The organism is Ectobacillus ponti, assembly GCF_024294785.1.
In the GTDB taxonomy this organism is placed as follows: domain Bacteria; phylum Bacillota; class Bacilli; order Bacillales; family Bacillaceae_G; genus Ectobacillus; species Ectobacillus ponti.
Genome location: NZ_JANCLT010000011.1, coordinates 1 through 55,710, shown reverse-complemented (window position 1 = coordinate 55,710; position 55,710 = coordinate 1). Strand labels below are relative to the sequence as shown.

Here is a 55,710-nt window from a genome sequence, read left to right as displayed (position 1 = left end):
CTTGCCCGATGAAGTCATCTGATAGAACCATAACGGCAACAAAATGCTGCGGATCATCCTCCATTTTGATCCGAGGATGAGGCCAGCCGGCGCCACAAGGACGGCGCAGGAAATGCGCTCTGGCGCAAAGGCCGCGAGCCGTAAGGTTATGCCTGCCCCGTAGGATGGACCGACAAAGGCGCATCGTTCTATATGGAAATAATCTAGAATATCCTCCACCCAACGGGCCAGACTGTCATCACTTGCTGACAGCCGCACCTCATCACTCAAGCCCGGATGACCGATGGTGTCCGGCGCAATGACTCTGTATTGCTGCAGCAACGGCTGAAACCAGGAAAGTGTCATGGGATTGAGGCAGTTGCCGCCCTGCAGGATACAGATTGGCTTCCCTTCTTTTGGTCCTGACACCAAGACATGTGTGTTGCCCCAGCGCGTCGGCACATGAACCCTTTCAAACTCCGTCCCCAGTCTCTGTAAGTAAGCCTCATACTGCTGCAGCAGCTTTTCTTTCCCTTGCTTTCTTTTATATATGGTATGCATCTTCATGCTTCACCTCTCCCCTACATCCATCATAAGAGGAAACCAGCTGAATACAAGCTTTTCTTTCCTTTTTGTTCCAAATAAAAAAACAGCTGCCCAAGTCAGCTGTTTTTCGCATTATGGCTGCATGTTTTTCCCGTAAAAAATCTCATCCATTTCCATATGCAGCTTTTGTGCAATGATTTCCCGCTCTTCCGGGGAAAGCATTTCCTTTGTATTGCCAAACAAATAGTTATCCAAATCAAATTTCCGCAGCTTGCACTTTGTATGGAATACATTCTCCTGGTATACATTCACATCAATCATGTCATACATGCTTTTGATGTCATCTGCAATGTAGTTTTGGATGGATGAAATACCATGATCAATAAACAGCTTGCGCCCGGTAATATCCCGTGTGAAGCCGCGCACCCGGTAGTCGAGTGTCATAATGTCTGTATCAAAGGACTGAATGAGGTAATTCAGCGCCTTCAGCGGGGAAATTTCACCGCAGGTGGAAACATCGATGTCAGCGCGGAAGGTACTGATGCCATCATCCGGATGATACTCCGGATACGTGTGGACGGTAATGTGGCTTTTATCAAGATGGGCGAGGACAACCTGCGGCAGCGGCTCCTCCGCATCCTCTGTATCCAACTGCCCTTCCTTCACCACATGCTCCACCGGTCCCTCTGATACAAGAATGGTGACGCTCGCCCCCTGCGGATCATAGTCCTGCTTGGCAATATTGAGAATGTGGGCACCGATCATATCGGACACTGTGCTCAAAATCGCAGTGAGACGGTCCGCATTATATTGCTCATCAATATAAGCAATGTACGCATCCCGTTCCTCCGCTGTTTTCGTATAACAAATATCGTACATATTAAAGCTTAACGTCTTCGTCAGGTTATTGAAGCCGTGGAGCTGAATAGGCTGATTGTGTGTTACGCTCACTGGATGGTTCCCCTCCTTTTTCTCATACATCTCAGCCTTCTTACTTTTTCGTAAAGCCGAAATGCCTATACATGAGAATAACTGTATCCGGCGTTTCCTCTATCTCCCTTTTAAAATCCTATAATATAGATGTTATAATATAAAGGGCGAAAAGAACTGGGGGGACTGTGCATGAGGAAATGGCTGGCTTCACTCTGGTTGATTCTGCTGCTTCCCCTGATACTGAGCTTAAACCCAGTTGTATATGATGCCGGCTATTTGGCACAATATCAGTCTCCTGAAGGCATCCGTTTCCTGAGCTACTCCCGGGCATGGGATGAAAAACAGCTGCGTGCATTGTACCAAGAGCTGCTGCGGAACAAGCACGGCAAGGAACTGGCTGCCTTGCGGGAGGTGCAGGTATACGGAGAGGAGCACGCACGCATGAATGGGGAGTATCACCCGGCGACCCGTGTCATTACCCTGTACAACGGCGACCGAAAACGGACAACGGCCGCGATGCGCAATACCCTGTCCCACGAGTATGGACATCACTTTGCGTTTTATTATTTCCCGCAGCATGTTCTGCCTATACAGACAGAATGGAAAACGCTGCGTGGAGCAGATGATGCTTACTCCCTGGCGTTCTGGAAATATTGGAATGGATATCACAAATGGTTTGCACCGGAAATTTTTGCGGATGATTATATGATGCTGTACGGGGCCACGCAGAAGCTGAACGGGCATGATGAAGATGTATTTGCCAAGATGACAACGCCTGAAAATGAAGATCTGCCGAATGTACTGGAGAACCAAAAGCTGCAGCACTATTTGGAGCAGGGGTCCGGACTGCATGTGGATCAAGATCGGGTTTTGTCCACACCAAAATGGACCAAGCTTTCAGCTCATGCGCTGACGGTAAACATTATGCAGCGTCCAGACATTTTGTACCGATTTTCCTTTGACTACTACGAAGGGAAGCAGCAAACCGTAACAGCTTGGACGCACCGCGGCACGCTTACTGTATCCTCTGCAGGGCAAAATGGAACCGTTTCTTTGCCGTTCGAGAAGACACTGCTGCCCGAGCAAAAAGGCTTCGATGGCTCTGTTTGTGTAACGGTGGAGGCTGTTGATTTGCATACAGGGCTGGGACTGAAGCGCGTGCTGGCCCGTTTTGAAATGAGGGACGGGGCTGCCACACAATAAAAAGCAGGAGGGCTATCCTCCTGCTTATGCTTTGCTTCCTTGTCCGCGGTATGCAATGCCATGAAATTGGGTGATGGACCGAAATAAAGACCTGCCATCACCCGGGCTTGGCAGCTCAGATGCCACATCCAGATACATCGCCTGATACGGCTCAGGCACCCAGATATAGGTGTGTACATATTCAGTCAACGTGAAGCCGCACTTCTCCCAGAAGTGGATGCGCCGCAGATTTTCTTTTGTCTGCTCCGCCTCTGCCTCGATGATGATTCTATCGCAGAGGGAGGAGGCCCAATCCCGCATATCATGGACCAAGGCCTGTCCATATCCTTTTCCGCGATGGTTCCCGTCCACCGCCAAATAGTCAAGGATCAGCACCCGCTGCTGCTCCAGTTTTCCGGCCAATGCCATGGCTATCGGCCGTCCTTCGTGCTTGAGAACATGCAAGCTGCCGATTCCTTTTGCAAACAGCCCGCGCACGATGGGTTCACTCTTGGCGCCGTGCGCTCCGAAGGCTTCCATATAAATCGGCTTTGCCTGCTGCCATAATGCTTCATTCCATTCATTTGTTACGATATATTCCATATGCTTCTCTCCGCTTTTTCTGATGGTTCCCTATAAGTATACCGCAATCCCGACCAAACCTGACAACAGAATGACCGACAGCGGATGCAGCTTAAAGCGGGCAATGGCCAGGAAAGCCAATCCGAACATCAGGTAAGTGAGAAGGGTATCCACGGAAACACCTTGCCGCGTCACACCCGTAAACATGGGGTTTGCCATGGCCAAGCGGATGGCGGCAAAGAAGATTAAAGCGGCAACTGCAGGCTTTAATCCATAAAAAGCCGCTTTGACCCAGTCCTTCTGATAGACCTTGTAAAACACCGTGCCAATCAGCCAAATGATAAGCAGGGATGGCAAAATCATGCCGAGCATGGCTGTCAGGCCGCCTACCCAGCCAGCCGTGCGATATCCGACGTAAATCGCGATATTGGTGGCGATTGGCCCCGGCGCCATGCCTGCCAGTGCGACCGCTTCGGCAAACTGCGCCTTGGACATCCAGCCGTTTGTCAGCACCTCATGCTGCACAACCGGTATCATCGCGTAGCCGCCGCCAAACGAAAGCAGCCCGATGCGGAAGAAGGAGAAAAACATTGTCCCAAGCAAGCTGACGAACGCCACTTAAATCCCCTCCCCGAAGTAGTAGTCCTGCGGCACCTGCTCGCTCTGTTCCGCATTTGCTTCCTTCTCGCGAAAGACAGGATAACCCTTGGCTTCCTTCACCTTCACAAGCACCACCCCGGCGCACCCGCCCAGCACAATCACAAGGAGCGGCGGCATGCCGAGAAACAGCAGCAGCCCCAGTGTCACGAAGAAGGTAGTGACAGTTGTTTTATCCAAAATGGTGGTCCGGATCATTCGGATGCCGGCATACGCAATCAGTGCGATGACGCCGACTTGAATGCCCTTCAATGCCGCCATCACCTTCGGATGATGCTGAAAATGGGAAAAGCCGACCGCCAGCAGCAGCACGAACAAAAAGGTCGGCAGCATAATGCCGGTCACCGCTGCCGCAATCCCCTTCCACCCCAGCAGCTTATGGCCGATGCACGCAGCGGCGTTGACGCCGATGCCCCCCGGAGCTGCGCCAGAAATGGAAATGACCTCGGCCATCTCTTCCTCTGTCAGCCACCCCTTCTTTTCCACAATTTCCCGTTCAATGGCCGGCAGCATCGCATAGCCGCCGCCAAAGGTCACCGGCCCGATTTTACAAAAGGACCAAAACAGCTCCAGCAATTGCTTCCCCTGTGATACTTCCATCTTCTCTCCACTTCTTTCCCGGCGTATGTTCTCTCTCCTCAAAAGACGAAAAACCCAGTTACCTTGCTTCCGTTTCGGACCACAAGCTAATGGGTTTCTCTCTGTCTGCCCTGCCAGGCAAACCTTCTGTATTCATTTTATCATCTTTCAATGAAAAAAGGTATCCCATTCGCAAGCCATCAACCAGCGGCGCGCTCTGCTTCCTTTTGTGCCGCCAATGCCGGAAGAACCAAAAAATAAAACAGTGCGGGCTAGCACAGTTCTTGCGTACGAACTCAAAATAAACACAAAAAGGCTGCCCGAATACTCGGACAGCCTTGGATACTGCATCTCATCTCCCGCAATTGCCGACCATACTTGTTTGGAAAATCAAGTTTCCCAAAAGTTATGAGCTCCGCAAGGTTACTTTTGCCTTTCCCGGCTCGGGGACATGGCAGCCATAGCCTGTTTTGGAGCAGCCTTGCAATTGTGTTGATTTTTAATACGAAGTACATATCGTACAACGCAGGAATATGAGGGTATGTTGCTGCTTATGCCTCTATCATACAGCCGCGCGTTGCTGTTGTACATAGGGATTTTTTGTAAAATGTTTTACAGCAATTCCCGTGCCAGCAAACGGTAGGATTGCAGTCTGTCAGCAAAATCGTGGGTGATGGTAACCATCATCATTTCATCCGCACCAGATGCCTCCCGCAGGGAAAGCAGCTGCTTCTTTACCGTCTGCGGGTCTCCAATCAGCATGCTTTCCTTCATCTGCTGCACCATGCTCTGCTCTTCCGGGCTGTATGGATACAGCTTCGCCTCCTCTATGGACGGAACCCCGCTTCCTTCCCCTTTCGCCTGCAGGACCCGCCACAGCAGACTGCTTGCGGCAATTTCTTCTGCCCGCTCTGCCGTTTCCGCGCAAATCACCGAAACAGTCAGCAGCGATTGCGGCCGGGCCCCCCGGCCGCCTTGAAAGCTCTCGTGATACATACGTAGCAGGTCCGCCCCATTTTTATCGCTCATAAACTGCCCGAAGGCATAGGAAATGCCGAGCTCTGCCGCCAGCTTGGCGCTTTTACCGCTTGTCCCGAGCAGCCACGGCTCCGGCGGGATGTCCGGCACAGGCGCTGCCTTCACCTTGGCGTATAAGTGATCTTCCGGGAAATCCCCATGGAGGAAATGCAGCAGCTCCCGGATGGAATCCGGCAGCTTCCACACCTCCTCTAAAAACCGGCCGGACAGCGCCGTTGTTGCCTCGGCCGAGCCGCCCGGCGCCCGTCCGATCCCTATGTCAATACGGCCGGGAAACAGCGTCGCGAGCAAATTATAGGTTTCAGCCACCTTGTACGGCCGATAATGCGGCAGCAGGACGGCTCCGGAGCCAATGCGGATGCTCTTCGTTTGCGCGCCGATGTACCCGAGCATGACTTCCGGCACGGAGGAAGCAAGCCCCTGCAGGTCATGGTGCTCAGCAATCCAATACCGGGTATAGCCGAGCTCCTCGCCCAACTGCGCCAGCCTGGCGGATGCCACAAGTGCCTCCCGCGCCGTCTGGCCGGCCGGAATGGGGGATTGGTCCAGCATGCCCAGCTTCAGCTTTTTCATCCTTGCACCTCGGTTAACGCGAGGTGGAACTCGCCTACCTGGTTTTCCTCATACAGATTGGTGAAGGACGTGTAATACTGCCGGATGGTTCCTGTAAAGGAAAGACCGCGTGCCGGCACATGCACTGCAAATTGATTTTGATACAGCAGCGTGGTAATCCGATGATACTCTTCGCCGCTTTTTACATGAAAAGAAAACGAAATGCCGAGCTCTTCCTTTTCCGGCAGTTCTTCATATACGAAAGCCTGAATCAACATGTCATTCAGGAAAATATCTGTCATCCTTGTCATCTCCTATCTCCCTATAGTCGTACCACACCGGGGCGATATCATGCAAGAAAACAGGCTGTTAGCCTGCTTTCTCCATATGCTGCGCGGTGGGCTTCCCGGCAAAGAAGGAGGAGAGCAACACACCGGCGATGACGACCCCGCCGCCCACCGCCTGGTACCAGGCGAGCGTTTCTCCGGCAAACAGTGTGGCGAAGCTGACCGCAAACACCGGAAGCAGATTGAGAAATACGCCGGCTTTTGCGGCACCTGCATGCTTGACACCAAGATTCCAGGATAAAAAAGCAGCAATGGATGCCAGCAAGCCTACATACAACAGAACACATACAGAGAATGGTGCCCAGATCACCCTCACCCCCGGACGGCTCAGCTCATATACGCTGAACGGCAGCAACACAAGCACACCAAGGCCCGCTGTCACATACAGCGAGGTATAAGCAGGCAGGATGTTTGCGTACTTTTTGCCGATAACGGAGTATGCCCCCCAGCACAGAACAGCCAATACCACCAATATATCACCGCTATTGAAGGTCAGGGACTGCAGCTTGGCCCATGACCCCTCAGATAAGGTGAACAGCACCCCGGAAACCGACAGGCAAATGCCGGCCATCTGGACCGAAGCAAGCTTCTCCTTCAGCAGAAATACAGACAGGGCTGCAATACAAAGCGGCGTGATTGCGTTCAATACAGCTGCATTCACAGAGGTTGTATAGTGCAGCGCTGCATATAACAGCGTGTTGTAGCCGACAATGCCTGTCAGCGCCAGCACAGCCACAATCCGTTTATGCTTCTGCAACACCCCCCAGTCCCTCCGCAGCCGTTTGTACAAAAAAGGACTGAGCGCCAAGAAGGCAATAAGCCAACGCAGCATGGACAGCGTGAATGGCGGAATATACTGGCCCACAGCCCGGCCGATAACAAAGTTGCCGCCCCAAATCAGATTGGCCGCCACCAATAGGATATAAGAATACTTCTCCTTCAGCATCTCTTCTCTCCTTCCCAAACTATTTTCACCACAAACTTTTCACCTGGTGAAAAAATAGATTTTTCTACAAAATGTTATACATAGACATGCATAACATTCCACAAAAACACGTGTCCTTCCTGCTTTATTGTCTGACTTTTCTGTATGTATGGTAGAATGGAGAAAAGGAGGCATCAAACATGACAAAGCGAACGCTGATTATTACACAAAATCTGGATTCAGCCTTACATGAAGAGGTCGCTTCGGCTGTCCCGGACTGGAAGCTGATTGTCGGGCGGGACCGTGACGTTTGGCTCCCCTATTTAGAGGAAGCCGAGGTGCTTGCCGGCTGGAAGACGGAGGTGCGGGACTTGTGCAGCAAGCCATCCAAGCTCCGCTGGCTGCAAAGCTGGAGCGCCGGGGTGAATGCAATGCCGCTGCAGGAGATGGAACAGCAGGGCATCCTGCTGACAAGCGCCAATGGCGTGCACGCTTATCCAATTTCCGAAACCATATTTGCGCTCATGCTGGCGCTGACCCGGAACATTCATACATACGTCCGCCAACAGCTGCAGCAGACCTGGCACCATGGCAATTTGTCCCTCGAAATTCACGGGAAAACCATTGGCATAATCGGCGTTGGCGCCATCGGAAGCGAAACGGCCCGGCTGGCCAAGGCGTTCGGAATGCGGACACTGGGCATCCGGCGCTCGGGGGAAGCAGCTCCGTATGTCGATGAAATGCACACTTTGGCACAGCTGCACACCATTTTGCCGCGGTGCGATTATGTGGTCGTCACGCTGCCGCTGACAGATGAGACACGTCAGCTGTTCCGCGCTGAGCAGTTTGGGCTCATGAAACCAAATGCCTTTTTCATCAATATCGGCCGCGGGGAACTTGTGGCAGAGCGAGACCTCCTGCAAGCACTGCAGCAGGGAGAAATTGCCGGAGCCGGTTTGGACGTGTTTGAGCAGGAGCCGCTCCCCGCCGAAAGCCCGCTGTGGGGGATGGACAACGTCATTGTCACACCGCACACGGCCGGCTCCACCGAGCACTACAATGAGCGGGTCATTCGCGACATTTTCCTTCCGAACTTGCAGCGTTACTTGAATGGCGGCATCCCCGCCATCAATCTGGTGGACTACACCAGAGGCTATTAACTGTAAATTTTGCCATCATGACCGGCGGCGTTTGACTCATACTAAGGAGTGAAGAGACGAGCTCTTTTCAGTAACTCTGTACAAGGAGGCGCTGCATATGGCGAAGAAAGTCATCCAAGAAGGCAAAGTGAATCAGAATGCGGATGCCGCTTCCGGCACAAAGCCGATGATTCTGACACAAACCGGCCCGCAGGCGAACGATACATTCGGCACAAGCAAAAAGACAAAGTAAAAAAGCCTTCCTGGAGCAAACCGCCTCCAGAAAGGCTTTTCTTTTACCGCAGCTTTTCTAAAATCGGATACAGCTCTTCCAGATGGGCAATCTCATAATCCGGCACCACTTCATTGCGTTCCTTCTCATGGCGGTTCACCCAGACAGAGGCAATGCCGGCACGGGATGCTCCGAGAATGTCAGTCATCAGATTGTCCCCCACCATGACCGCTTCCTCCTTTTGAAGTCCCAGGAGTGACAGGGCATGCTCAAAGATCGATGGGTCCGGCTTGCCGCGGCCAAACGCGCCGGAAATGACGATATGGTCAAAATACGGCACAAACTCCGGGGTAATGGTCAGCTTTGTCTGCTGTAAGTCCGGAGAACCATTTGTCAAGAGCAGCAGCTGATACTTCCCCTTCAGCTCGTCCAGCACCCGGAACGTTTCCTCATATACGAAAGGCAAGCGGCGGCGCTCTGCGGGAAACCGCTCCGCCAACTCCGCGCCAAATGCTTCATCCTCAATCCCCATGGCACGCAATCCCCGTGTCCAGGCTTCCTTCCGATATAAGGGCACAATAGCGCACAGCTTGCGGAAATTGTCTTCCTCATCCAAGAAGTTGCCCCAGAGCCCTTCAAATGGGTTAATTCCAATCATCTGGGTAAACTCGTATGTCTCGTAAGAAGCATATAAATCGCGGGCTTCCTGCCGTACCGCCTCCTCCAGTTCTTCCGGATGCACGCCATATTTCTCCCCGGCAAGAAGGCATGTCGCACGGAAGGCTTCTTGCACACTTTTCTGGTCCCACAGAAGGGTATCGTCTAAATCAAATAGGATGGCTTTTATCATTGTAGTCCCTCTCTTACTGTATGCTTTGATGAATATTACGCCTATCATACCACCTTTTTTTACATATGGCTTGCGAATTGCGTGAATTTTTAATCAATATCATAAAAAATAGACTGTCCGGGATGGACAGCCCATTTCATCATTCGTCTTCCGCTGTATGAACAGTGTTTACCTGCCCAATGGCGAACATCTCATTGAGGAGCGGCTCCGACATATAATGCGCCTGCCAGAAGCGTTCCTCTTCGGCTGCTGTCATACTGGTCGGGATTTCACTGCGCCGGTACACCGGCTTCATTCTGTTCTCATTCACGGACAGTTCACCTCCGTACATCATTCTACCTGACATTATGCGCTGACAAAGGAAAAGTATGTACTACTTTCTCGCTCTTGTGCCGAGCGGCAGTGAACAGAGGATCATAGCCACACACAGCAGCAGGACACTGGCAAGGGCAAAATGGAAGCTTCCCGATAGATCCAGCAGAGTTCCCACCAGGATCGGGCCGATGCTCCCGATGGCATACCCCGCGCTGGAGGCCATGGCAGTCCAGGCACTGGCGGCAGCAGGCGTGTCTGTTTCATCCAGCGGCAGCAGCAGCGCGAGCGGAAACAGCCCTCCTAGCCCGGTGCTCAGGAACACAACAGCAAGCCAAACGCTTACCATCGGAACTGCCAGCAGCAGGAGAAATCCGGCAAGCGCCGCGGTGCTGGAGGCGAGAAGCCACGGCCGCCGCCGCGGCGTTTTCTCTGACAGATTCGGAATCAAGAAGCAAAAGAACATTTGCAGGAGCGAGAATCCGGTCACCACAAGACCCGCTTCTCCAGCCCCGAATCCAAGAGAGCGCAGATACGGGGCAAGCCAGGCAGTTGCGGCATAAAACAAGGCCGACTGCAAACCGAAAAAGAGTGTAATCAACCAAGCCCGGGGTGTCCGCCAAGGCAGCTTCCCCCCGGCAGCCCGCGCCGCCTGCTTTCCAGTTGGAACAATGGCCAGCCAAATCAACAGGGCCGCCCCGGCAAGCAGGGCCCATACGGCGAGCGAGCTGCTCCAGAACCCGAATGCCTGCTGCAAGGGCACCGCCATCCCAGCTCCAAGCGACGCGCCTGCGCCCATGCCAAGTGTATAAATTCCGACCATGGCACCCGCGCGATTCGGGAAATACATCTTAATAAAACCCGACAGCAAGGGACCGGCAATGGCAATGCCAATTCCAATGAGCCCGGCTGTCAGCAGCAGCCATCCTGTATGCACGGCAACGAGGCGGGCTGCTGTGGCAGCGCCGATCAACAGCAGACAGCCGGCCACCACCGGCTTCATGCCCCATCTTTGCTCCAGGCTTGTCGCAGCCGGCGCGAAGAGGCCCATGCATAACACCGGCAGAGCCGTAAGAAAGCTCGCGGCTGTTCCATTCATGCCGAGATCCTGCCGGATGTCCTGCAGCAAGGGTGAGATGGATGTAATCGCCGGGCGCAGGTTCATTGACACTGCGAATAAGGCAAGAATAAGGAGCACGTATCGTTGCTTCATATGTATCCCCCTTGACCATATGTATTTCGCTACATGAAACTTTACATATTAAATTGTAGCATACCTTGAACGGCCCATACATGAAATGTATGGGCCGTTTTTGCGGCTTACGCTCAATTTTCTTGTAGAATCCTGCGGAATCGCTTATATTGGAGGAGTGAAAAATGAGGATGATATGGTAAAATAAAGCGGTGGACAGCATGAATTTGACATGCAGGGAACCCGGCTTCCTCATATACTGATAATGCAAGGAGTAGAGCTATGGAAAAAGTATTGATTTTTGGACACAAAAACCCTGACACGGACACAATTTGCTCAGCAATCGCCTATGCTGAACTGAAGAAAGCCTTGGGCGTGGATGCAGAGCCGGTGCGCCTCGGCGAAATTAACGGCGAAACAGCCTATGCACTGGAGCAATTCCAGGCAGAAGCGCCCCGCCTGGTGAAAACAGTTGCCAATGAAGTGAACGGTGTCATCCTTGTCGACCACAACGAACGCCAGCAAAGCGCTGATGATATTGATGCCGTGCGCGTGCTGGAGGTAATTGACCACCACCGTATCGCAAACTTTGAGACAAGCGATCCATTATATTACCGCGCTGAGCCGGTTGGCTGCACCGCAACCATCTTAAACAAGATGTACAAGGAAAAAGGCGTGGCAATCCAGAAGAACGTGGCGGGCCTGATGCTGTCTGCCATCATTTCCGATTCCCTGCTGTTCAAATCTCCAACCTGCACGGAGGAAGATGTGGCAGCAGCACGCGAACTGGCTGAAATCGCCGGTGTCGATGCGGACAGCTACGGTCTGGCCATGCTGAAGGCTGGCGCTGATTTGAGCGACAAGACAATCGAGCAGCTGATTTCCCTGGATGCAAAGGAATTCCAAATGGGCGGCAGCAAGGTTGAAATTGCCCAGGTGAACGCGGTGGACACAAACGATGTCATGTCCCGCCAGGCTGAGGTAGAAGAGGCGTTGAACCGTGTCATTGAAGAAAAAGGCTTGGATCTGTTCCTGTTCGTGGTAACAGACATCCTGACAAACGACTCTGTGGCACTGGCGCTTGGCCGTTCCGCTCACGCAGTGGAAAAGGCGTACAATGTGACACTTTCCAACAACACTGCTGTACTGAAGGGCGTTGTTTCCCGCAAGAAGCAAATCGTTCCTGTTCTGACAGAAGCGTTCAACCGACTGTAATACAACAGACCCGCCCTTTTGGCGGGTTTTTTGTACAAAAATAAAGAACCGCGTGCGTTCCGCGGTTCATCCAATACAGCAAATTCTATATGAAGTAAATCAGGTTGTTCTCTCTTTAGCCGGCCATAGGCTCGGCGCGCGGCTGGGGCAGGCTGCGATCACCTGGACCAAGGAACCGGAGGACCACTGTCACACGGTACGCGGCTGCACCGAATTCCCTCAGTGCAATGCTCCTGATTGGACTATGCAGTTCCCCTGCTTTCGGATGGCCCCATCCCCATGCAATCACGCGGCCCGGATCTCTGCCATGCTGAGATTCCGGCAGCACATGGTTTCTCTTCGCTGCCGCTCTTGCTTTCGGCTGCTGAACCGGGTATTCCACCGCTGTCTTGCCGATGACGAACAAGATTCGTTCAGCCACTTCCACCTTCTCGGCCTTCTTCCGCTTCGATTTGCGGCGGCTGGCTTCCTTCACCTGATGCACCAGCACATACTCATAGCTGTGCTCTGTTTCCCGGCAGATGATGGATACAGCGTCTGTGATGATGTACTCCACTTCCCCTGAAGCATGCTGTCTCACCTTGATGGTTTCATGCGGCTCATGCTTTCCTTCCTGTCTGGCCGCAAAGCGCGAGCGCAGCATTTCTCCCTTGCGTACAGCATACGCATCCTGGAACCTTCCTTGTTCATCCAGCTCGATGCAGAGAGTCACCTCTTTGCCGGCTTTCTTTTGCACTTCTGCCAGACGAGCTTGCTTCGCTTGGACTCCCGAGAAGCTGACAAAGATGCGGGTATGGCTTTTCTTGGGTTGCAGCTTGGCAACTTTCATATCATCCCTACCTTTCCAGACGCTTACAGGTTTTTCTTGCCTATGCCTATACAGATTCCACCTTTGTATTCCGGATTCCTACTTCCATATTCATCCATTTTATCGCCATATTCCAAGAAATCCCGATGAATCCGGCCGGCAGTCGAACGAATGCGAGCCATTTCCGCATCGAATTTATCAGATTGCCGCCGGAATTTGCAAACCGAAAATAAAAAAATCCCCTGAACATCAGGAGATTTTTTTGAAGGGCAGGCCTTACTGTACGGCTGCTTTTCTTTATGGCGCCGGTGTGGCAGCTGTCTGTGCCTTCGCTTTTGCCTGCTGCAGCTTTTTCACATTCTGCAGTGCCTCCGCAAAGTTCGCTTCCAACTGCGCAATGGCTGCTTCATCGAACTCATGCTGCTCCATGGCATTTGCCCACGTTTTGCTGCGGAGAAACGACTTCCATGTCAAATGGTCTGCCTTCCGCTTTTTCATTTCCTTTATAATCCAGCGCATCAGCTTGCGTTTGCCCTTTTCGCTCAATGCCCCTTCCACGATGAACACGACATCAGTGCTTCTCCGGTAGGCATGCTTCAGGTCGCGTTCCGCCGCTGCCTTCAGAAAAATATTCGCCGTATTTTCAGCATCAGCCAGTGCGCGGTGCTGCTCTCCCTGCCACTCCAGCCCAAACTGCTCCACGGCCAGACGCAGGCTTGGTTGATTGGGAAACAGCTCTTCATAAGCCCGGAATACAAATTGCTGCAGGTCAAACCGGCGCTCCTTGCTCATATCCGGACAGTCAAGACCGTGCCGCGTGCAGTCTTCCTTCAAAAATTCGTAGTCCTCCTTACCCCAGGTAACCAGGATATAGCTGCTGCCGATAAAGGAGCGGAATGCTGCCAGCACCTGCCGGAACCGTGGCGCCTGCTTGACGTCCTGCTTCTCAATCCCGGTCAGCTTCGTGGTGTGCTTGGATAAAGGGGCAGTGGGCTTCACAAAAGCGGAGAATGTGTCCACGATCTCCATCGTCTGCGGATCAATTTTGACCGCACCCATATCTACAATTTCAGCCGGGAAATCCGATTGGTATGGCCGGAAATTTCGTTCTAAGTCAAATACAATATAATGTTCTGCTTCCATTTGCGTTCACTACCTCTTTTTCGTCTCATTTCTCTATTGTACCTTATTTCTTTGCCAGTATGAACCGGGAAATAGGCGAGATGGACGAAACAGACGCAAAAAAGCTGCCTCCGGCCAAAAACCGAAGACAGCCGGCCATCTATTGCAGCTGCTCCAAAAACTTGGATAAATCCCTTTGCACGTTTTCAACGAGGGTCTGGATTTTCTGCAGATCAAGCGGGCTTTTTCCTGTTTCGGCAATAAGCGGATACAAATTCTTCTCAATGGTCTCGTATTGTGCCGGATAGGACTTCTCCACATCTCCTTCAAAGGCATCCCATTTGGTTGCCAATGCCTTGCCGAATTGTTGGATATCCTGCTGCCGCGGCTCCTGCTTCATGGCAGCCTGCAGCTTTTTCAGCTCCTGCAAGACATCTTCAACACCACTTTTGATGCCGGCCGGCGCTGTCTGGTTCACCGGTTGCACCTGCTCCTGTTCCTGCCCGCCGAAGGCACAGCCGGACACCATGACACAAACAGCGAGGACTAGCAATGCGCGTACATATGTCATCATCTTCCCTCCTTACTATCTGTCAGTCATATCCACGTTGCCGCTTTGCTATACTAGTTGTCCGCAATTCAAGGACAAGGAACATGTGCGTGGCAATTTCATATACTGCTACAAGCCAAAAAAGGCTTAGAACAAAGAGTAAGGAGTTTTCCGTATGGCAACAGCTCTACTCGGCAGTTTTATTTCTGCCATGGCAACTGTACTGGGCGCTGTCCCCTTTTTCTTTATCCAAAAGCTGTCCGAGCGCTGGAAGGACATTTTAATCGCCTTCGCAGCCGGCATTATGGTGTCTGCCTCCACCTTCGGCCTGCTGCCGCAGGCATTGAAGGAATCCGGCATTTTGGCGCTGACAGTCGGGCTATTGGTGGGCATTGTGTTTCTTGATTTGATCGAAAAAAATATCCCGCATATTGACGTGGAGCATAATACGGACATTCAGTACTTACATCCCAAATATTTGCTGGTCATTATGGCCCTTATTATCCATAATATCCCGGAGGGTATGAGCTCGGGCTTCAGCTTCGCCAGTGATAATCAAAGCCTGGGGGTAATGGTTGCGATTGCGATTGGCGCACAAAATATACCTGAAGGGCTGATTCTGGCTGTATTTCTGATGAATTCGCAAGTAAGCAAGCTGAACACCTTTTTTATTGTCTTTTTAACAGGTGTTGTCGAAATGATTTCCGCAGTCATCGGCTATGCGGCTGCCAGCCATGTGGAAGCCTTAATTGGCTATGGCCTGGCCTTTGCAGCCGGTGCCATGATGTTTATCGTATATAAAGAGCTCATCCCGGAAAGCCATGGCCACGGCTACGAGCGCCCATCCACCTATGCCTTTATCCTCGGACTTCTTGTTATGATTTATATCGGCCACATCTTCAGCTGACAACAACCGCCTAAAAGGGACCATGCCTGTCCGTCCGGGCACTTTCAGACTTCCCGGGGAAGAGTTCCCTTCCATTTTTCCCATATAAAAAAGCAAGGGAACATGCCCTTGCTTTTTCATTACCAAGAAATGTTTGAAATCTTCTTCCCCAGCACGTGGTCCTGCGGAATAAAGCCGATTTGACGGCTGTCACGGCTGTCATTGCGGTTATCGCCCATCACAAATACATGCTTGGCTGGAACGGTCCACGTCTGGTTGTCTGCCAGCATCGGCTCTTTGATGTAGGTCTCCTTCAGCTCCTTGCCATTCCGGTACACACGCCCCTCTTTAATTTCAATGGTGTCGCCCGGCTTGCCGATTACCCGTTTGATATAAAGAGCATGTCCTTCCTCCGGTTTCACAAACAGCTGCATGACGCCGTTTTCCAGCAAATCATCCTTCAGCGTGCGCTCCCGGCCTGTCCGGCTGTCTATAATGACAATATCACCATAGCCCGGCAGCCGTGAAAAGGTATGTGACAGCTTCGAAACAATGATATGCTCCTGATCATACAGAGTCGGATCCATAGAGTGTCCCTGCACCTGATAAGGCTGTACGATGAACACACTGACGACGGCCGCCAACAGCAAACCGAGGAAAATTGAACTGATCCAGCTCCATATTTCTTTTGTTGCGCTGCGTTTCAAATTAAAACCTGCCTTTCTTTTCCATGCTTTCATCAGCTTAACATATTTTCACTTTTCCCTACAACCGTTATATCCCCTCCCTGCAGATTCTTTATCCGTTTCGTGTGTCAGATTGCAGCAAAAAGAGGAAAGGGCTCCGCCTTTCCTCCCCTGCAGTGGGTCAGCAAATGCGCGGCAGCTGCATGCCATGCAAGCGCCGCAGCTTCCTTGTGGCGCCAAATACGGTGCGCACGCGGAGCTCGCCGGACTGTGTGTCTGTTATCCGGCCAATGATGGCGGCTTCTGCTCCCTCCGGATGCTGCCGCAGAAGGGACAGCGTCTGTTCCGCCTCCGCAGCTGACACAATCAGAATGACTTTTCCTTCATTTGCCACATACATGGGATCAAACCCGAGCAGGTCGCATGCACCGGCGACAGCTGGATGCACCGGCAAGTCCTCCTCCTCCAGGATGATGGTAATGCCAAAATCTTCACAAATTTCCACAAGGGAAGTGGCCAGCCCGCCGCGGGTTGGATCCCTCATGATACGGACACCGCCCGTTCCATGCTGCACATCCTCAATCATCGCCGACAGTGAGGCACAGTCCGATTCGACTTCTGTCGTGAAGCCAAGTTCATTGCGCGCCGCCAAAATGGCAATGCCATGGTCGCCGATGGAGCCGCTGACAATGACGGCATCCCCTTCTTGCAGATAAGCAGCCTTACTTTTATGGCGGACCACCCCGATTCCGGTTGTGTTGATGAACACTCCGTCACAGCTGCCGCGTTCCACCACCTTTGTATCCCCCGCCACAATGGAAATCCCGTTTTTGGCAGCCTCGGCCGCTATGCTGTTGACAATGCGCTGCAGATCCGCATACGGAAAGCCTTCCTCGATAATGAAGCCGCACGTCATATACAGGGGCACGGCGCCGCTTACAGCCAGATCATTTACGGTTCCGGCCACGGCCAGCTTGCCGATGTCGCCGCCGGGAAAAAAGAGCGGCTGCACCACGAAGCTGTCTGTTGTAACAGCAATCTCATTTGCCGGCATGGAAACAATGGCCGCATCCAGCATGGGAGAAGCGGTTGTTTGGAAAGCGGAGAGAAACAGCTCCTGAATGAGTGTGTGTGTCAGTTCTCCTCCGTCTCCATGCGCCAAGCTGATTCGTTTCATGTCTATTCCTCCCGTATGTATTGGTAGTAAGCGGCGCATGTGCCTTCGCCCGACACCATGCAAGGGCCGATCGGGTTCATCGGTGTGCAGGCTTTGCCATATAGCGGACACGCCGGCGGCGCAATCAAGCCGCGGATAATATCGCCGCAGCGGCATTTTGTTTTGCGCGGCGGCGGAATTGCCACGCCCCATTTTTTCTTGGCATCAAACTCGGCATACTCATCACGGATGCGCAAACCGCTGTCCGGCAGAAGACCGATGCCCCGCCAAGCTTCTGCATCCGGCACGAAATAAGCCTCCATCAGCTGCCGGGCTGCAGAGTTCCCCTTTTTGCCGACAACACTCTTATACTCATTGCCGACCGCAGCTTCCCCGGACACAAGCATGGACAAGAGACGGTAGATTCCCATGGCCATTTCCACGGGTTCAAAGCCTGTAATGACACCGGGCTTGCTATACGCCTCTCGCAAAAAGGTGTAGTTCTCCTCGCCCAGCACAATGGATACATGCCCCGGGAGCAAAAAGCCGTCCACCTGCACTTCGCCGCTGTCCAACAGATGGCGGATAATAGGCTCCACGAGTTTGGTGGCCGTCCAGATGGAGAAGTTCGCCATGTTCTGTTCTTCGGCCTGCTGCAAGAGCAGTGCCAGAATCGGAATCGTTGTTTCAAAGCCGATGCCAAGAAACACCACCTCTTTGTCGGGATGCTGCCGGGCGACGGTCAGGCTGTCCAGCGGGCTGTAGACGATGCGGATATCCTTCCCTGCTGTTTTGGCCTGCAGCAGCGAGCCGCTGCTGCCTGGCACCCGCATCATGTCGCCGAAGGTGCAAAGAATTGTATTTTCTCTGTTTGCCAGGGCAATCATGCCATCAATGGATGCCTGGTCTGTGACACAGACCGGGCATCCTGGGCCGGAGATGAGCTGCACATGGTCCACAAGCGCCTGCTTTAACCCGGAACGGGTCAGCGACATCGTATGGGAGCCGCATACCTCCATGAGCACCGGCTGGCGTCCAAATTTGCTGTAAAACAGAGCGGCCTGTTCTCTGACCCGCTTCGCCGCCTCGATGCTGAGCGGACGGCTATGAAATTCCTTCAAGATCTCTTGCATGAATCAACGCCCTCCACTCCAGCAAGCTTTCCCTTGCATACTCTTCATCCACGATCGACATGGCCTGTCCGGCATGGACGATGACGTAGTCATGTATCTTCACATCGGTCGTGAAGATAATGCCGACTGTCATTTGTGTCCCCATCACATCCACAACCGCGCTATATTCATCACGCTCCAACACACGCGCCGGCACTCCAATGCACATGCTAGCTCTCCCCTTTCTGTGCTGCCGCAATCAACTGGCCGAGGGAAATTCCCCCATCATTGCATGGCACCCGTTTGTGTGTATACACCTCATACCCGCGCTTCTCCAGCTCCTGGCGGATATATGTCCGCAAATATGGATTGTGGAAGGAGCCGCCGGATAGCACCACGCGCCGGCTGTGCGAGGGCAGCCTTGCCGCATCCACCAGAGCTGCCGCCCCCTGCACCACGGTCTCATGAAACCGTTCCGCCATGACGACAGCCGGCACCCCATGCCGCAGGTCCTGCATGAGCTCCTCGAGCATCGGCAGCATATTCAGCTCCCAGATATCTGTTTGCTCGAGACTGTGGCAGTATGCCGCAGCAGACCGGCCGGAAAAGCGGACGAGCTCGGACAGCTTGATTGCCGCTTCTCCTTCATAGGTCGAACGATGGCAAATGCCAAGTATGGCGCTCACGGCATCAAACAGGCGGCCGCACGTGCCGGCCAGCGGCGTGTTCATCTTCCGTTCAATCAAATGATATAAAATCGGAATTTCTTTTTTTCGTTCCGGAAACACCTCCATGGCCAGGCCCACACCATGTACGCCAAATGTTTGTACGAGATAGCTCACTGCCGTGCGCCACGGCTCCCGAATGCTTTGCTCGCCGCCCGGCAGCGGTACGTATCCGAGGTGGCCAAGCCGTTTCCAGGAGCCCGCACTGCCATATAACAGCTCAAAGCCCCAAAGGTTACCATCCGACCCATATCCAGTGCCGTCCAGGATAAGACCAAAGCATGGGGCAGTCAGGCCGGTATCCTCCATGCAGGACACCATATGAGCATGGTGGTGCTGTACGTGTGCGAGGGGGATATCCCCAAGCAAGCGGTTCATGTCGAAGCCTGGATGCATATCAATCACACCGCGCTCCGCTGCCTGTCCCCAGTGGGACAGGTGGTGATGCTCCTTCTGCCAATGCGCCAGCATTTCCAAATGACTCAGATCGCCGATATGCGGGCTCAGAAACACCTGTTTCCCACGGCCGATCGCGAATGTGTTTTTCTGCCGGGATCCGGCAGCATGAATGCCGTGTACATCCCGCTTTGTTGAAATCGGATCCGGCGCATAGCCGCGCGCCCGGCGGATGAAATCTGTCTCGCCGTTGATCATCTGTACAACAGAGTCATCAATCGGTTGCAAAATATCCCGGTTATGGGACAGTACATAGTCCGCAATCCCTTTTAGATAGCCAAACGCTTCCTCCTCACGGTACAGCATGGGCAGGCCGGATGGATTTGCGCTGGTCATCACCAGGTAAGGCAGCTCATCAAGCAGCAGATGATGCAGCGGCGTATATGGCAGCATCACTCCAAGCGTCATCATGCCCGGCGCCAAATCCGGCGACAGCCTGCATTCCTCCCTTTTCTGAAGCAGCACGATGGGTGCTTCCGGAGACAGCAGCAGCTGTTCCTCTTCTGGTGTGACATGGCAGATCCGCCGGATATGCCCCAGCGATTTTGCCATGATGGCCAGCGGCTTTTGCGGCCGTTGCTTTCGCAAGCGCAGCTGCTGCACCGCCCCGTCGTCCTCCGCATCACAAGCCAGATGATAGCCGCCGATCCCCTTGATTGCCACAATGCGGCCGCTCCGCAGCAGAGCCGCCGTTTCCGCAATCGGCTCCCCCTCTGTCAGCTCCCCCTCTACGCTGAATAAAGACAGCTGCGGACCGCATGCCGGACAGGCGATGGGCTGGGCGTGGTGGCGGCGGGAAAGCGGATTTTCATATTCCTCCCGGCAAGCCGGGCACATGGCAAATGATTTCATGCTTGTCGCCGGGCGGTCATAGGGCAGGGACTCAATCATGGTATAGCGGGGGCCGCATTGGGTGCAGTTGATAAACGGATAACGATAGCGGGGGTCCCGGGGATCATACAGCTCCCGGAGACAATCCGCGCAAATGGCGGCATCGGCCGGCAGCACCAGCGTGGATGTCCCCTCTGCTTCACTTGGGAGGATGGAAAAGCCGGCATAGCCAGCTGGCGCCATGCTTTGCACCTGGATTTCGTCCATGCGCGACAGACGCGGCGCACGCAGCGGCAGCTGCGCCAGAAAGGTCTGCACATCCTCTTCTTTTCCCTCGACGATGAGCCGGATTCCGTCCATATTGTTTTGCACGGTTCCGCTGAGTGAGCAGTCCCGCGCCAATGCAAACAGAAAAGGCCGGAACCCGACCCCCTGCACCCGACCCCGAATCGTAATCAGACGTGCTGTATCTGCCGTTTGTACGCTTGCTCGATCCATCGGTACCATAATTCCATCCCCTCATTCGTTCTGGCGGACAGCGCATACAGTTCGGACTGCGGGTTGATGGCCTGCAGGTCCTGCCGCGCCTCCCCGACACTGAAATCCAGATATGGCAGCAAATCCATTTTGTTCAGCAGGACAAGCTCGGTGCGCAAAAACATCGTTGGATATTTCGCAATTTTATCATTGCCCTCCGGCACACTCAGCACCGCCACCTTATGATGCTGTCCGAGGTCATAGCCGGATGGACAGACCAGATTGCCGACATTTTCAATAAACAAAATATCAATCTCCTCCAATGAAAAGTGCGGCAGCGCTTTGGCGATCATCCGGGCATCCAGATGGCAGCCGCCGTGCGTATTAATTTGGTGGGCAACCGCACCAAGCGCCCGAATCCGGTCCGCATCGCGCTCTGTTGCCAAGTCCCCTTCAATAACACCGATCCGGTACTGGCCGGATAACGCTTGCACGGTGGTTTCCAAAAGCGTTGTTTTGCCTGCTCCCGGTGAACTCATCAGGTTGACCACCAGTGTATTCGTTTTTTGAAACAATTCCCGGTTAAAGGCAGCCGCATGATTGTTGTCCACTAACACAGCTGTTTTCAGTTCAATTTTCACATTTGTCAGCTCCCCTCGTACGATATCACTTGAAAGGCTTCCCCAGCGATCAGCCGCCCGCTTGGCATGCCGCAGGATGGGCAAATGGACAGCTTTCGTTCAGGTGTATAAACAGCCCCGCAGAGAACGCACTGTGCCTGCCCCGCTTCCCTGACGATTTGCAGTCGGCTGTCCGGCAACAGAGAAGAGACCCCCTCAGCTTTGTAGATGAGAAATGCCATCTCCAGGGCATCCGGCATGGCATTGCTGTACTCGCCGACCAACAGGGCAATCTCTTGAATGGCTTGCAGGCCGCGCTCTCTGGCATCCTCTGTCACAATTTGCAAAATATCTCCCATTAACGCCATTTCATGCATGCTTGTCAGTCCTTTATTCCAACATAAATTGCATCCCTTATAATTTTGACAGGATGGCGCCGGAGAGACAGCTCTCCAGCACCGGTCAGCCATTTTTTGCCCGTGCCGCAGGACAGACAGCTGATTTTGCAGTCATAGGAATTGACATACAGCAGCGTGCCGCAGGATGGACACTGTTCAGAGACTGCATAGAGCTGCCCTTCAGCCTGATACAGCAGAACAGCTTGCTTGCCGATTTGCTTTCTCGTAATCTGTAAAAGCGACAATTCCTTGATGCGGGCAGCTTCCACATAGCGTACACCCTCCAACACCTGAACAGCCTCCTCCAGCTGCTCCAGCTTTTCCTCTGCCGCCGGACGGAGAAGCGCACGAACGGTCTGCCAAAGACTATCCCGCACCTCGGACAGAAACTCCCGCCGGTTCAGCTGTTCTTCAGCCATTGCTGCACCTCCTCCTCCACACAAGCGGCCAGCCGCGGCAATGTCCCTTGCACAATGGGCGACAGCTCCAAGCCAAACTCCAAAGAATCCGGCTGTACGCCATACATCACCATTTGCTTTGGCAGCTGCTCCAGGAGCCGGGCGGCAAATAAGACCTCCTGAAATCCAAGCTGATGGATGCTCATCTTCACCCCGAAGTAGGATGGAATTTCCTCTCCCTCAATCCGGACAATCGTGCCGGGCTTCATACCGGCATTCATCGCATCAATGATAACGAGATAGTCGCTTTCTTCAATTACACTCAACAGCCGCATTCCGTCTGTCGAGCCCTCCACAATGTCCACCGGAAGCCGGGCAAGCCGTTTCTCGATCTGCGGCAGCACCTGCACGCCCACTCCTTCATCGCTGTATAAAAGATTTCCGATGCCGAGCACCGTAATGTGTTTACTTGTCATGTTCATCCACAACCTGCTTTTTCTCAGTTTTATAGCCTGTAAAGATTGAAGACATGGTGCCATTGCGCTCCAGCCAATCCTCACGAAATGCCATGTATACATGCACCACAATAAAGACCATGAAGCCCCATGCCACAAGGTGGTGCCAAGACCGGACTGTGAAGCTGTCGCCAAAGAGGTACGGCACCCAGGAAAAGAGCTTCCCGTACCAGCTTTCCGGCTGCGGTTCGAATAAGAGATAGTAGCCGGTCAACATGATGATGATGGAACCGAGGCCGATGAATACCCAGTAGCTCAGCTGCGCCAGCGGATTATGCCCCGTATAGTGCGGCTTCTTGTTTTTCAAAAAGAGATACGAGCGGACCGTTTGATAGGTTTCCGGCCAAAATCCCTGTTTCAGCGGGTTGCTTGTCGCATACTGATTGCCGGCAAACACCCAATACCAGCGGAACAATAGATTGATGGTGAACAGAAACGCAGCAAAAAAATGAATATTGCGCACCCAGCCCATCAAATTGTTGGCGGAAGCCTCCTCCGGTACACTTGCGCTGACAAACGGATGGGCAATATAGATACCGGTTATCATAAGCGCCACAATAGCACCGGCATTCATCCAATGAAACAGGCGCACAGGCAGCTCCCAGACGTATACCTTGCGATGGTCGCTATATTCGTTGATGACCTTCGCAGGACGCTTATTCGGAAAGACGATTTGTGACTTGTGATGCTCCGCCATAGTCGTTTCCCCCTACATGATTCTAATATGGGTCATCTTGTTTGTCTCAAGATCCGTCAAATGCACGGCACAGGCGAGACATGGATCAAAGGAATGCACCACGCGCAAAATTTCAAGCGGCTGCTCCGGATCCAGAATTTGCGTGCCCTTCAGCGCAGCCTCATAGGCCCCGAGCTGCTCCTTGCCGTCGCGCGGCGAAGCATTCCAGGTGGTGGGCACAACAGCCTGGTAGTTCGCGGTTTTCTGATCCTTGATGTTGATCCAATGGCCAAGTGCCCCCCGTGGCGCTTCAATCCAGCCCACCCCTTTTGCTGTTTTCGGCCAGGTGTTCGGATTCCATTTGCTTTTGTCGAAGGTTACTTGGTCCTGTTTGATATTGCTCAGCAGCGCCTTCATATCGTCCTTCATCCAGTTGGCAATCAGCACAGACTCCAGACCGCGGGCGACCGTGCGCCCCAGTGCGGACTTCATCGCAGAAAGCGGCAGGTCCAGCTTTTTCAGCGTATCATCCATTATGCCGACAAACTCATCCTTCTTCAGCGCATAGCCGACCATCATGCGGGCAAGCGGCCCCGTTTCCATCGGTATGCCCTTCCAGCGCGGCGATTTCAGCCAGCTGTACTTGACGTTCGTATCCAGCTGCTTATAAGGCGCTTTCGGTCCTGTATAGTTGAAGGTTGTCTCACCTTTCCATGGGTGGCGGCCGCCTGTCGGCTTGTCGTCATATGTATACCAGGAGTGGTCGATAAATTCTTGAATTTGCTCCGGATCCTTCGGGTCAACATCCCGCACTTCATTGAGATTGCCATTTACAATCACACCGCGCGGCATCCTGTATTCTTTGACATCCCGGATATCCCCTTTGGAAAAATCGCCGTAGCATAAATAATTGTCGAGACCACCGCCATAAGTCCAATCCTTATAAAAGGAGCCGATTGCCAAAAGGTCCGGAATATATACCTGATTCACAAATTCATAAGCCTGGTCCACAAGCTGGGACACATGCATCAGCCGCTCTGCGTGGATGGCATTGTCGCTGTTGATGTTAATCGGTGTTGCCATGCCGCCGACCACATAATGCGGATGCGGATTTTTCCCTCCGAAGATCGTTTGGATTTTAACAATTTCCTTTTGCCAGTCCAATGCCTCCAAATAGTGGGCAACAGCCAGGAGATTCACTTCCGGCGGCAGCTTATAGGCTTTATGGCCCCAGTAGCCGTTTGCAAAAATGCCAAGCTGCCCGCTCTCCGCTACCTTTTTCACCTTATTTTGCATCTCCGCAAAATAGCCGGGCGATGACTTTGGCCAGCTCGAAATGGATTGGGCAATCCGGCTTGTTTCCTGCGGGCTTGCTTTCAGGGCGCTCAGTACATCCACCCAGTCAAACGCGTGAAGGTGATAGAAATGAACAACATGGTCGTGCAAAAATACGGCGGCATTCATCAAATCGCGGATGAGATGGGCATTGCGCGGAATGGTAATCTCCAGCGCGTCCTCCACAGACCGGATGGCTGCCAGTGCATGTGTAGAGGTGCAAACGCCGCAAATCCGCTGTACATACGCCCAGACATCACGCGGATCCCGATCCTTCACAATCAGCTCCAAACCGCGAATTGCCGTGCCGGAGCTGAAGGCATCCTGGATCATGCCGTTTTGAATATCCGCTTCAATGCGTAAATGCCCCTCAATCCGGGTAACGGGGTCAACCACGATACGTTGTGTCATCTGTCAGCACCTCCACTTGCCCCTGTTTCTTTTTCATCACTGCAGTAGCCGCAGCATGAACTGCAACTCCAGCAGTTGTCACACCGACTGCGGCCAGACCGGCCTGCTCCGGATTGATGGTCGTTTCGGTCCCAAGCAGCTTTGCCCGTCGTTCAAAGAAGGAGCCATTGTCCCAAAAATTTTGCTCAGTGCAGCCGATGCACGGATTTCCGGATTGAATCGGGTAGCTTACGCCGCCATTCCAGCGCATCTCCGCACAGGAGCTGTACGTTGTCGGCCCCTTGCAGCCGACTTTATACAAACAGTAGCCCTGGCGCGCGCCCTCATCATCAAAGCTTTCAGCGAACAATCCGGCATCGAAATAAGCGCGGCGGTTGCACTTGTCGTGAATGCGGTGCCGATAAAAGGCTTTCGGTCTGCCGACATGATCGAGCTCCGGCACAGTGCCGAAGGTGATCAAATGCGCGATGACTCCAGTCATGACCTCCGCAATTGGCGGACAGCCCGGCACCCTCACAATTGGTTTATCCTTGATTAAATCTGTAATGGGAACGGCTCCTGTCGGATTCGGATAAGCAGCCGGAATTCCGCCCCAGGAGGAGCAGCTGCCGTATGCCAGGATGGCTTTGGCTCCTTTCGCTGCTTCGAGCAGCGTATCCTTGGCACTTTGGCCACCAACCATGCAAAATTCATCCTTTGTCGGCACGCTGCCCTCCACCGCGAGCACATATTCGCCCGGATATTTCTCCATCACATGCCGGCGCGCTTCCTCCGCCTGATATCCGGAAGCGGCAGACAAAGCTTCGGTATATTCAAGAGAAACCATTTCAAACAGGACACTTTCCACCTTCGGATGCGAGGAGCGGATAAAAGACTCCGAACAGCCGGTGCAATCCTGAAATTGCAGCCAGATGACAGGCACCCGTTTACTCGTTTCCATTGCTTGCACGACACGATTGGTTTGCGTAAAATCCAGCCCCATCGTTGCTGCCAGGGCTGTGCACATCTTAAGAAAATTCCGGCGGGAAACCCCACGGTCCAGCAGTTCCCCCAGTATCGTTTTTTGTTCCTCCACATCAACACCCCCATAGAGAACACTCATTGATACCGCTTACGTTACCACATTTTACATGTTCTGTACGGGAATTATCATAAGATTCAAAAAACCGCCTTAACCATCTATGTGAAGTATTAAACAATCCAATGATAAAAAAACGGCATCTTTAAAAGACGCCGGTGAACTGCAGAAATAAAATGAGACCTCCCAATGCCCATACATAGTAGGCAAATACCTTTAAGGAATGTCGCTTTAAGTAAGTAATCATCCAAGCTACTGCAATATAGCCGAAAAATGCGGAGGAAACGGCTCCCACCGCCAGTGAAGCAGCCGAGATGTTCTCTGTCTGGCCGGAGAATACATCAGCCAACTGAAGCACAATTCCCCCCACAATGGCCGGGGTGGAAATCAGAAACGAAAAATAAGCTGCGGTTTCCCGGTCCAGCTTCCGCCACAGCCCCGCCACAATCGTCATCCCGGAGCGGGAAATAGCCGGAAAGATGGCAAACGCCTGGAATGAACCAATGAACAATGCATCACCGTACGTGATATCTTCCATTTTCCGCCGACCGCTTTTGCCTGCTTCCGCCCAATAGAGAAATACCCCTGTTGCGAGAAACTCCCAGCCGATCGTGACCCCTGTTTTGGAGATTTCATCAAAAAAGTCCTTGAACAAAAGGCCCACGATGACAGCAGGAATCGTCCCGACAATCAACAGATAGGTAAGCTTGCTGAACGGATTACGGAGCATTTTCACAAACTCATGCTTATAATAGATGAACACTGCCACAAGTGTTCCAATATGCAGCATCGTATCAAGAAACAACCCGGCCTCATCCAATCCGACCAAATGCCGGCCCAAATAGAGATGCCCTGTGCTGCTGATGGGGAGAAACTCTGTCAACCCCTGAATAATGCCCAGCAAAAGTGCCTCCAACCAACTCATGCATTCCCCCTCCTGTCCTTACGCAGACGCCTGTACCAATATATGAACAAGCTCACGCCGTTATGTGCGCTTTTCAGGATTTGTCCGCATGCTGCATGCCTCCCATAGGACAGCAGCGAACGGCTCCTGTAAGGCAAGGAGTGTTTGCTGGAAATGAATGCTTCGGTGCTCCTCCACCTCCCGGATGAGCTGTCGGATTTCAACGGCCGACAGGGGCTTGTCCAACTGCTGAAATCCTTCCAGCTTCATGTAATATTCTTCCTCGGGAACTCCGTGGTAAGGAGCGGTTTCCACGATCCCGCTGGCAATTCCTTTCGCCAGAATGCCGCGTTTGTTGCCATACAAAAAAACATAGCTCCCTTTTCCAATGATACTCACTTTATGCTTCCACGGTGTTCCGTAAGCCGCACACTTTTCCTGCTGCAGCATGTCTGCCTCACAAGCCGGGTCATGGGACATATTGGTGTTGATGAGATATGCTTTTGGCATGGTGCCTCCTCCTTTTCTGCAGAAAAAGAACTCTGCCTGCGCAGAGCCCTGGTACTCCATATGGGGAACGGTCAACTGAACACCTGCTGCAGTGATTCTTCGACACCTTGCTCAATTTCTTCATACTGATGCAACACCTTCGCAAACATTTCTCTTGTTAAGTAATGCCGGACCGGATGCCCGTCTTCAAAGGAATGTAAGACGTACAGAGCCCGCTCTTCCGCCTTTTGCTGCACAATACTCAGTTCAATATCCCGCCCCACTTCCCAATGCTCGCGTTTGTAGCCATAGACTGGATGAAGCGTGTGAACGCTGATGACCTTGAACGTTTTGCCGCTGAACCACCTGTCAAAGAGTCCCAATTAGAAGCCTCCTCATGTTTCTTACTGCCATATATATTCTTATCATTCCATAGAATTTCATCAAATGATATGTCTTTCACGAAAAATACATATCCAAACAAAAACATCCCAGAGGCTATGGCCTCTGGGATTCAATGAAGCATCCTTCACACTGGATATACTGGATGTTTCCGGTCGGTGAAGATTTGATACTTGCTTGAGTAAACTCCAAAGCGGTGAATCAATTCTTCCCGCAGCTTGTTCGGATGCACGACTCCGTCAATGACCATTTCCGAAGCTAAATGGTAGATGTCGATGTCCTTCTTGTACTCTTCGCGCTTCTGCTCAATAAAGGCTGCGCGTTCCTCTTCAGGAAGAGCCGCAATTTTATTGGCGTATACGGCATTCACCGCTGCTTCCGGACCCATAACCGCAATAGAAGCAGTTGGCAGAGCCAGACAGCAATCCGGTTCAAAAGCAGGACCCGCCATCGCATAAAGACCAGCGCCATATGCTTTTCGGACAATGATGGAGATTTTCGGGACAGTGGCCTCACTCATGGCCGAAATCATTTTGGCGCCGTGGCGGATGATACCGGCCCGTTCCACTTTTGTGCCAATCATAAAGCCCGGTACATCCGCAAGGAACAGCAGCGGGATATGAAAGGCATCGCAAAGCGTAATGAATTTCGCCGCCTTATCCGCTGAATCATGGAACAGCACGCCGCCCTTCATCCGCGGCTGATTGGCAATCAGCCCGACCGGTTTGCCATTGATTCGAGCCAAACCAGTAATAAGCTCCTGGGCAAACAGCTTCTTAATCTCAAAGAAGGAGCCCTCATCAATAATACGGTTAATGAGATCCATCATATTGAACGGCGCATTTTGATTTTGCGGGATGATTTGCTCGAGTGTTTTATCAAAGGCCTTTGGTTCCATGCCGACCGCAGCAGGTGTCTTTTCCAAATAATTGCTTGGGAAGTAGGACAAATATGTGCGGGCCGCCGCAATCGCCTCCTCCTCCGACTTGCACAGCACATCGCCGCAGCCGGATACAGAGCAATGCATACGGGCGCCGCCCATTTCCTCAAGTGTCACCTTCTCCCCAATGACCATTTCTGCCATGCGCGGTGACCCGAGATACATGGAAGCGTTGCCGTCCACCATCATAACCACGTCACAGAATGCCGGGATGTAGGCGCCCCCTGCAGCCGATGGGCCGAATAATAAACAAACCTGCGGCACCTTGCCTGATAGCTTCACTTGATTATAAAAAATCCGGCCGGCGCCTCTCCGCCCCGGAAACATTTCCACCTGATCCGTAATCCGGGCACCGGCGGAATCCACGAGATACAAGAGCGGCACGCGAAGCTTTTCCGCTGTCTCCTGAATACGCAGGATTTTCTCGACTGTACGGGAGCCCCATGACCCGGCTTTCACCGTAGAATCGTTCGCCATGACACAGACCGTACGGCCATGCACCTTGCCGATTGCTGTTACAACACCATCAGCCGGCAAGTCCGTGCTGTCACAATTGGCGAACATCGCATCCTCTGTAAAATCGGCATCATCGAATAACAGAGCGAGGCGGTCGCGGACAAACAGCTTGCCCTTTGCCGCATTTTGCTCATGGTATTTGGCGCCGCCGCCCTGTTTGATTTTATCTGTTCGTTCTTCTAACGTCAGCTGCTTTTGCTGTTGCTCGAGCACATCTATTCCCCCTTGTATACCGGCTTTCGTTTTTCCTTGAATGCCTGCAAGCCTTCCAGTCGGTCACTCGTGCCAATGACTCCTTCGTATGCCTGCCACTCCAGCTCCAAGCCGGTTTGCAAATCTGTTTCCATGCCTTTGGCAATGGCTTGCTTTGCCAGGCGGACAGCCACCGGGCCGTTCGCAGCAATGCGCTCCGCCAAAGCTGTCGCTTTGCTTTCCAGTTCCGCAGCAGGCACTACGTATTCCACGAGGCCATATTGCTCCGCCTCCGCAGCAGTCACCCGGCGTGCTGTGAAGATCAGCTCCTTCGCTCGGCCCAGACCGATTAAGCGCGGCAAGCGCTGAGTGCCGCCAGCTCCGGGAATGATAGCCAGAGATGTTTCGGTCAACCCAAGCGTTGCAGCTTCAGCGGCAATCCGAAAGTCGCAGGCAAGGCTCAGTTCTGTCCCGCCTCCAAGCGCCACTCCATTGATGGCTGCAATGACAGGCTGCGGCAGGTTCTCTACCAGATTGATAGTGGAACGGATCACCGCAACAGCCTGGCGTACCTGTTCTTCCGTCATGCCGGCCCGTTCCTTCAAATCGGCACCGGCACAAAATGCTTTTTCTCCGGCGCCTGTAAGAATGACAACGCGAACGTCACGATTGGCCCGGATATCCTGCAAGGCAGCCTGCAGCTCCTCAAGCAGGGCTAACGACAAAGCATTTGCCTGCCCGGGACGGTTCAGTGTCAGCTTCGCGATATGCGGTGTGATATAGTCCAATTGAATTGACTGCTGTACAAGCATTCGTTTCACCTGCTTACTGTTTGGTGTTTTCTGGCCTGATAGACATGGCTTGGCAATGCCGCTTCAAGCTTCTGCTCAATTAACCGGCTCGCCCCCAGCAGCTTGTCCTCATCCACCTGCGTTTGAATCCCCATTTTGTGCAGCATATGGACGAGGTCGTTGGTAGCTGCATTTCCCGATGCGCCCGGTGCATATGGACAGCCTCCCAAGCCGCCGCAGGAGCTGTCATATACGGTAATCCCTGCTTCCAGCGACTTCAGCACATTCGCCAGCGCCATCCCGTATGTATTATGGAAGTGCATGGCAAACTGCCCGGCCGGGAAGGACCGCAGCAGCCGCTCCAGCACAAGCTCGACCTGCTGCGGATTTGCCACCCCGATGGTATCTCCTACAGAAATCTCATAAATGCCAAAGCTGAAAAGCTCTTCACACAGCCGCTCCACTGTATCTAGGGCAACAGCACCTTCGTAAGGACAGCCGAATACAGTAGATATATAGCCCCGCACCTGCTTTCCGGCAGCGAGACCCTGCTGCGTCACTTCCTTCACCGCCTGCACGGCCTCTGCAATGGACTTATTAATATTTTTCCGGCTGTGCGCTTCGCTGGCGGAGAGAAACACGTTCACCTCATCCGCACCGGCGGACAGGGCCCGTTCCAAACCGTTCAGATTGGGAACGAGCGCCGCATAGGTTACGTCCGGCTTCCGCTCAATGCCGGCGAATACCTCGGCAGCATCTGCCAATGCCGGAATCCACTTTGGATGGACGAACGAGGACACTTCAATATAAGACAGCCCGGTATCGCTCAGCCGGTTCACCCAGGCGATTTTGTCGGCTGCCGGTAAAATTCGCTTTTCATTCTGCAGGCCGTCGCGCGGCCCGACTTCCTTGATTGTGACGGATGCAGGAAGCTTCATGTCCCATCCCCTCCCCGACTATTCCAGTTCGACCAGCACATCGCCTTCGTTGACGAAGTCTCCTTCACTTACCGCAATTCGTGCCACTGTGCCGCCTTCCTCCGCAGCAATGGGAATTTCCATCTTCATGGACTCTAAAATGACAACATCCTGTCCTTCCTCTACTGTGTCCCCTGGGTTTACTACAATTTTCCATACATTTCCTGCCATCGATGCGTACACCTTTGTCATTTTATATGCCCCCTTTATCGTTTTGCGAGCTGCTGTGCAACAAAGCTCGTAGTATATATTCCACTTCGGAACACATCATCCTCCAATACCCGTAGCAGCATGGGAATATTTGTTTTAATGCCTTCCACCTTCGTTTCCTGCAGTGCCAATTGCAGGCTGGAAATCGCGGCTTCCCGTGTCGGCCCATGCGCAATGACCTTTGCAATCATCGGATCGTAGAAAGGCGTAATCTGGATCCCTTCCTCCAAAAAGTGGTCGATGCGCACGGTTTGCGGCAGCTCCAGCGTATGGATGGTGCCGGGTGACGGGAAGAAGGTTTTGGGATCTTCCGCATACAGTCGGACTTCAATGGCATGGCCGTTTCTGGCAACCTCCTCTTGAGAGAATGCCAGCTTCTCGCCTGCCGCAATGCGCAGCTGCTGTTCCACGAGGTCCAGACCTGTGATTTCCTCTGTGACAGGGTGCTCCACCTGCAGGCGTGTGTTCATTTCAAGAAAATAAAAGTTCTGCTGTTCATCGACAAGGAATTCGATTGTCCCTGCATTTGTATAGCCAATTGCCTTTGCCGCTTGCACAGCCACTGCCCCCATCGCATGGCGCGTTGCTTCACTGATGAAGGGAGACGGCGCTTCTTCCACTACCTTTTGGTTCCGGCGCTGCACGGAGCACTCCCGCTCCCAAAGATAGACCGTATTGCCGAAGCTGTCCGCCAGCACCTGGATTTCAATATGGTGCGCCTGCGTAATCAGCTTCTCCATGTACATTTCCCCGCTGCCGAAGAAGTTCTGGGCGCGGGTCTGGTTGCTTGCGAATGCCTGAACGAGCGTTTGCTCAGTCTCGATGGTCTGCATGCCGATTCCGCCGCCGCCGGCAGAAGCCTTCAGCATCAACGGGTACCCAATTGTTTTGGCGATCTCCTTCGCCTCTTCCACAGACGGTATAGCCGTTGTAATGCCCGGCACAACCGGAACACCGGCTGCCTGCATCACCTTGCGCGATTCAATCTTGCTGCCCATTTGGGCAATCACATCAGCAGAAGGGCCAATGAAGACGATGCCTTCATCCCGGCAGCGGGCTGCAAAGGCCGGATTCTCCGACAGCAGTCCATAGCCCGGATGCACAGCCTCCGCCTTTGTTTCGCGGGCAATTTCCATCATTTTATCAAGGTTCAGATAGCTTTCGTGCACCCGCGGACCACCGAGCAAATACGCTTCGTCCGCCAGTTGCACGTGCAGGGCGTTGGCGTCTGCTTCCGAATATACGGCTACTGTCTCAATGCCGAGACGCTTGCACGTTCTCATAATACGGACGGCAATTTCTCCGCGGTTGGCGATTAAAATTTTATTGAACATACCATCCCTCCTTAGCGGCAGCCTAAATGTCTGGAGATAACAAGACGCTGAATTTCAGATGTTCCCTCACCAATTTCCAGGAGCTTTGCATCGCGCACGTAGCGCTCCACTTCATATTCCTTCATGTAGCCGTAGCCACCGTGAATTTGCACGGCCTGATTGGCTGTGCGGCTTGCCATTTCGGAAGCGAACAGCTTTGCCATGGCCGCTTCCTTGCCGAACGGTTTGCTGTTATCCTTCAGCCAGGCAGCCTTATGCACCAGATTGCGGGCCAATTCAATTTCAGTCGCCATATCTGCCAGCTTAAACTGGATTGCCTGGAAGCTGGAAATGCTTTTTCCGAATTGCTTGCGCTCCTTTGAATAGGCAAGGGCACGTTCAAAGGCAGCCTGCGCGATTCCTACAGCAAGCGCCGCAATGGAAATCCGTCCGCCGTCCAACGTATACAGAAACTGGCTGAAGCCTTTGTCTGCATCACCGAGAATATTTTCCTTCGGCACACGCACATTTTCCAAAATAATTTCGCATGTATTGGAAGCGCGGACCCCCATCTTATCGTATGGGCTGGAAATCGTCAGGCCGTCAGAATCAGTCGGCACAATAAACGCAGAAATCTTTTTCTTGCCGCGTTCATCCACGCCATTGACAGCGGTTACAATAATGGTTTTGGCATACTCGGCATTTGTAATCCAGCACTTCTCGCCGTTAATCACATATTCATCCCCATCAATGACAGCCTTTGTTTGTGTCCCTCCCGCATCAGAACCGGCATTGGGTTCTGTCAGCCCGAATGCGCCCAACGTTTTGCCGGAGGCCATCGGAACCAAATATTTGCGCTTTTGCTCCTCTGTTCCAAAATAGTAAATCGGCGAGGCGCCAAGGGAAATGGTGGCGGCATAGCTGAGCCCTGTACCGCCGCAAGCACGGCCGATTTCCTCTACAGCCAGCGCATAGGAAAGCGTGTCGCCGCCTGAACCGCCATACTCCTCAGGGAATGGAATGCCAAGCAGACCCAACTCGCCCATCTTTTGAAACGTATCATACGGGAATTCCCCTGTACGGTCATAGTACACTGCGTGCGGAGCAATTTCCTTTTCTGCAAAATCGCGCACCATATCCTTAATCATTTGTTTTTCTCTTGTCAGCGTAAACTCCATGTTCCACACTCCTTTTCGCTCTTTTGACAGAATGCGAGATTTTCTGCTGCAGCCGGGGCTGGTTCTAGAAGTCAAAACTATATTTGGATGAGTAGGATAATTCTGTCATTATTTCTATTGTAAAACATTTTTTGTAGCAATGGGCAACAAAAAATCCTCATTGTTCTACAACAATGAGGATTTTATTTGTATGTTTTTGTCGTTTTTTCTTTTCACTCCATCTTGGCAAGCATTTGCAGAAACGGCAGAAAGGACGGCGGGATGCGGCTGCTGCCTACGTTATGGATAAGCTTGCGATAAATATCCGGGAGCTGCAAAAACTCGCCGCTGTGAAAATAGTATTCCAACAGGCGCACATAGCTTCGCGCCTGCTTTGGAAATTGCTTGACCATCCGCTTGGCTGTCTCCTGTGCCAGCTCATCCTTCCCGGTTTTCAAATAGACAAACATAAGCTCGTCCAGAAATTGTGAAAGAGCCGGAAAATAAGCATGGCCGGTGCTTGCCGCTTCCCGCAGCTGCTCATACAGCCGTTCGAGCCGCATTCCCTTCGGAATGCCGCTTTCAGCATAGTCATGACAGACCCGGCAAAAGTCCAAATAGCTTTCGGCATTCAAGGAAGAGAGCCGGCCTTGCAAATCCTGCACCCGCTGTTCATAGCTGTTTTGCAATATTTGCAAGGAGACAGCTTCCCGTTCTCCCTCCAACGAAAAGCGCCGGCTCTGTCCGGCAGCCGACTGCAGCAGTGAACGCAGCAGTTCCTCGTATTTGGCATATAAGGACGGCGCCTCTATGGTTCCCTGAAAATGCTGCTCCAGCAGATGCAGAAGCAGAGACAATAGCCCCAGGTTATGCTCCGTAAAGCACTGAATGTCCATTTGCTTTACAACAGCGGCATACCGTTGGCCATTCCCCTGTACAAGCCCTGCCAGAATAGGTGCCGCTCTTTCATCGTGAGGCGCTTTAATGGTGATTTCCTCCTGGAACAGCAGCCTTTTGTAAAAGGAAGGGGCCTCCTCCTGCAGCAGCAGCTGCGGCATGTGGATACCGTACAGCTGTTTCAGCGCCGTGCCTTCAACCTGGTATATGCCGCATGCTTCTGACCGGAACATCGCCTGCAATACCTGGACAGTGTGCCGCAGCAGCTTGTCAGTTTTCCTGCTGCGGAGCGCCTGCACTGCCGGAAGTACAGCGAGAATGCCCGCTTCCTGTTGATACAGCAGCTGCTGCAGCTGCTGCTCCTTTTCCCGCAGCAGCGCTTTTTCGCCAAGCAGCTGTTCCCGTTCTTCGTATAAGGCGCGGGCGCTGCGCTGCACTTCTTCATAGCGGCTGCTCCATTTCCAAATCAGAAAAATACCGGCAATGGCAATCAAGGTGAAGCCTATAACAATTCCTGCACTTGTCATTTTGTTTTCATCCTATACATATTTAATTTGCTATTTTATACTATGTACTTTTTTGTTTATTTTATGTCTTATTTTGTCTTATGGTATGTGAAATTTAAAATCACCCATACAAACAGCTGAAGGAACACCCTTCAGCTGTTTGTATATTATGAAATACGAAATGAAGAAGTCACATCCTGCAGACTTTGCGCCCCTGCTTCCAGCTTGTCGGCCAGCATTTTTACTTCTTCCATGGAAGCGCTTTGCTCTTCCGTGGCGGCTGCCACCTGCTGTACCGAAGCTGTCGCCTGAGCCGACATTTTCGCAATTTCCTGCATGCCGCCGGCCGTCTCCTGCGCCTCCGCGGACATATGCCGGGCCACTGCAGAAATATCCTGGATACGCGGCACCAAATCCTGCATGCCCTGCAGAATGGAACGGAATTTCTCTGCCGCTTGGCGGCTTATTCGCAGACCGGCTGCCACGTTATCGCTTACCTCCCTCATCGCTGCAACAGATTTGCTTGCATCCTCGCGGGTCGTGCCAATCAGTTGGGCAATTTCCGAAGCGGCCGCCTGGGATTGCTCAGCCAGCTTCCGCACCTCCTCCGCCACAACTGCAAAGCCCTTGCCATGTTCACCCGCCCGGGCCGCCTCAATAGAAGCATTCAAGGCCAATAAATTGGTCTGCTCTGAAATCCCTTGCATGACACTTAAAATATTGCCAATCTCCTGCGACCGGTCATGCAGCTGTCTGATTGCTTCATCTGTAATGGAAACGGAATCATGGATAGAAGACATTTGATGCACCGTTTCCTCAACCAGCTGCTCTCCTTGCTCTGCCTGCAACGTTGTCCCGCTTGTTACCTCCGAAACAATGTGTGTGCTCGTGGCAATATCCGCGACCCGCTCCTTCATTTGGCTGACTGCTGCGGCACGCTGCAGAATCAGCTGTCCTTGTGTTTCAGCTCCTTGGGCAAACCCTTGGGCCGCCTCCGCTACGTGAAGAGACGCCTCGGCTGTTTGCTCCGCACTTGCTGTCAGCTGCTCTGAGGAAGCAGCGACCTGCTCTGCCATATCACTTACATTGCGCACCAAATGCTGCAGGTTCTGCTGCATTTGCTCATATCCTCTCGCAATCATGCCAATTTCGTCTTCTGTATCATCCTGCACGTGCACCGTGAAATCGCCATTTCCTGCTGCCTGCAGAGCAGACACAATCCGCTGAATGCGCTGCTTCATCCGTCTGGTAAACAACAGCACGGCGACTAGCGTCAATAGGATAACCGCGCCAAGAACTGCGCAAAATACCGTCAGAAAAGAAAGAACAGCGCTGTTGATCGACTCTTGGGACACCCCGACGTACCAAATCCCGATTACCTTGTTGCTCCCATCCTGAATCGGACGGTAAGCAGTCTGATACGGCTTATTCACAACCTTTGCTTCTCCAATAAAGGTTTGCTGTTCCTGCAGCACTTTTTGCGCCACTTGGGCCGACACTTGTGTGCCTACTGCCCGTTTGCCATTCACCATTACGTTTGTTGCGACTCGCGTGTCCGCAAGAAACAAAGTAACTGTATCTCCCGTCAGCTTGCCAACCTCATCCACCGCGCCGAAATTTCCGCTCATTTTGGTCTTGCCCTTCCACAGCTCTCCGTTTTGGACAGACCAATCTCCCGGATACTTCTCATCTATATAAGCATAGCTCATCTGCAAATCTGACTGCACTTTATGGATGATTGTATTCTTCATTCCTTTGGTCATTTCAATGTTGGCTGCATACGTCAAAACTGCACCCAGCAATAAGAAGGCAGCCAGGAACAAGAAGTTCATTTTCGTGCCAATAGACCGCATTTTTCCCATTCGCATGCACAACCCCCTAAAATCCTTATATTTAACCACTTAAATAAAGTATAAAGGACAAAGCATAAAAAATTTAGCGGGAAATGTTGGTGTTGTGTTTTGTCAGCTCATTACAGTAAATGAAATTTTAAATTTGAGAAAAGCATACCTCAGAGACGACTCCCTGAGGTATGCCTGTTACTGCTGTACAATGAATTTTGTCCGGCTGCTGCCGTCCTTCTGCTTCACAACCTCCAGGACGGCCGGCAGAGCTTGCTTCAGCTCCTGCACATGCGAAATGACACCAATCAGTCTCCCTGATTTCTGCAGGTCAATCAGGGCATCAATTGCTTTGGTCAACGACTCTTCATCCAAGGATCCGAAGCCCTCGTCAATGAACATCGTTTCAATGGAAATTCCGCCTTCAAATGCCTGAATGACATCAGCCATCCCAAGGGCCAAGCAAAGCGAGGCATTGAATTTTTCGCCGCCCGATAACGTCTTGACATCCCGCGTTTGGCCCGTATAACTGTCGTACACATCCAGGCCGAGACCGCTTTGGCGATTGCGTTTTTCCACACGGTCGCTCCGTTTTAACGAAAATTGGCCGTTTGAGAGCCTGCGCAGCCGCTCATTTGCCGCTTGGACAATTTGCTCCAGGTACTCAATGAGGATATAGCGTTCAAAGGAAATCCGGCTTTCATTATCTCCTTTTATCACCTCATACAGCTCGGCCAGCTCCTGGAACTCTGCCTCTTTGTCCCGAATTTCCTCTTCAATTGCGAAAATTTCCTGATATAACCCGACAATTCCATCGTTCAACAAACGGATTCGGTGCAATTGGTCCTGCATATGCTTCACCCGCTGCTCCAGCACGACAAGCTCCTCCTGCAGGCTGCTCAAATCCCGCCATTGCTTGCCGGACAAGCCTGCCCGGATATCGGCAATCTGCTGCCCTGTAGCACCGAGTGCCGCATGATAGGCACGCAGGCTTTCCTCAATTTGGCGGCATACTGCGGCCGGAAGCTTGGCCGCTTCATAGCTGTCCCGGCCGGCAAAAGCCGCCTCCTCCAGTTTTTCTTGGAAACAGGCTTCCTGTTCACACCGGGCGGCATGCGCTTTTTCCTGTTGCTGTTTCGCCGCTTCCCATGCAGCAGCAATTGCCGCCTGCTCACCAATGAGATGCTGATACTCAGCCTGTGCTGATGCCCAAGCCTGCTCCAGGGCGTTACGGGCTGCCGTGGCCTTTGCATACCGCGCCTGCCAAGCCTCCAGCGTACCCAGCTCCGCCGGAATTTTCCGCTTGCTTTCCTCGTATGCCAGACGCTGCTCGGTGAACGCGCTCTGCAGCCCGCGGTGCTGCCGTTCCAATGCTGCTTTGCGCAACATGCTCTGCTCCAGCCGTGCTTCCAGCTCCTGCAAGCGAAGCTTTTCCCCGGCATGCTGCTGCTTCAGCCCGCCAAGCTGTGAGACTTCAGCATGTAGCTGCTTCCCCCGCTGAACAAAGGCCTGGTATACCTCCTCCACACGGCTTACATCATACTCCCGCTCGCACAGCTCCTGCAGCCGCTGCGCCGCCTGCTCTTTGTTGGCATGCCATCGCCCCTGCGCTTCTGAAAAACGAAGATAAGCTGCATTCTTGGCGTGTTGGGCTTCTTCCAGCTGCTGCTTGCTGATTTGCTGATGCGATGCTGCTTTATGCGGATGCTCATGGCTGCCGCAAACCGGACAAGGCGCACCATCCGCCAAATGAGCGGCCAGCTGCGCGGCTTGCCCGGACAGCCAGCTTTGCAGCACTGCTTCATGCTTCCGTTCTTCCTGCTCCAGGTTCTGCTGTGCCGCAGCCAATGCTGCCCGTTCTTCCTCTTCAGCCTTTACAGCCTTAAAGTAATCCCGGAAGATTGCAGCGTCTCCCCGCATGGCAAGAAGTTCTTCGTTTTTCTCCACGAGCCCCTGCAGAGCCGATTCCTGCGTCAGCAAGGACTGGGACAGCTCCTTCCGCTGCCGCAGACAAGCTTCTTGCTCATCTTCAGATGCCTGCAGCTGCTGCTGCACTTGTTCGAGATGCAGTTGGGCGGCACGCATTTGCCGCTCTCTTTCCGCAAATGTTTTGAGAACAGGGCGCAGATCCTCCAGCACCCGAAGCAGCTCTTTGCTGTCCTCGCGCTCCTGCTCCCTTTCCTTCTCAGCCTCATAACGGATCGATGCAGTTTGAAATTGCTGCTGCACTTGTCCGTTCCGGGCTGCCAGGGACAGCTGCTCCTGCTCTGCTTGGCCGGCTGTCTGAACCGCCTGCAAATACGCCTGTTCGAAGGACTGCAGTAAAGCTGCGGCATTTGCCATCTGCAGACGCGCCTCTTCCCGCTTCATTTCCTCCTGCTTCGCCAGCAGCTCCTCGTAGGCCTGCTCCTTTTGGGCCAGCTCGGCAAACCGTTCATTAATATGCTTGGCATGGTGATACGCTTCCTGCTTTTGCTGCAGCATATCGCCGTACATTTCATCCTGCTGTTCCAGCCTTACCGTTTCGCTCTTATAAAACTGCAGCTCTTCATCCAATGCTTCCAGCATCTGATAACCGTTGATATGCTCCTGTTCCCGCAGCCTTGTGAGGATGGCATCCGGACGGTCAGGCAGCTTCAAGGCGCTGCGGAAATGAATGGCGCGCTCATTCCGCTTCTGGTCGATATAGCCCTGCTGCGCCTTGCGCTTACGGTCCAGCGCCTCTTTCATGAGCTTATAACGGTCTGTTTTAAAAATGCGCCGCAAAATCTCCTCTTTATTTTCTGTTTCTGATGTCAGCAGCCTGCGGAACTCCCCCTGCGGCAGCATGACAATTTGGCTGAACTGGTTTTTGTTCAAGCCGATGACCTGTTCGATCTTTTGATTTACATCCGTTACGTGAAATCTATCAACGCAGGGAATTCTTTCTCCGTCGACAACCTCATACAAAGCAACAGATCCGCCGGTTGCTGTCTTATTTCCCTTTTTTTTATGGGCCATTTGCCGCATCACATGATAGCTGTGCCCCTTAATGGCAAACGTCAGCTCCACAGAGGTCGGCACATCATCCTCGGCGAAATGGCTGCGCAGCATGCCCGGGTCGCTCCGCTCCTCACCGCTTGCCTCACCGTACAAGGCGTAGCAAAGCGCATCAAAAATCGTGGTTTTGCCGGCGCCGGTATTCCCGGAGATCGAGAACAGCCGATGCTCTCCCAGTTCCGTAAAATCTATCATTTCCTGATGCTTATACGGTCCGAATGCCGTAATGGTCAACTGAATCGGTCTCATCCGCGCTCTCCCTCCTGCTGCCCCATTTCCTCCAATAGCTCAGTGAACAGACGCTGCTGCGTCTGAGACAGCTCCTTGCCCTTCATCTCTCGGAAAAAGGACTGCAGCAGGGTGGCGTCATCCATCTTGCGGCGGGAGACATCTGCCTGTTCTTCACCTGTATCTGTCCGGCGGGTGATGACTCGCTCCACGTGCATGGCATTTGGATACACTGACCGGATTTTTTCCATCGGCTGCAGCACTGGCGCTTCATCCAGCAAACGGACAAAGACATAATCCTCATTCGTTTCATGGCGCAACAGGTCATCCAGCAGCGCTTCCACGGAACGCATATCACGGGCTGGCGCCAGCTCCCGTTTTTCCGCCTTCACATTCCCTTCCCCGTCCAGATCCACGATATAGAAGCCCTTGTTGTGATGCTCCTCTGAAACAGAATACTTCAGCGGGGAGCCGGCGTAGCGAATCCGCTCGTCCCGGACGTGATGAGCCTGATGCAGATGCCCGAGCGCTGTATAATGGAATGGGGCAAAATAATGGCTGCTGACATATTCCGCGCCGCCAATAGATAACGGGCGCTCACTCTCGCTTGTATTTTCTTCCTTTTCTCCGCTTGGGGTAACAAAGGCATGTCCGACAAATACATGACGGGCTGCCGGATCCATGGCCTCTGTTATGGATTGCACGAGTATACGCATCGCGTCATCGTGAGAGCGAATATCTTCATTCCCCATCGCGGACCGGACCATATTCGGGTCCGCGTACGGTACAAGGTGGAAGTGTACCTCCCCGTACGCATCTTGCAGCACCGCCGTCTCATGCGGATGGCGGAACTGTCCCACAAGGTGCAGACCCGTTTCCTTCATGAGCTCGCTGCCAAAATGCACCCGGTCCGGGCTGTCGTGGTTTCCGGCAATCGCGAGCACAGGTGTCTCTAAATCTATTACAATCATTTTCAACACACGGTTTAATAGCTCTACAGCTTCAGTCGGCGGCACGGCACGGTCATACAAATCGCCCGCGATGACAACTGCATCCGGGCGCTCCTGCCGTACTGCTTCTATGAATTGTGCCAGCACATACTCCTGGTCACGCGTCATGTATACACCATGAACAAGCTTTCCTAAATGCCAGTCGGCAGTGTGAAAAAATTTCATCCTTTTTATGCTCCTTAATTGACAGAATGAAGGGACACTAATTGATAGAGAAGAATCGTCTTCCCTTCTTCCCAGGAGATTCTCTTTGGCACAGCTGTTCCAATTTTCTCTTTTTCCGTCCGGTACAGCGTTACAGCTTCCTGCAGCGGATACAGATGGTAGCCCTCCACCGTAAGTTCAAACAGGTTGTGTTCTGCATCGGCCCGCATTTCCAAATCATTTGTCAAAATGCTTGTATGAATTTCAAACTTCATTAACAAGACCCCCTTCTTGAACTTCTCCCTTCCATACTATCTTGCCAAATCCGCCTTGACAAGGGAAGTGAAAATCTCGCCATTTTCTGAATTTTTTATGAGAAAAGCGAAGGGGGCTTGTTTGGCTCACAGAGGGGAGATTCCAGCCGCTAAAAGGCGCTGTTTGCCTTTTAGGCGGATGGGTTCTCCCTGGCAGTGCGCCAGTTCCCGCAGCTGGACATGAGAAAAGCGAAGGGGGCTTGTTTGGCTCACAGAGGGGCGGCCATAAAAGAAGAAGGAGCCGTTAACGGCTCCCTTGCTCCTTAATAATATGGCTGCAGGAATTCGACCACCTGCTCCTCTGTTTTGGCATTTGCACTGTGCAAATGGCCGATTTTGTTGCCGGCTTCAAACACCAGCAGGCTCGGAATGCCCATTACCTGATATTCCTCCGCAATCGCCGGGAACTCATCCTTGTTGATTTCGTACCAGGCAAAGCGGCTGTACTCTTCCATCACATCGCCAATAAAGTTGTCCATCCGGACACAATCCGGGCACCATGTTGTAAAGAATTTCACAACAACCGGTGTTTCGCCAGAAATGATCTCCTGAAATGCTTCTGCAGTTGTAATGCGTTCCATCAAAATCCCTCCTTGCTGTATGTATGCTCTTTCTTTATACGCTCTCTCACAAAGAAATGTCAAACTCTTTGGCCCGCTGCAACATGCTTCCGATCTGCCACAATGCCAACGCATGCTTATATAGACCCGCTTAATCGTCATTTGTTACTCTTGGTGAGGAAACTTTCGTCTCGTGAGGGTGGCCGCGGCACAATGATAGGGCTTCTCGCAGCGGTCAAGCTTGCCGGCAACTCACATAGTACCCGTAAGAATTACAGGCAAAAACGGCAAAGAGGGTCTTTGCCGTTTTTCTACGATACAATGCTGTATCTTCCGTCCTTATGAATCTCCAGGCTGTTGTAGCTCATTTCCACTTCACGGTCATCCAGCAGGTGCACCAAATGCCCCTTGCTTCTCATCTCTTCCAGCATTTCTTGATATTTCCTGTATTTCTCCGGATCATTTACGAAATGATAAATGTACACGTCATCCTGCTCTTCATCCACCACATCCACAAAATGCACTTCTCCATACTGCTTAAACCAACGGAGCGCTTCTTCGCGGGACTGAAACTCCGGAGCGATATGGTCGACAACGTGGCGGTCTGCCCCAAGGTGGCCGATTTCAAACCGTTCCAGACAAGCATGGCAGATTCCTTTGCCATGCACCAAGGCCACTGCCAGCGGCGCATCTTCCTTATCTCTGCAGTAAAAGCATTTGGAGTTGCCGTCTTCTGCCCAAGCAAAAATATCTTCAAATTCTCTTTTCTTATAAGCAAACGACATGGTCATTCCCTCCCAGGTTTGGTGCATGAAACAGTTCATATCCCTTATTATAACAAAGGGTATAGAACTATCTATTTCTATTGTACCCCACTGAACTGGGAACTTAATACAGAATTCGCCCAGTTCTTCTTACTAATTTGTGAACATTTTTACGTCTGCTGTCTTGCAGCAAATCGGCCGAAATGATGAAACAGCATGCATACCAGCAGCCAGCCGATGCCAGCCCAAACCCCAGCCCATATGCTCGCTGGCGCGTGAAGCCCCATCGCTACGCCGCCTCTGATTGCGCATACTGTCAAACATGTCATGCCAATGATAAATAACAGCTTCTGCAGCAAGGTGAGGCGCTGCTCTGTAATGGTTAAGTAAGCGGCACATCCAAGAAACGCAGTGGCATTCATTGTATAGCTGCTTGGCACACTGTAGCTGGTGGCTGTCATTAAAGCCCCCATATCCGGCCTCGTCCGCTCATACCAAAGGTCAAGGCCCCTTTCCAGCCAGCTGGAACCGTGCAGAACTGCAGCCTGCAGCAAAGCCGCAAGCACTTGGTTGCAAGCAAGTGCGTATAAAAGAAGAAGGATGACAAAGGGCGCCCCGACTCTGATTCCATTCCAAACGGATGTGACCAGCCACACGGGGCTCCGTTCAGCAAGAGCGCCATGCTTGATGCATAGTATAACAATTCCCAAGCGTACAGTAAGCAAGACAGCAGCATGTACCGTCCATTTTTTCAGCATATCCGTTTTCACGTCCATATACATGAGGTTATCTCCGTCTTACGCACGGCAAAACGGAGGGTGAACTTAGTTTCCCCTCCGTTTTGTTTTCTATGCATCAGCAATAGCGAAAAATCATTTGCTCCAGTTTGCCGGCAAACTGCGGCAAGTCCTGCGGAACCACACGGAAACGGACACGCGTTTCATCCAAATCCATCGCTTCCGAGAGCAGTCCGGCCAGCCCCCTTGCTTTGCGGTCGATCTCCATCACAATTTCCAGCTCATCCTTCGCAACCGGCAGCACAAGCAGCTCCAGCTCATCGAGCTTGCGGTGGAACGGACCGCTTGTAGGCACAAACTCAAACTCCTGTGCAAACGGAACATGCTGGCGCAGCCGATGCGGCAGTTCCTCACACTCTGCTTGGCGCAGACGGAATCCCAAACTCTGCACACTCTCCAGCACTTTTCCGAGCAGGGGGCTCGGCAGCACCTCCAGGTAGTCCCGGTCTGTCGGATCGATGCTGTTCTTAATATCCAACCCAGTGCTCACCCACACACTGCGCGAGCCGAACGTAACCGGCGTTTCAAGCGGCAGCAGAAAGGAAAATGGCACCTCCCGTTTTTCCCCGGGAGAAATGAGGATTGGCTCCGTCAATTGGAACCGGTCCAAATCATATTGGACCTTCACTTTCCTGTCATCCGCTTCCTTTGTATACAGCATGGACAGCACAAGATAGATGCTGTCGATCTGCTGCTCCACCGCGCCGCCTTCAATCCGGACCGCGCCGCGGACCGGATCCCCCGCATAGCAATGCTCCTGCTGCAGTACCGTATCCACCTTTGCCGCCCCAACACCGATGCTTGCTAATATCTTTTGAAACATGCCTTCTCCCGCCCTTTCACAATCATCTGAACGTCAGCCAATATCTCATCTGCATGCTCGTAAGGTGCTTCCATCTGCAGCATCCGCCTGATGCTGTGACGGGCTGCAGCCGATAATGCCAATTCCTCATACCAGGGCTGCTCCCGCTTCTTTGGCTCATAGCCGGAATACAGAAGAAACAGCAGAAAATGGCCAAGTGCATAAAAGTCACTGCGATACTGCGTTTCCCGCATATACCTTTTCGTGCCGGAAAATGAGGCTTCCCGCTCTTCCCAATCACCAGCCGGGCGCGCCAGACCAAAGTCGATGATATAGAGTTCCCCGCCTGACAAGATGATATTCGGAATCCGCAAATCACGGTGTACAATTCCCTGTGCATGAATGTACCGGACAATTTGTAAGATCCGCTCCACAACCAAAAAGGCATCCGCTTCCGGAAATACAGCCTGTTCGCTGAAGATGAGATCCTCAAACGTCTTGCCCTGTATATAGTCCATTACAAAGCAGCTGCTGTCCTGCCAGACAAACGCCTCCCGAAACCGTGGAATGCTTGGATGGGACAGCTGCCGCAAGATGTTCTGCTCGTATTGAAACGACTTGCGCCCCGCTTCCTGCAACTGCTTGCTTCTGCGCAGCTGCTTGATGACAACCTGCTGGCTGGAGATACAATCCGTTGCTGCATAGGCAAAGCCATAGCTGCCTGCCCCCAGCAAACGCTCCAGCCGGTATTTCTCCCCGATGAGCGTCCCGATGTTCCAGGGCCGGTCCCAAAGAGCTGCAATGCGCTGCAGCCAATCCCTCATCAGCTGCTGAGGAAGCTGGAGAAGAAGCTGTGGCTCTTATGCTTCTTCTTATAATGGCCGTGGCCGTACTGATGGTGATTATAATGCTTGTGATGCTTATGATAGTCGCTGCTGGAATACCGATGCTTATGGGATTGGCCGAGCAATGCCTTTAAAATCTTCTTTAGCATACCATCACCTCTTTGAAAAAATAGCTTCTATCTGTACAGAAGCAAAGAATGCACATACTCTCTTTCATTATACCAAACAATACCAAATCTCCATAGTGATAGTTTGCAATAAACATGAAAAACGACGAGTCTATTCCCGTCGTCGCTCTCACCTGTTATTCTTCTTCCTCAAAAATCTCGTCGATCATGCACTTTTCCAGCAAATAATCGAACGTAATATCGGCCAGCTCCTCAATCTCCTCTGGCGCAGGCGCGTAGCCCCTTTGGATTAATTGATTGTAAAAGAATTCGGCAATCTCTTCCGTGTCAATGACTACTTCAATTTCTTTCACACTCATCACCCCTTTAGTTCTGTTTTATGAGGGAAATTGCAAAATATGTGTCTAAGCCCGAAACATTTTTCTGGGGGAAGAAGTCTATGTAATTGTCATAGAAGAAGAAGACAGCGCATACCCATGTAGTACAAGCTGTTGATGAGGAGGAACAAAGATGAACAAGGAATGGATGGCAGAAGAACACGAAGAGGACACATGGATGGATGTGTTTGCAGGCGAGACCTTTGGTGCAATGTGCGACCGTTTCATTCGAGTGCTGCTTGTGTTTGCAGGGGTAGCAGGCATACCTTACACGATGTATTTGTTGCTGCAAATCCTTTTTTCTCTCTAAATTCCACTATTTTTTCTCCGTCAGCTTCGTTAAGTACTTTCGGACAAGGTCCATCACAATCTTGTACTCTTCATCCTGGAATGTATCATACAGCTCCCGGTAATCATTATATATATCAAGCAGTCCGTCAATGATCTCCTTCCGGCTCGTCTTAATGCCGCCGCGTTTGGAGCTGTTGACCGATTTCAGCTTTTCCAGGTCGAGCTTGTTGATGCCGGCCTTATCATTTTTCAGCTTCTTTAAAATGCTGTTGGCCATTTGGGCATTTGCCAAGAGAACAAGGTCGGATTCGTCAGCCTCCAGCCATTCGCCATCTGTAATGCGACTTAATTCATAAATTGTATCTTCCCAAGAGTCATTCTTGTAGCGCCATACCTCAGTACGGTACCCGACTATGCGGAATACGTCCTTTTCATAACCTGTCACCTGCACCAAATCGCCAAAGGTAAACTTATAATTCAATTCAATCCATTCTTTCTCCACATTCCGTCCCTCATAATCTGTAATAAGTTGTAATGTATGCTCGGCATATAAGCCGTCGTGATTGTTGACTTCATATACATAAGCGCCGTCCAGAAGCTTAATGTTCGTAATCTTCCCGACTGTGCCGTACAACGTAATCACGACTATATCGCCAACATTATATTTCGGTTGTTTCTTTCTCGACAATGTGACCCTCTCCCCCGAGCCGTGATTGATAGACTGTGCTGACGATACCAGTATATGCATAGGGAAAGAAAACGCTTATCATTGCGGTGCTGAATTTTCTTTTGCGGCGGTATGAGAAAAGCCCGCTTTTATATGGGTTTGCTTCGAAAGGGCGGGCTCCAGCCTCTCTCTTCCCATGACCGCAACCCATCAAACAGCCTTTTTTTTGCTGATGACTTCTTGAAATCCCCTTGTCCGTCTATAGAAAAGCAGCACACTCAAGTGCATGAGCGTGCTGCCTATACATCCTCGCTATAATATTCCCAGGCGCGGTCGAATACGGACATGCTGTCCAGCATCCCGCTCAGCTCCAGATAAGAGCTCAATTCTTCATAGCTGGAAGAGTGCTTGGGAAAGCTGTGGTCGTGATACATAAGCTGCGCCAGTATGGACAGGTCATCCCTTATAAAGCTGTCCCTGTGCTTCATCATGTAATGGTAAAAAGATTTTTTCAAGGCTTGCCCCCCTTTTTTTGGCTTCATTATACACACCTCCATGCAAAAAGACCAGCATGGAATATGCCGGTCTCCCAAACGTTACACACGCAGATCGCGTTTATGAAATCCCGCATACGTCAGAATGATGAAGATCCCCAGCAGCAGGAGTGACAGCCCGACAAAAACAGGCTCTAGTCTCCCAGAAGACAGCACCCGGCTGGCTTCATAGTATTGAAACGGAGTGATGTACCTTAAACAGGCCAGATTTTCATTCAGCTGTATCAAAAAGGATAGAAAGAAGGTAATCAGCAAAATCCCCGCCCCCGCCGCAGCAGCCCGCTGCGGCAGAATTGCCGCTGCCAGACAAGCGCCGAGATGCAGAAACAGCAGCTGCACCAGCAGCATGCCGCCAAGCAGCACCGCAACCGGGCCCAAATCCTCTTTTCCCTTGCTGTAGTATTGCACCAGCTGCAGGGATGCCGCAAGGGACACCGCATTGACAATGAGGACCTGCGAAGCGGCAGCTGCAAGCTTTGCACCCACAACCCGATGCCGCGACACGGGCTTTGCCAGCAAAAATTCTGCCGTGCGGTCCCGTTCCTCCCTGGCAATGCTGTTCGCGCCCAGCATGACAGCATGAATGGACACTGCCAGCAGAAGGTACAAGTAAAGCACACCATAATAGCCCCTTGCCGTCGATAAATCAAAGCCGCCCATCCCCATCATGACCTGCAGGGATTTCGGCATGGCGGCGATCAAATCCTGCATGGATTGGCCGGATGCTGACATGCCGCCGTACTTGGCCATGCCGCTGGCCACAAGCAGAATCACGCCGATACACCAAAGCAAGAGCGGTTTTTGGGCCATTCGCATTTCCCTCATCCATATATTCATCGCACTGTCCCCCTCACACCGCATGCACATCTTTCTTTTGATACATCCAATACGCCCCTGCCACCGCCGCTATGACGATGATGCCTTCCATCACCAAAAAGATGGGCTCGTAGGCACCATGGCGGATAATATAAGCAGCATCATAATAACGGAACGGTGTTGCATAACGAACCGCCTCCTCATCAAAGGCAGAACCAAGCATACCGATGATGAAGAAGCCGAATACAGCGGTAAGCGAGACAGACAGCACGGATTTGATGCCCGGCAGCAGCACAGATAGAAGCAGGCCGAGCGCCAAGAACATCAGCTGTACAAAGAATACCGGAATAGATACCATGAGAAACAGCTTTCCGTCAACCGGCTTCTCCGAAACTGCCGCAGCGCTGACAGCTGCCGCAGCCACATACACAAGGCTTGTGACAGCTAAGGAAACAACCGCGGCGGCAAGTTTTGCGGAAACAATCTGTGTCCGTGTCACCGGCTTTGTCAACAGGAAATCCGCTGTTTTCTCCCGCATCTCCTTGGACAGGATAGACAGCCCGAGATGCATTGCCTGCATGGCGCCGCACAGCAGCACGTAGCCAAATATATACGAGTAGAATCCAAGAAAGGTTGAAACGCTGTCGATGGAAATGCCGAACGCCTTCCGCACTCCCTCCGGATATCCCTCCAAAATACGTTGGAAATCCGCCGCATCCCGGGAAATGGCCGGAAACATGGACAAGCTGATAACCGTCAATACAACCATAGACAAGCTCCAAATCACAGTGGACTTCCGATAGACCCGCAGTTCATGCCAAAACATGTTCATTGCTTCGGCTCCTTTTCATAATAGTGCATGAAAATTTCTTCTAAATCAGGCTCCTCAATCCATAGATTTCTCAGGTCCAGCCCCGTCAGCTTGGCAATGATTACATTCAAATCCCCCCGGAACAAAAATGTTGTAGTGCCATTTTCTGTTTTCAGCTGGCTGACTCCGGGAACATCCAGCTGCTCCTGCGCAATTGGGGACCCCGTCTCCAGCTTAAAGCGCTTATGATTATTCTCCCGCAGCACACTGATTTTCTCGACTGCCACCAGACACCCCTCTTTAATGATGGCAACACGGTTGCACAACCGCTGCACCTCGCTCAGAATATGGGAAGAGAAGAGGATGGTTGCCCCTTTTCTGTTTTCCTCCTCTAATACATGAAAGAAGGTTTGCTGCATCAGCGGATCCAGTCCGCTTGTCGGCTCATCGAGAATGATCAGCTTTGGCTCATGCAGCAGCCCCTGCACGATGCCGACCTTTTTCTTATTGCCAAAGGACAAATCCTCAATTTTTTTGTTCAAATCCAGGCTCATGATTTCCGCCAATTCATGCATCCGCTTGCGGCAATCCTTTTTGTAGAAGCTGGCGGAATACGCAAGCAAATCCTTTACCTTCATGCTGTCATAATAGAATACTTCCGATGGCAGATAGCCGATCTCCTGTTTCACTTCCGGACCTTCCTTCACAGAATCCTTGCCGAAAATCGTGACCGTGCCGCTTGTAGGATAGATGAGCGAAAGCATGGTCCGGATGGTGGTGGATTTGCCGGCCCCATTCGGGCCGATGAAGCCAAATATTTCGCCTTCCTCCACCGAGAAGCTGATATCTGTGATGCCTCTGGAGCTGCCGTATGTTTTTGTCAAATGCTGCACCTCAATGGCCTTCATCCCACTCATCCCTTCCCTTTATAGAAGCACGTTATGAAAACTTCAAAGTATTCCTCTGCCTCCGCAAACATGCGGTCATAGTCCGGTGCATACACGGGAGACAGCTTGGCTTTGCGCAGCTCCTCTTCCCCAAACTTCTCAAAGGTCCACACAACTACATGCAGCATTTTCTGCAAATCCAAATCCTCCCGGAAACGCGAGAAGTCCACTCCGGCAAACATCCGGCCCATATTGGCCTCCGTCAGGCGCTGATGCCGGCCCTCCAGTTCGGGCTTCACCTCGGCGGCCTGCTCCATGTATACCTCCTCCAAAAAACGGAACAGCTCCGGATAGCGCCGCAGCAGTTCCATCTTCACCTGCGTTGCCTGGCGGAGCCGCTGAAAAAAATCTGTTTCACTCAAATCCATGCGGGCAAACACATCCTGTACGACCAAATCCAGACAATAGTCATACAAAAACAAGTACAGCTGCTTCTTATTTTGAAAATAGTGAAACAACAGCCCTTTGGAAATGCCGGCCTCCTTGACAATTGCATTGGTGGAAGCCTGCTCATACCCTTTTCCCGCAAACTCCTTCATTGACGCATTAAGAATACGCTCCTGCTTCTCCGGCTCAAGATTCAAAAACTTCGCCACCACGAAGCTCCCTCCTTTCATGCAACCAGTATATTGACCAGCGTGGTCAATTTCATTGTATTCTCTGTGACCACTTCGGTCAATCTTATTCTACAGCGATTATGTGACAGCATATTCCTGGTTTCCGCCAAAAAAAAAAGAGTGCTCCTGCGATACAGAATCACCCTTTTTTGCCTCCGTCAGCAAACAATATGTACCAATTTTATGCTTCCACGCTGCTCCACCTGCACCGATCGCTCGAAAAATGCTGACAATTGCCCATCCGTCAGGAGTTCATCCGCCCGTCCCGATCCAAACACCTCCCCGCGCCGCAGCAGCAGTGCATGGCTGAAGACTGGTGTAATTTCTTCCACATGATGCGTGACATAGATTAAAGTCGGTCCATCTGGCAGGCTTGCCAGTTGCTGAATGCTGTCCAGCAGGCTTTGCCGTGAAAAGATATCGAGCCCACTGCACGGCTCGTCCAAAACCAAAAGCTGCGGATCAGCCATAAGCGCTCTTGCAATCAGCAGCTTTTGCTTTTCTCCCTGCGAACAGGTTCCATAGCTCCGCCCCCGCAAATGGGCGCAGCCCAGCAGCTCCACCAGGGAAACAGCCCGTTCCATATCAGCTGCCGTCACCTCATCATACAGACCAATGGAAGCATACTTGCCGCTGATCACGATCTCCTCCGCCGAACTCTCCCCATACAGCCGCTCCTGCAGCGAAGAGCTGACCCACCCAATTTGCTTGCGCACCTCAGAGACCTTTACCGCTCCGTACTCCTGCCCCAGCACCTGCACCGTTCCGGCAGTCGGCCACAAGTAGCCGTTGACCATGTTCAGCAGCGTTGTTTTGCCGGAGCCATTCAGCCCAAGCAGCGCCCAGTGCTCTCCTTTTTGCACTCGCCAGCTGACGTCCGAAAGCACTTCCTTCCCTTCCCGTCTCCAGAATACATTCTCCACTTGCAGTACATCTGTCATCCTTTTCTCTCCTCTCCTTTCGAAATAGTATAACAAATTAGAATATTGAATTAAAATGGCAATCTGTCAGCTTTTTTTACTTTCTCAGCTGTTTGTGTCGGATTTTATGGACAGCCGCATTTGGAGTTCCAGCAAGAGAGCGGTACAATAGGATACAAACAGCCTGGAGAAAAGAGGAATGATGATGAAGCAATCAGGAAACACCATACTCATTACCGGCGGGGCCAGTGGCATCGGACTGGCCTTTACGGAGCGCTTTATCAAAGCGGGAAATACCGTCATTGCATGCGGCAGACGGGAGGACAAGCTGCAAGAAGCGCAAGCAAAGCTGCCGGGTCTCATTACCCGTGTATGCGATGTAACAGTGGAAGAAGACCGCATCGCGCTGTTTGACTGGGCAACAAGCACCTATCCGAAGCTCAACGTCATTGTGAACAATGCCGGCGTTCAACAGCGCTTTAAGGTGCTGGAGACGAATGCGAAGGAGAACTGGAGCTACTTCAGCAAGGAAATTGCGGCGAACATGGAAGCCCCCATTCATTTGGCTATGCTGTTTGCCCCGTTCTTGGCCAAGCAGGAAGAGGCTGCTATTCTAAACGTAACATCCGGTCTCGCGTTCACTCCGATGCCGATCGCGCCGATTTATTCCGCAACAAAAGCGGCACTGCACTCCTTCTCCATGAGCCTGCGCCATCAGCTTTCAGCGACAGCTGTGGAAGTGATCGAAATTGCACCGCCGGCAGTCAACACAGATTTGGGCGGAGCAGGGCTGCATACCTTCGGTGTACCGGTGAACGAATTTGCCGATGGTATTTTCGAGGGATTGGCACGAGGACAGCAGGAAATTGGCTATGGCACATCCGCCAAGGCGCTGCGTATGTCCCGAGATGAGATTGATGAAGCTGTCGCAAATATTTATAATCGCGTTAAATAATAAGAGCCATCCATTTTCCATGTACAGGAGAATGGATGGCTCTATTGTAGTCGCACCTCAACATCGCTGTTCACTGCCGTCACCTCAATCCGCATCGCCGAGCATCAACAGAATTTGTTCTGTCGTCAGGCTCTGGATAAATGACAAAAAATCAATGCTGTGAATGCCGAATCGTTGACACTTTTCAGAATACCGCTTGTACGCCTCTGTATACATTTCCATTCTTCTATTCCTCCTCGCAGCAGTTGCTGCACCCATATTTTTGTACACTTTGTGACTTCGTACTATCATTGTATTAAAACAGTTTTAATTTGTCAACTCTGTATTATAACAATTTGTGTGAAATAGATAAAAGATACGCCCAATTTATGCAAAAAAAGCAGCCGTACCATCAGTATGGCTGCTCACTTCATAGTTGAAACCGGCTGGCAGAATTTTATTCATCACCCCGCCGCAACAGATAACAGGCTCCGTCCGCGGCAAAATACAAGCCTTCCCCCGTCTGGACATTGAAGGCAACCTGTTCCTTGTTGTATAACAGCTGGCCGGATACGATAAACTCAGCAATCAGCTCCGGAGGCGGATGTAAGATCACGCTCTGTTGTTTGGCAACCACAAACCCTTTTGGATTACACCTGCGCTGCGGCTTCACCTCCACACTCCAGCTGCCGTCCAGCAAAATGGAGCTGGCGGTGACCCGCCTTTTCCGATTTTGAACTGTCCAGACCTTACGGCAATTGCACCGATGAATGGTATGCTTCATTACTCATCCCACCTTCACTGAATATAATGAAGACATGCGGCCCTCTTCATTATATTCAGCTGCTCCGCGGTATATCTCTATCTAGCTTGGATCTCTGAACAGGTTATGGAACAGACCGTCTACAAACTTGCTCTTTCCGCAGCTTCCATATGGGGGTTCTTTGTTTCAGAGTGATCCTTCCAGAACAAGACGAGCGCATATGCCATGAACACCAAAAACAGTATAAGCAGTTGCAGCATTGACGTAAGCCGCATGGATGCTTGATGAATTCCAGTTTCCCCCGTACTGATGTATTCTGCAAAATCTACAATAAAATGGATGACGATGCACGGATACAAACTCTTTGTGCGAAGCCGTATTGCCGCAAAGGCAATACCGCCGGCTGTTGCCCAAATCACCTGCAGGATTGTAAAGACTGCGTCTCCGCCAGCCAACAGATTTCCTGCATGAATGAAACCAAACAAGACGGCCGGCACAAATATTGCAGGGAAGCTTCCATATCTCATGAATCCCCTCATAAACAGCCCGCGGAACAAGATTTCCTCATTCATTGCAATTCCTAACGCTGCAATTGCAAGCATCCCTGCATGCATTCCCCCCATTGCTTGGATGCCTTGGCTCCATAGGATAAAGGCTGGCAGCATAAGTGCCGGAGCCCAGATGATCCATTCTCGGGTAGAAGCTGTTTTTACAAATCCGCTCTCATTATCTATCCCCATCCCGTACACAAGAAACAGAAGCACACCGGCAAATCCTGCCGGCAGCAGCCAACTCAAGTCTGCAATAGGATCAAGATCCGGGTACAGCAATTGAGCAGACAGAAACAGTACTCCTCCCACTGCTCTGCTGACAATGAAAGCAAGAACCGCAAATAAAATAGGGCGTTGATATAACCAGATTTTCATATTTCATCTTCCTCTCCTTGTTTCCTTATTTCTCATTATCAAGAAATCCGGTCACATCAGCCAGTGCTGCCGGTCATAACTATTACTGCAGCAGTCATATGACCAGGCTTCAGGAAGAAGGTAAAAGTATCATTTTTTATTATTTTTCACCTTGGCATATACATATTTTCATGTTGCCCGTACAAGATATAGCTACAAGCTTGTCAAACACACTTTTAGGAGGAAAACACACATGCAACGCAACTACGAAACTTCTTCTAACCGCAACAACAATGAACTGCTGATTGCCGCAGCAGCAAGCGCAATTGAGCAAATGAAGTATGAAATTGCACAGGAGTTTGGTGTGCAGCTTGGACCTGATACTACATCCCGCGCCAACGGCTCTGTCGGCGGTGAAATTACAAAGCGCCTGGTGCGTATGGCGGAAGAAAGCTTAAACTCCCAATATCGCACTCACTAAGCTTATATAAAAAAGCACAGCATCTCCCATTTGGAAGGCTGTGCTTTTCCTTACTATGTATGATAAATGCCAAGCATAGATAGGTAGTATGCTTTTTTATTCCATCATTATAAGCCGCTTTCCGCAGGAAAAAGCAAAAAAGAACTTGCCTCGCACCTCCCATTTCGGGATATATAAGGCAAGTTCTTTTTCATGATGATATCAAAATCGGGAAGACAGGATTCGAACCTGCGACCCCTTGGTCCCAAACCAAGTGCTCTACCAAGCTGAGCTACTTCCCGTTCTGGAGCGGAAGACGGGATTCGAACCCGCGACCCCAACCTTGGCAAGGTTGTATTCTACCACTGAACTACTTCCGCAA

General features: G+C 51.9%; 65 protein-coding genes and 2 tRNA genes (1 of these 67 only partly in view). 8 read left to right on the top strand and 59 right to left on the bottom strand.

Features of this window, described 5'->3' with window-relative positions; genetic code table 11:
• A protein-coding gene (locus NK662_RS17835) for an alpha/beta fold hydrolase (protein ID WP_254760306.1) crosses the window boundary here: on the bottom strand, window positions 1-546 show its 5' portion. It extends 333 nt beyond the left edge of the window; the window shows 546 of its 879 coding nt (coding positions 1-546); its start codon is at window positions 544-546; the stop codon falls past the left edge of the window.
• Window positions 547-657: 111 nt separating this feature from the next.
• A complete protein-coding gene (gene speD / locus NK662_RS17830) occupies window positions 658-1,476 on the bottom strand; it encodes an adenosylmethionine decarboxylase (protein ID WP_254760305.1) in 819 nt (272 codons plus the stop codon).
• Between the two features lie 171 nt (window positions 1,477-1,647).
• On the opposite strand from speD, the gene NK662_RS17825 reads away from it, so the two are divergent.
• Window positions 1,648-2,661 (top strand): hypothetical protein, encoded by a 1,014-nt coding sequence (locus NK662_RS17825; RefSeq protein WP_254760304.1) that lies wholly within the window; start codon window positions 1,648-1,650, stop codon window positions 2,659-2,661.
• A 24-nt stretch (window positions 2,662-2,685) separates the two neighbouring features.
• Here NK662_RS17825 and NK662_RS17820 read toward each other — a convergent pair whose 3' ends face one another.
• The 6 genes from NK662_RS17820 to NK662_RS17795 all read right to left on the bottom strand — a co-directional run bounded on the left by NK662_RS17820 (window position 2,686) and on the right by NK662_RS17795 (window position 7,341).
• Window positions 2,686-3,243, bottom strand: coding sequence for a GNAT family N-acetyltransferase (locus tag NK662_RS17820; protein WP_254760303.1), 558 nt, complete (start codon window positions 3,241-3,243; stop codon window positions 2,686-2,688).
• Between the two features lie 30 nt (window positions 3,244-3,273).
• Complete coding sequence (locus NK662_RS17815; protein ID WP_254760302.1) at window positions 3,274-3,840, bottom strand: chromate transporter; 567 nt, start codon at window positions 3,838-3,840, stop codon at window positions 3,274-3,276.
• Window positions 3,841-4,479, bottom strand: coding sequence for a chromate transporter (locus tag NK662_RS17810; protein WP_254760301.1), 639 nt, complete (start codon window positions 4,477-4,479; stop codon window positions 3,841-3,843).
• Window positions 4,480-5,070: 591 nt separating this feature from the next.
• A complete protein-coding gene (locus tag NK662_RS17805) occupies window positions 5,071-6,060 on the bottom strand; it encodes an LLM class flavin-dependent oxidoreductase (RefSeq protein WP_254760381.1) in 990 nt (329 codons plus the stop codon).
• 5 nt (window positions 6,061-6,065) lie between these two features.
• On the bottom strand, window positions 6,066-6,350 hold the full coding sequence (locus NK662_RS17800) for a DUF3219 family protein (protein ID WP_254760300.1): 285 nt from the start codon (window positions 6,348-6,350) through the stop codon (window positions 6,066-6,068).
• A 67-nt stretch (window positions 6,351-6,417) separates the two neighbouring features.
• Window positions 6,418-7,341, bottom strand: coding sequence for a DMT family transporter (locus tag NK662_RS17795; protein ID WP_254760299.1), 924 nt, complete (start codon window positions 7,339-7,341; stop codon window positions 6,418-6,420).
• A 179-nt stretch (window positions 7,342-7,520) separates the two neighbouring features.
• Between NK662_RS17795 and NK662_RS17790 the strand changes: the two genes are divergently transcribed.
• Together NK662_RS17790 and NK662_RS23625 are read left to right on the top strand one after the other, a co-directional pair.
• Window positions 7,521-8,480, top strand: a complete 960-nt coding sequence (locus tag NK662_RS17790; RefSeq protein ID WP_254760298.1) for a D-2-hydroxyacid dehydrogenase — start codon at window positions 7,521-7,523, stop codon at window positions 8,478-8,480.
• Between the two features lie 97 nt (window positions 8,481-8,577).
• Window positions 8,578-8,712, top strand: coding sequence for a hypothetical protein (locus NK662_RS23625; protein WP_279665068.1), 135 nt, complete (start codon window positions 8,578-8,580; stop codon window positions 8,710-8,712).
• A 43-nt stretch (window positions 8,713-8,755) separates the two neighbouring features.
• On the opposite strand, the gene NK662_RS17785 is transcribed toward NK662_RS23625, so the two are convergent.
• The 3 genes from NK662_RS17785 to NK662_RS17775 all read right to left on the bottom strand — a co-directional run bounded on the left by NK662_RS17785 (window position 8,756) and on the right by NK662_RS17775 (window position 11,066).
• Window positions 8,756-9,541 carry an HAD family hydrolase gene (locus NK662_RS17785; RefSeq protein ID WP_254760297.1) on the bottom strand — a complete coding sequence of 262 codons (786 nt, stop codon included), beginning with the start codon at window positions 9,539-9,541 and terminating at the stop codon, window positions 8,756-8,758.
• 139 nt (window positions 9,542-9,680) lie between these two features.
• Window positions 9,681-9,851, bottom strand: coding sequence for a hypothetical protein (locus NK662_RS17780; RefSeq protein WP_254760296.1), 171 nt, complete (start codon window positions 9,849-9,851; stop codon window positions 9,681-9,683).
• A 63-nt stretch (window positions 9,852-9,914) separates the two neighbouring features.
• Entirely contained in the window at window positions 9,915-11,066 is a 1,152-nt protein-coding gene (locus NK662_RS17775) for an MFS transporter (protein ID WP_254760295.1), read from the bottom strand.
• A 261-nt stretch (window positions 11,067-11,327) separates the two neighbouring features.
• Between NK662_RS17775 and NK662_RS17770 the strand changes: the two genes are divergently transcribed.
• Window positions 11,328-12,260, top strand: a complete 933-nt coding sequence (locus NK662_RS17770) for a manganese-dependent inorganic pyrophosphatase (protein WP_254760294.1) — start codon at window positions 11,328-11,330, stop codon at window positions 12,258-12,260.
• Between the two features lie 115 nt (window positions 12,261-12,375).
• Here the strand turns inward: NK662_RS17770 and NK662_RS17765 are convergent, their stop codons facing one another.
• The 3 genes from NK662_RS17765 to NK662_RS17755 all read right to left on the bottom strand — a co-directional run bounded on the left by NK662_RS17765 (window position 12,376) and on the right by NK662_RS17755 (window position 14,761).
• Window positions 12,376-13,089, bottom strand: a complete 714-nt coding sequence (locus tag NK662_RS17765) for a hypothetical protein (RefSeq protein ID WP_254760293.1) — start codon at window positions 13,087-13,089, stop codon at window positions 12,376-12,378.
• Between the two features lie 276 nt (window positions 13,090-13,365).
• Window positions 13,366-14,211: an exonuclease gene (locus NK662_RS17760; RefSeq protein ID WP_254760292.1), complete on the bottom strand. Its 846-nt coding sequence runs from the start codon at window positions 14,209-14,211 to the stop codon at window positions 13,366-13,368.
• Between the two features lie 139 nt (window positions 14,212-14,350).
• Window positions 14,351-14,761, bottom strand: a complete 411-nt coding sequence (locus NK662_RS17755) for a hypothetical protein (protein WP_254760291.1) — start codon at window positions 14,759-14,761, stop codon at window positions 14,351-14,353.
• Window positions 14,762-14,915: 154 nt separating this feature from the next.
• Here NK662_RS17755 and NK662_RS17750 point away from each other — a divergent pair, with 154 nt between their 5' ends.
• On the top strand, window positions 14,916-15,647 hold the full coding sequence (locus NK662_RS17750; RefSeq protein WP_254760290.1) for a ZIP family metal transporter: 732 nt from the start codon (window positions 14,916-14,918) through the stop codon (window positions 15,645-15,647).
• Window positions 15,648-15,766: 119 nt separating this feature from the next.
• Here NK662_RS17750 and lepB read toward each other — a convergent pair whose 3' ends face one another.
• The 33 genes from lepB to NK662_RS17585 all read right to left on the bottom strand — a co-directional run bounded on the left by lepB (window position 15,767) and on the right by NK662_RS17585 (window position 46,619).
• Entirely contained in the window at window positions 15,767-16,333 is a 567-nt protein-coding gene (gene lepB / locus NK662_RS17745) for a signal peptidase I (RefSeq protein ID WP_254760289.1), read from the bottom strand.
• A gap of 160 nt (window positions 16,334-16,493) precedes the next feature.
• On the bottom strand, window positions 16,494-17,489 hold the full coding sequence (hypE, locus tag NK662_RS17740; RefSeq protein WP_254760288.1) for a hydrogenase expression/formation protein HypE: 996 nt from the start codon (window positions 17,487-17,489) through the stop codon (window positions 16,494-16,496).
• Between the two features lie 2 nt (window positions 17,490-17,491).
• Window positions 17,492-18,601, bottom strand: a complete 1,110-nt coding sequence (gene hypD, locus NK662_RS17735) for a hydrogenase formation protein HypD (RefSeq protein ID WP_254760287.1) — start codon at window positions 18,599-18,601, stop codon at window positions 17,492-17,494.
• Window positions 18,573-18,809, bottom strand: a complete 237-nt coding sequence (locus NK662_RS17730) for a HypC/HybG/HupF family hydrogenase formation chaperone (protein WP_254760286.1) — start codon at window positions 18,807-18,809, stop codon at window positions 18,573-18,575. The genes hypD and NK662_RS17730 overlap by 29 nt, the downstream gene beginning before the upstream one ends.
• Window position 18,810: 1 nt before the next feature.
• The gene (gene hypF / locus NK662_RS17725; RefSeq protein ID WP_254760285.1) at window positions 18,811-21,099 is read right to left on the bottom strand and encodes a carbamoyltransferase HypF; all 2,289 of its coding nucleotides are present in this window, start codon (window positions 21,097-21,099) and stop codon (window positions 18,811-18,813) included.
• Window positions 21,048-21,710 carry a hydrogenase nickel incorporation protein HypB gene (gene hypB / locus NK662_RS17720; RefSeq protein ID WP_254760284.1) on the bottom strand — a complete coding sequence of 221 codons (663 nt, stop codon included), beginning with the start codon at window positions 21,708-21,710 and terminating at the stop codon, window positions 21,048-21,050. Before hypB ends, hypF begins: the two co-directional genes overlap by 52 nt.
• Window positions 21,711-21,715: 5 nt before the next feature.
• Window positions 21,716-22,066 carry a hydrogenase maturation nickel metallochaperone HypA/HybF gene (locus NK662_RS17715; RefSeq protein ID WP_254760283.1) on the bottom strand — a complete coding sequence of 117 codons (351 nt, stop codon included), beginning with the start codon at window positions 22,064-22,066 and terminating at the stop codon, window positions 21,716-21,718.
• Between the two features lie 5 nt (window positions 22,067-22,071).
• A complete protein-coding gene (locus tag NK662_RS17710; RefSeq protein WP_254760282.1) occupies window positions 22,072-22,506 on the bottom strand; it encodes a Rieske (2Fe-2S) protein in 435 nt (144 codons plus the stop codon).
• Window positions 22,488-22,961, bottom strand: a complete 474-nt coding sequence (locus tag NK662_RS17705; RefSeq protein ID WP_254760281.1) for a HyaD/HybD family hydrogenase maturation endopeptidase — start codon at window positions 22,959-22,961, stop codon at window positions 22,488-22,490. The genes NK662_RS17710 and NK662_RS17705 overlap by 19 nt, the downstream gene beginning before the upstream one ends.
• The gene (cybH, locus tag NK662_RS17700) at window positions 22,951-23,697 is read right to left on the bottom strand and encodes a Ni/Fe-hydrogenase, b-type cytochrome subunit (protein ID WP_254760280.1); all 747 of its coding nucleotides are present in this window, start codon (window positions 23,695-23,697) and stop codon (window positions 22,951-22,953) included. Before cybH ends, NK662_RS17705 begins: the two co-directional genes overlap by 11 nt.
• 12 nt (window positions 23,698-23,709) lie before the next feature.
• The gene (locus tag NK662_RS17695) at window positions 23,710-25,422 is read right to left on the bottom strand and encodes a nickel-dependent hydrogenase large subunit (protein WP_254760279.1); all 1,713 of its coding nucleotides are present in this window, start codon (window positions 25,420-25,422) and stop codon (window positions 23,710-23,712) included.
• Window positions 25,400-26,497 (bottom strand): hydrogenase small subunit, encoded by a 1,098-nt coding sequence (locus tag NK662_RS17690; RefSeq protein WP_254760278.1) that lies wholly within the window; start codon window positions 26,495-26,497, stop codon window positions 25,400-25,402. The genes NK662_RS17695 and NK662_RS17690 overlap by 23 nt, the downstream gene beginning before the upstream one ends.
• 148 nt (window positions 26,498-26,645) lie before the next feature.
• The gene (locus NK662_RS17685) at window positions 26,646-27,425 is read right to left on the bottom strand and encodes an undecaprenyl-diphosphate phosphatase (protein WP_254760277.1); all 780 of its coding nucleotides are present in this window, start codon (window positions 27,423-27,425) and stop codon (window positions 26,646-26,648) included.
• A 60-nt stretch (window positions 27,426-27,485) separates the two neighbouring features.
• Complete coding sequence (locus NK662_RS17680; RefSeq protein WP_254760276.1) at window positions 27,486-27,914, bottom strand: hypothetical protein; 429 nt, start codon at window positions 27,912-27,914, stop codon at window positions 27,486-27,488.
• Window positions 27,915-27,985: 71 nt separating this feature from the next.
• Entirely contained in the window at window positions 27,986-28,276 is a 291-nt protein-coding gene (locus tag NK662_RS17675; protein ID WP_254760275.1) for a hypothetical protein, read from the bottom strand.
• 146 nt (window positions 28,277-28,422) lie between these two features.
• Window positions 28,423-29,964: an acyl-CoA carboxylase subunit beta gene (locus NK662_RS17670; RefSeq protein WP_254760274.1), complete on the bottom strand. Its 1,542-nt coding sequence runs from the start codon at window positions 29,962-29,964 to the stop codon at window positions 28,423-28,425.
• A gap of 2 nt (window positions 29,965-29,966) precedes the next feature.
• On the bottom strand, window positions 29,967-30,755 hold the full coding sequence (locus tag NK662_RS17665; protein ID WP_254760273.1) for an enoyl-CoA hydratase: 789 nt from the start codon (window positions 30,753-30,755) through the stop codon (window positions 29,967-29,969).
• 5 nt (window positions 30,756-30,760) lie between these two features.
• A complete protein-coding gene (locus NK662_RS17660; RefSeq protein WP_254760272.1) occupies window positions 30,761-31,672 on the bottom strand; it encodes a hydroxymethylglutaryl-CoA lyase in 912 nt (303 codons plus the stop codon).
• 18 nt (window positions 31,673-31,690) lie between these two features.
• A complete protein-coding gene (locus NK662_RS17655; RefSeq protein WP_254760271.1) occupies window positions 31,691-31,903 on the bottom strand; it encodes an acetyl-CoA carboxylase biotin carboxyl carrier protein subunit in 213 nt (70 codons plus the stop codon).
• 14 nt (window positions 31,904-31,917) lie between these two features.
• A complete protein-coding gene (locus tag NK662_RS17650; RefSeq protein WP_254760270.1) occupies window positions 31,918-33,255 on the bottom strand; it encodes an acetyl-CoA carboxylase biotin carboxylase subunit in 1,338 nt (445 codons plus the stop codon).
• An 11-nt stretch (window positions 33,256-33,266) separates the two neighbouring features.
• Window positions 33,267-34,412 carry an acyl-CoA dehydrogenase gene (locus NK662_RS17645; RefSeq protein WP_254760269.1) on the bottom strand — a complete coding sequence of 382 codons (1,146 nt, stop codon included), beginning with the start codon at window positions 34,410-34,412 and terminating at the stop codon, window positions 33,267-33,269.
• Window positions 34,413-34,624: 212 nt separating this feature from the next.
• Complete coding sequence (locus tag NK662_RS17640; protein ID WP_254760268.1) at window positions 34,625-35,815, bottom strand: hypothetical protein; 1,191 nt, start codon at window positions 35,813-35,815, stop codon at window positions 34,625-34,627.
• 146 nt (window positions 35,816-35,961) lie between these two features.
• Window positions 35,962-37,662, bottom strand: a complete 1,701-nt coding sequence (locus tag NK662_RS17635) for a methyl-accepting chemotaxis protein (protein WP_254760267.1) — start codon at window positions 37,660-37,662, stop codon at window positions 35,962-35,964.
• 171 nt (window positions 37,663-37,833) lie between these two features.
• Window positions 37,834-40,923, bottom strand: coding sequence for an AAA family ATPase (locus tag NK662_RS17630; protein ID WP_254760266.1), 3,090 nt, complete (start codon window positions 40,921-40,923; stop codon window positions 37,834-37,836).
• On the bottom strand, window positions 40,920-42,077 hold the full coding sequence (locus NK662_RS17625; protein WP_254760265.1) for an exonuclease SbcCD subunit D: 1,158 nt from the start codon (window positions 42,075-42,077) through the stop codon (window positions 40,920-40,922). Before NK662_RS17625 ends, NK662_RS17630 begins: the two co-directional genes overlap by 4 nt.
• 14 nt (window positions 42,078-42,091) lie before the next feature.
• A complete protein-coding gene (locus NK662_RS17620; protein ID WP_254760264.1) occupies window positions 42,092-42,331 on the bottom strand; it encodes a DUF2584 family protein in 240 nt (79 codons plus the stop codon).
• A gap of 302 nt (window positions 42,332-42,633) precedes the next feature.
• Window positions 42,634-42,951 carry a thioredoxin family protein gene (locus tag NK662_RS17615; RefSeq protein ID WP_254760263.1) on the bottom strand — a complete coding sequence of 106 codons (318 nt, stop codon included), beginning with the start codon at window positions 42,949-42,951 and terminating at the stop codon, window positions 42,634-42,636.
• Window positions 42,952-43,241: 290 nt separating this feature from the next.
• Complete coding sequence (locus tag NK662_RS17610; protein ID WP_254760262.1) at window positions 43,242-43,715, bottom strand: hypothetical protein; 474 nt, start codon at window positions 43,713-43,715, stop codon at window positions 43,242-43,244.
• Between the two features lie 149 nt (window positions 43,716-43,864).
• Window positions 43,865-44,476: a phosphatase PAP2 family protein gene (locus tag NK662_RS17605; RefSeq protein ID WP_254760261.1), complete on the bottom strand. Its 612-nt coding sequence runs from the start codon at window positions 44,474-44,476 to the stop codon at window positions 43,865-43,867.
• Between the two features lie 73 nt (window positions 44,477-44,549).
• Window positions 44,550-45,314, bottom strand: coding sequence for a sporulation protein (locus NK662_RS17600; RefSeq protein ID WP_254760260.1), 765 nt, complete (start codon window positions 45,312-45,314; stop codon window positions 44,550-44,552).
• Complete coding sequence (locus tag NK662_RS17595) at window positions 45,296-46,117, bottom strand: serine/threonine protein kinase (RefSeq protein ID WP_254760259.1); 822 nt, start codon at window positions 46,115-46,117, stop codon at window positions 45,296-45,298. Before NK662_RS17595 ends, NK662_RS17600 begins: the two co-directional genes overlap by 19 nt.
• Window positions 46,117-46,287 (bottom strand): hypothetical protein, encoded by a 171-nt coding sequence (locus NK662_RS17590; RefSeq protein ID WP_254760258.1) that lies wholly within the window; start codon window positions 46,285-46,287, stop codon window positions 46,117-46,119. The genes NK662_RS17595 and NK662_RS17590 overlap by 1 nt, the downstream gene beginning before the upstream one ends.
• Window positions 46,288-46,442: 155 nt before the next feature.
• Complete coding sequence (locus NK662_RS17585) at window positions 46,443-46,619, bottom strand: YozD family protein (protein WP_254760257.1); 177 nt, start codon at window positions 46,617-46,619, stop codon at window positions 46,443-46,445.
• Between the two features lie 157 nt (window positions 46,620-46,776).
• Here NK662_RS17585 and NK662_RS17580 point away from each other — a divergent pair, with 157 nt between their 5' ends.
• A complete protein-coding gene (locus NK662_RS17580; RefSeq protein WP_254760256.1) occupies window positions 46,777-46,953 on the top strand; it encodes a DUF3930 family protein in 177 nt (58 codons plus the stop codon).
• A gap of 6 nt (window positions 46,954-46,959) precedes the next feature.
• Here the strand turns inward: NK662_RS17580 and yodN are convergent, their stop codons facing one another.
• The 7 genes from yodN to NK662_RS17545 all read right to left on the bottom strand — a co-directional run bounded on the left by yodN (window position 46,960) and on the right by NK662_RS17545 (window position 52,287).
• A complete protein-coding gene (gene yodN / locus NK662_RS17575; protein WP_254760255.1) occupies window positions 46,960-47,622 on the bottom strand; it encodes a germination protein YodN in 663 nt (220 codons plus the stop codon).
• A gap of 278 nt (window positions 47,623-47,900) precedes the next feature.
• The gene (locus NK662_RS17570; protein WP_254760254.1) at window positions 47,901-48,116 is read right to left on the bottom strand and encodes a YozE family protein; all 216 of its coding nucleotides are present in this window, start codon (window positions 48,114-48,116) and stop codon (window positions 47,901-47,903) included.
• 81 nt (window positions 48,117-48,197) lie between these two features.
• Window positions 48,198-48,992: an ABC transporter permease subunit gene (locus NK662_RS17565; protein ID WP_254760253.1), complete on the bottom strand. Its 795-nt coding sequence runs from the start codon at window positions 48,990-48,992 to the stop codon at window positions 48,198-48,200.
• A 13-nt stretch (window positions 48,993-49,005) separates the two neighbouring features.
• Window positions 49,006-49,803: an ABC transporter permease subunit gene (locus NK662_RS17560; protein ID WP_254760252.1), complete on the bottom strand. Its 798-nt coding sequence runs from the start codon at window positions 49,801-49,803 to the stop codon at window positions 49,006-49,008.
• The gene (locus NK662_RS17555) at window positions 49,800-50,690 is read right to left on the bottom strand and encodes an ABC transporter ATP-binding protein (protein ID WP_254760251.1); all 891 of its coding nucleotides are present in this window, start codon (window positions 50,688-50,690) and stop codon (window positions 49,800-49,802) included. Before NK662_RS17555 ends, NK662_RS17560 begins: the two co-directional genes overlap by 4 nt.
• A 5-nt stretch (window positions 50,691-50,695) precedes the next feature.
• Window positions 50,696-51,328 carry a TetR/AcrR family transcriptional regulator gene (locus tag NK662_RS17550; protein WP_254760250.1) on the bottom strand — a complete coding sequence of 211 codons (633 nt, stop codon included), beginning with the start codon at window positions 51,326-51,328 and terminating at the stop codon, window positions 50,696-50,698.
• Between the two features lie 176 nt (window positions 51,329-51,504).
• A complete protein-coding gene (locus tag NK662_RS17545) occupies window positions 51,505-52,287 on the bottom strand; it encodes an ABC transporter ATP-binding protein (RefSeq protein ID WP_254760249.1) in 783 nt (260 codons plus the stop codon).
• A 184-nt stretch (window positions 52,288-52,471) separates the two neighbouring features.
• Between NK662_RS17545 and NK662_RS17540 the strand changes: the two genes are divergently transcribed.
• Entirely contained in the window at window positions 52,472-53,221 is a 750-nt protein-coding gene (locus NK662_RS17540) for an SDR family oxidoreductase (RefSeq protein WP_254760248.1), read from the top strand.
• 84 nt (window positions 53,222-53,305) lie between these two features.
• Here NK662_RS17540 and NK662_RS17535 read toward each other — a convergent pair whose 3' ends face one another.
• From NK662_RS17535 to NK662_RS17525, 3 genes are all read right to left on the bottom strand, one after another.
• On the bottom strand, window positions 53,306-53,443 hold the full coding sequence (locus tag NK662_RS17535) for a hypothetical protein (protein WP_254760247.1): 138 nt from the start codon (window positions 53,441-53,443) through the stop codon (window positions 53,306-53,308).
• Window positions 53,444-53,657: 214 nt separating this feature from the next.
• A complete protein-coding gene (locus NK662_RS17530) occupies window positions 53,658-53,984 on the bottom strand; it encodes a hypothetical protein (protein ID WP_254760246.1) in 327 nt (108 codons plus the stop codon).
• A 119-nt stretch (window positions 53,985-54,103) separates the two neighbouring features.
• The gene (locus tag NK662_RS17525) at window positions 54,104-54,889 is read right to left on the bottom strand and encodes a CPBP family intramembrane glutamic endopeptidase (RefSeq protein WP_254760245.1); all 786 of its coding nucleotides are present in this window, start codon (window positions 54,887-54,889) and stop codon (window positions 54,104-54,106) included.
• 232 nt (window positions 54,890-55,121) lie between these two features.
• On the opposite strand from NK662_RS17525, the gene NK662_RS17520 reads away from it, so the two are divergent.
• The gene (locus NK662_RS17520; protein WP_254760244.1) at window positions 55,122-55,349 is read left to right on the top strand and encodes an alpha/beta-type small acid-soluble spore protein; all 228 of its coding nucleotides are present in this window, start codon (window positions 55,122-55,124) and stop codon (window positions 55,347-55,349) included.
• Window positions 55,350-55,556: 207 nt separating this feature from the next.
• Here the strand turns inward: NK662_RS17520 and NK662_RS17515 are convergent.
• Both NK662_RS17515 and NK662_RS17510 read right to left on the bottom strand, forming a co-directional pair.
• Window positions 55,557-55,630 (bottom strand) — tRNA-Pro (locus NK662_RS17515).
• Window positions 55,631-55,633: 3 nt separating this feature from the next.
• Window positions 55,634-55,708 (bottom strand) — tRNA-Gly (locus NK662_RS17510).
• Between the last annotated feature and the right edge of the window lie 2 nt (window positions 55,709-55,710).

Bases quoted from the DNA above. Each gene is read 5' to 3' on its own strand.
- NK662_RS17545 (WP_254760249.1), bottom strand. From the start codon at position 52,287: ATGACAGATGTACTGCAAGTGGAGAATGTATTCTGGAGACGGGAAGGG.
- NK662_RS17665 (WP_254760273.1), bottom strand. From the start codon at position 30,755: ATGCTTGTACAGCAGTCAATTCAATTGGACTATATCACACCGCATATC.
- NK662_RS17630 (WP_254760266.1), bottom strand. From the start codon at position 40,923: ATGAGACCGATTCAGTTGACCATTACGGCATTCGGACCGTATAAGCAT.
- NK662_RS17810 (WP_254760301.1), bottom strand. From the start codon at position 4,479: ATGGAAGTATCACAGGGGAAGCAATTGCTGGAGCTGTTTTGGTCCTTT.
- hypD (WP_254760287.1), bottom strand. From the start codon at position 18,601: ATGCAAGAGATCTTGAAGGAATTTCATAGCCGTCCGCTCAGCATCGAG.
- NK662_RS17800 (WP_254760300.1), bottom strand. From the start codon at position 6,350: ATGACAGATATTTTCCTGAATGACATGTTGATTCAGGCTTTCGTATAT.
- NK662_RS17625 (WP_254760265.1), bottom strand. From the start codon at position 42,077: ATGAAATTTTTTCACACTGCCGACTGGCATTTAGGAAAGCTTGTTCAT.
- NK662_RS17680 (WP_254760276.1), bottom strand. From the start codon at position 27,914: ATGCCAAAAGCATATCTCATCAACACCAATATGTCCCATGACCCGGCT.
- NK662_RS17600 (WP_254760260.1), bottom strand. From the start codon at position 45,314: ATGTTTCAAAAGATATTAGCAAGCATCGGTGTTGGGGCGGCAAAGGTG.
- NK662_RS17765 (WP_254760293.1), bottom strand. From the start codon at position 13,089: ATGAAAGTTGCCAAGCTGCAACCCAAGAAAAGCCATACCCGCATCTTT.
- NK662_RS17645 (WP_254760269.1), bottom strand. From the start codon at position 34,412: ATGGAGTTTACGCTGACAAGAGAAAAACAAATGATTAAGGATATGGTG.
- NK662_RS17595 (WP_254760259.1), bottom strand. From the start codon at position 46,117: ATGAGGGATTGGCTGCAGCGCATTGCAGCTCTTTGGGACCGGCCCTGG.
- NK662_RS17655 (WP_254760271.1), bottom strand. From the start codon at position 31,903: ATGACAAAGGTGTACGCATCGATGGCAGGAAATGTATGGAAAATTGTA.
- hypF (WP_254760285.1), bottom strand. From the start codon at position 21,099: ATGGTACCGATGGATCGAGCAAGCGTACAAACGGCAGATACAGCACGT.
- NK662_RS17565 (WP_254760253.1), bottom strand. From the start codon at position 48,992: ATGAATATATGGATGAGGGAAATGCGAATGGCCCAAAAACCGCTCTTG.
- NK662_RS17775 (WP_254760295.1), bottom strand. From the start codon at position 11,066: ATGAAGCAACGATACGTGCTCCTTATTCTTGCCTTATTCGCAGTGTCA.
- NK662_RS17715 (WP_254760283.1), bottom strand. From the start codon at position 22,066: ATGCATGAAATGGCGTTAATGGGAGATATTTTGCAAATTGTGACAGAG.
- NK662_RS17535 (WP_254760247.1), bottom strand. From the start codon at position 53,443: ATGGAAATGTATACAGAGGCGTACAAGCGGTATTCTGAAAAGTGTCAA.
- NK662_RS17705 (WP_254760281.1), bottom strand. From the start codon at position 22,961: ATGACAAGTAAACACATTACGGTGCTCGGCATCGGAAATCTTTTATAC.
- NK662_RS17530 (WP_254760246.1), bottom strand. From the start codon at position 53,984: ATGAAGCATACCATTCATCGGTGCAATTGCCGTAAGGTCTGGACAGTT.
- NK662_RS17685 (WP_254760277.1), bottom strand. From the start codon at position 27,425: ATGAGTTGGTTGGAGGCACTTTTGCTGGGCATTATTCAGGGGTTGACA.
- NK662_RS17790 (WP_254760298.1), top strand. From the start codon at position 7,521: ATGACAAAGCGAACGCTGATTATTACACAAAATCTGGATTCAGCCTTA.
- NK662_RS17555 (WP_254760251.1), bottom strand. From the start codon at position 50,690: ATGAAGGCCATTGAGGTGCAGCATTTGACAAAAACATACGGCAGCTCC.
- NK662_RS17635 (WP_254760267.1), bottom strand. From the start codon at position 37,662: ATGCGAATGGGAAAAATGCGGTCTATTGGCACGAAAATGAACTTCTTG.
- NK662_RS17650 (WP_254760270.1), bottom strand. From the start codon at position 33,255: ATGTTCAATAAAATTTTAATCGCCAACCGCGGAGAAATTGCCGTCCGT.
- NK662_RS17825 (WP_254760304.1), top strand. From the start codon at position 1,648: ATGAGGAAATGGCTGGCTTCACTCTGGTTGATTCTGCTGCTTCCCCTG.
- NK662_RS17610 (WP_254760262.1), bottom strand. From the start codon at position 43,715: ATGTCGTTTGCTTATAAGAAAAGAGAATTTGAAGATATTTTTGCTTGG.
- NK662_RS17525 (WP_254760245.1), bottom strand. From the start codon at position 54,889: ATGAAAATCTGGTTATATCAACGCCCTATTTTATTTGCGGTTCTTGCT.
- NK662_RS17640 (WP_254760268.1), bottom strand. From the start codon at position 35,815: ATGACAAGTGCAGGAATTGTTATAGGCTTCACCTTGATTGCCATTGCC.
- hypE (WP_254760288.1), bottom strand. From the start codon at position 17,489: ATGAAACGAATCAGCTTGGCGCATGGAGACGGAGGAGAACTGACACAC.
- NK662_RS17620 (WP_254760264.1), bottom strand. From the start codon at position 42,331: ATGAAGTTTGAAATTCATACAAGCATTTTGACAAATGATTTGGAAATG.
- NK662_RS17710 (WP_254760282.1), bottom strand. From the start codon at position 22,506: ATGGCTGAAGAACAGCTGAACCGGCGGGAGTTTCTGTCCGAGGTGCGG.
- NK662_RS17785 (WP_254760297.1), bottom strand. From the start codon at position 9,541: ATGATAAAAGCCATCCTATTTGATTTAGACGATACCCTTCTGTGGGAC.
- NK662_RS17770 (WP_254760294.1), top strand. From the start codon at position 11,328: ATGGAAAAAGTATTGATTTTTGGACACAAAAACCCTGACACGGACACA.
- NK662_RS17695 (WP_254760279.1), bottom strand. From the start codon at position 25,422: ATGACACAACGTATCGTGGTTGACCCCGTTACCCGGATTGAGGGGCAT.
- NK662_RS17660 (WP_254760272.1), bottom strand. From the start codon at position 31,672: ATGAAGCTTCCTGCATCCGTCACAATCAAGGAAGTCGGGCCGCGCGAC.
- NK662_RS17795 (WP_254760299.1), bottom strand. From the start codon at position 7,341: ATGCTGAAGGAGAAGTATTCTTATATCCTATTGGTGGCGGCCAATCTG.
- NK662_RS17730 (WP_254760286.1), bottom strand. From the start codon at position 18,809: ATGTGCATTGGAGTGCCGGCGCGTGTGTTGGAGCGTGATGAATATAGC.
- NK662_RS17540 (WP_254760248.1), top strand. From the start codon at position 52,472: ATGAAGCAATCAGGAAACACCATACTCATTACCGGCGGGGCCAGTGGC.
- NK662_RS17755 (WP_254760291.1), bottom strand. From the start codon at position 14,761: ATGACATATGTACGCGCATTGCTAGTCCTCGCTGTTTGTGTCATGGTG.
- NK662_RS17760 (WP_254760292.1), bottom strand. From the start codon at position 14,211: ATGGAAGCAGAACATTATATTGTATTTGACTTAGAACGAAATTTCCGG.
- NK662_RS17590 (WP_254760258.1), bottom strand. From the start codon at position 46,287: ATGCTAAAGAAGATTTTAAAGGCATTGCTCGGCCAATCCCATAAGCAT.
- NK662_RS23625 (WP_279665068.1), top strand. From the start codon at position 8,578: ATGGCGAAGAAAGTCATCCAAGAAGGCAAAGTGAATCAGAATGCGGAT.
- NK662_RS17520 (WP_254760244.1), top strand. From the start codon at position 55,122: ATGCAACGCAACTACGAAACTTCTTCTAACCGCAACAACAATGAACTG.
- NK662_RS17580 (WP_254760256.1), top strand. From the start codon at position 46,777: ATGAACAAGGAATGGATGGCAGAAGAACACGAAGAGGACACATGGATG.
- NK662_RS17820 (WP_254760303.1), bottom strand. From the start codon at position 3,243: ATGGAATATATCGTAACAAATGAATGGAATGAAGCATTATGGCAGCAG.
- NK662_RS17615 (WP_254760263.1), bottom strand. From the start codon at position 42,951: ATGGAACGCATTACAACTGCAGAAGCATTTCAGGAGATCATTTCTGGC.
- NK662_RS17605 (WP_254760261.1), bottom strand. From the start codon at position 44,476: ATGTATATGGACGTGAAAACGGATATGCTGAAAAAATGGACGGTACAT.
- NK662_RS17750 (WP_254760290.1), top strand. From the start codon at position 14,916: ATGGCAACAGCTCTACTCGGCAGTTTTATTTCTGCCATGGCAACTGTA.
- cybH (WP_254760280.1), bottom strand. From the start codon at position 23,697: ATGGCGGAGCATCACAAGTCACAAATCGTCTTTCCGAATAAGCGTCCT.
- NK662_RS17560 (WP_254760252.1), bottom strand. From the start codon at position 49,803: ATGAACATGTTTTGGCATGAACTGCGGGTCTATCGGAAGTCCACTGTG.